This window comes from Mycobacterium sp. 663a-19, from assembly GCF_035616495.1.
Lineage (GTDB): Bacteria > Actinomycetota > Actinomycetes > Mycobacteriales > Mycobacteriaceae > Mycobacterium.
In genome coordinates this window covers 1-57,671 of record NZ_JAPJAV010000018.1, presented here as the reverse complement: position 1 = coordinate 57,671, position 57,671 = coordinate 1, and the positions used below count along the sequence as shown (strand labels likewise).

The following is a 57,671-nucleotide window of genomic DNA, read 5'->3' as shown; positions in this document are numbered from 1 at the left end:
GGACCGCTTCGGCATGGCCGGTTCACTGTCGGGCTTCCTATACCCGTCGAGCACCAACTACAACGGCGCGATCCTGGCCGGGCTGCAGCAGTTCGGCGGCGTGGACGGCAACGGCATGTGGGGCGCGCCGCAGCTGGGCCGGTGGAAGTGGCACGACCCGTACGTGCACTCCACGCTGCTGGCGCAGAACAACACCCGGGTGTGGGTCTACAGCCCGATGAACATGGGCGGCGACGACGCCGCGATGATCGGCCAGGCGGGCGCGGCGATGGGCAGCTCGCGGGAGTTCTACCAGCAGTACCGCAACACCGGCGGGCACAACGGTCACTTCGACTTCCCGGGCGGCGGCGACAACGGCTGGGGCTCGTGGTCCGCGCAGCTGGGCGCGATGTCGGGCGACATCGTCGGAGCCATCCGCTAGTCATTCGCTAGTCATTCGCCAGCCCCGAGCGCCGACGGTGCCGGCGCCGTGAGCCGGTACCGTGGGGGGAGCAGCAGGGGGCGGCCGCTTGCCTCGAATCGAGCTGCGACCACCAGACTCTGCCAGCAGGAGAACATGGCCACCAACGCCCGGCGCAAACGCCACCGAATCCTCGCCTGGGCCGCCGCCCTGTCGATGGCCGGCGTCGTATTGCTGGTGATCCTGGGCGCGGTGATGCTGTTGCGCCACCCGTCGTCGCCGCCCAGCGCGGTGCCGCCCGGCGTGCTGCCCCCGTCGTCGACGACGACGCACCCGCACAAGCCGCGGCCCGCCTTCCAGGACGCGTCGTGTCCCGACGTGCAGCTGGTGACGGTCCCCGGCACCTGGGAGTCGTCCCCGCAGGACGACCCGCTGAACCCGATGCAGTTCCCGAATGCCTTGCTGCACAAGGTGACCGCGGAGCTCGGCCAGCAGTTCGGATCCGCGCGGGTGCAGACGTACACCACGCCGTACACGGCGCAGTTTCACAATCCGCTCAGCTCCGACAAGCAGATGTCCTACAACGACAGCCGGGCCGAAGGCACCCGCGCCACCGTCCAGGCGATGACCGACATGAACAACAAGTGCCCGTTGACCAGCTACGTGCTGATGGGCTTCTCGCAGGGGGCGGTGATCGCCGGCGACATCGCCAGCGACATCGGCAACGGCCGCGGTCCCGTCGACGACGACCTGGTGCTCGGTGTGACGCTGATCGCCGACGGCCGTCGCCAGCAGGGCGTGGGCAAGGACATCGGGCCCAACCCGCCGGGCGAGGGCGCCGAGGTCACGCTGGCGGAGGTGCCGATGCTGTCGGGTTTCGGCCTGACCATGACCGGCGCGCGCCCGGGCGGTTTCGGTGCGCTCAACGACAAGACCAACGAGATCTGCGCGCCGGGCGACCTCATCTGCGCGGCCCCGGAGGAGGCGTTCAGCGTCGCCAACCTGCCGAGCACGCTGAACACGCTGGCCGGGGGCGCCGGCCAGCCGATACACGCGTTGTACGCCACCACCCAGTTCTGGAACCTGGACGGGGTCCCGGCGACGGATTGGACGGCGAACTGGGCCCACGGGCTCATCGAGAATGCGCCCCACCCCAAACATGGGTGACATGACCGCGACGTAGGCCGATGTGTGACGGAATCGGCGGTACCTTGTGATTTGGTCTGCCGCGTGCCGCCCCTTAACATTAAGAGAAAAGTAAGAGCATTGTGATCGTGACCCGTTGGGGTCGAAGCTGGCACCTAATCGACGCTCGCCTTAGCATGCGCCGTGACGGGGCCGGCGTGCGCGCGGTTATAGCGTCGGGGGCAGCCGACCAAATTGTGTTGTGACAGGAGAAACCGGCATGGCGTACCACAACCCGTTCATCGTCAACGGACGAATCAAGTTCCCCGAGAACACGAATCTGGTTCGTCACGTTGAGAAGTGGGCGAAGGTTCGTGGCGGCAATCTGGCCTATCGATTCGTCGACTTCTCCACCGAGCGCGACGGCGAATACAAGGACATCTCGTGGTCGGAGTTCAGCGCCCGCAACCGCGCGGTGGGGGCCCGGCTGCAGCAGGTCACCCAGCCGGGTGACCGCATCGCGATCCTGTGCCCGCAGAACCTCAACTACCTGATCGCCTTCTTCGGCGCGCTGTACGCCGGCCGGATCGCGGTGCCGCTGTTCGACCCGGCCGAGCCGGGCCACGTGGGCCGGCTGCACGCCGTGCTCGACGACTGCACCCCCTCGACGATCCTGACCACCACCGAGGCCGCCGAGGGCGTCCGCAAGTTCATCCGCGCCCGGGCGGCCAAGGAACGGCCCCGCGTCATCGCCGTCGACGCGGTGCCCGGCGAGGTCGCCAGCACCTGGCAGGAGCCGGTGGCCGACGAGAACACCATCGCCTACCTGCAGTACACCTCCGGCTCCACCCGCACCCCGACGGGCGTGCAGATCACCCACCTGAACCTGCCCACCAACGTGCTGCAGGTGCTCAACGGCCTCGAGGGCAAGGAGGGCGACCGCGGCCTGAGCTGGCTGCCGTTCTTCCACGACATGGGCCTGATCACGGCGCTGCTGTCGCCGGTGCTCGGCCACAACTTCACCTTCATGACCCCGGCCGCGTTCGTCCGGCGCCCCGGCCGGTGGATCCGCGAGATGGCGCGCAAGCCCGAGGACGGCCCGGACTGCGAGGTCTTCACCGTCGCGCCGAACTTCGCCTTCGAGCACGCCGCGGTGCGCGGGGTGCCCAAGGAGGGCGAGCCGCCGCTGGACCTGAGCAACGTCAAGGGCATCCTCAACGGCAGCGAGCCGGTGTCCCCGTCGTCGATGCGCAAGTTCTACGAGGCGTTCGCGCCGTACGGCCTGCGCGAGACCGCGATCAAGCCGTCCTACGGCCTGGCCGAGGCGACGTTGTTCGTCTCCACCACGCCGATGGACGAGGCGCCCACGGTCATCCACGTCGACCGCGACGAGCTGAACAACCAGCGCTTCGTCGAGGTCCCCGCCGACGCGCCCAACGCCGTCGCGCAGGTGTCCGCCGGCGTCGTCGGGGTGGACGAGTGGGCGGTCATCGTCGACCCCGACACGGCCAGCGAGCTGCCCGACGGGCAGATCGGCGAGATCTGGCTGCACGGCAACAACCTCGGCATCGGCTACTGGGGCAAGGAGGAGGAGACCTCCCAGACGTTCAAGAACATCCTCAAGTCGCGGATCAGCCAGTCGCACGCCGAGGGCGCTCCCGACGACGGGATGTGGGTGCGCACCGGCGACTACGGCACTTACCACAAGGGACACCTCTATATAGCGGGCCGCATCAAGGACCTGGTCATCATCGACGGCCGCAACCACTACCCGCAGGACCTCGAGTACTCGGCGCAGGAGGCCAGCCGCGCGCTGCGCACCGGCTACGTCGCCGCGTTCTCGGTCCCGGCCAACCAGCTGCCCCAGGTGGTGTTCGACAACCCGCACGCCGGGATCAAGTTCGACCCCGAGGACACGTCCGAACAGCTGGTGATCGTCGCCGAGCGCGCCGCCGGCACGCACAAGCTGGACTACCAACCCATCGCCGACGACATCCGGGCGGCCATCGCCGTTCGCCACGGGGTGACCGTCCGCGACCTGCTGCTGGTGCAGGCCGGCACCATTCCGCGGACGTCCAGCGGCAAGATCGGGCGCCGCGCGTGCCGTGCCGCCTACCTGGACGGCAGTCTGCGCAGCGGCGTCGGTTCACCGACCGCCTTCGCCGGCGCCAACGACTGAATCAGGAACCATGGCTGACACAGAACCTGACCTTCCGGAGAATCCGCCCGCCGAGAATCCGCCCGCCAACAAGACCGACATGACGGTCCCCGAGATGCGGCAGTGGCTGCGCAACTGGGTGGGCCGGGCCGTCGGGCAGTCGCCCGACGCTATCGACGAGTCGGTCCCCATGGTGGAGCTGGGCCTGTCGTCGCGGGACGCCGTGGCCATGGCCGCCGACATCGAGGACATGACCGGCGTGACGCTGTCGGTCGCGGTGGCGTTCCAGCATCCGACCATCGAGTCGCTGGCCACCCGGATCATCGAGGGCGAGCCCGAAGCGCCCGACGCCGGCCTCGACGACGCCGACTGGTCGCGCCCCGGCCCCGCCGAGCGCGTCGACATCGCGATCGTGGGCCTGTCCACCCGGCTGCCCGGCGACATGAACACCCCCGACGAGACCTGGCAGGCCCTGATGGAGGGCCGCGACGCCATCACCGACCTGCCCGAGGGCCGCTGGTCGGAATTCCTCGAAGAGCCGCGCATCGCGGCGCGCGTCGGCACCGCCCGCACCCGGGGCGGCTACCTGAAGGACATCAAGGGCTTCGACTCCGAGTTCTTCGCCGTCGCCAAGACCGAGGCCGACAACATCGACCCGCAACAGCGGATGGCGCTGGAGCTCACCTGGGAGGCGCTCGAGCACGCCCGGATCCCGGCGTCGAGCCTGCGCGGCGAGGCCGTCGGCGTGTACGTCGGCTTCTCCAACAACGACTACCAATTCCTGGCGGTCTCCGACCCGACCGTCGCGCACCCGTATGCGATCACCGGCACCGCCAGCTCGATCATCGCCAACCGGGTGTCCTACTTCTACGACTTCCGCGGCCCCTCGGTCGCGCTGGACACCGCCTGCTCGAGCTCGCTGGTGGCCACGCACCAGGCCGTGCAGGCGCTGCGCAACGGCGAGTGCGACGTGGCGATCGCCGGCGGCGTCAACGCGCTGCTCACCCCGCTGGTGACGCTCGGTTTCGACGAGATCGGTCAGGTGCTGGCGCCCGACGGCCGGATCAAGTCGTTCTCGTCGGACGCCGACGGCTACACCCGCTCCGAGGGCGGGGGCATGTTCGTGCTCAAGCGGGTCGACGACGCCCGCCGCGACGGCGACCAGATCCTGGCCGTCATCGCGGGCAGCGCGGTCAACCACGACGGCCGGTCCAACGGCCTGATCGCGCCGAACCAGGACGCGCAGGCCGACGTGCTGCGCCGGGCCTACAAGGACGCCGGCATCGACCCGCGCACCGTCGACTACATCGAGGCGCACGGCACCGGCACCGTCCTGGGCGACCCGATCGAGGCCGAGGCGCTGGGGCGCGTCGTGGGACGGGGCCGTCCGGCCGACCGCCCGGCGCTGCTGGGCGCGGTGAAAACCAATGTGGGACACCTGGAGTCGGCCGCCGGCGCGGCCAGCCTGGCCAAGGTGGTGCTGGCGCTGCAGCACGACAAGCTGCCGCCGTCCATCAACTTCGCCGGCCCCAGCCCCTACATCGACTTCGACGGCATGCGGCTGAAGGTCATCGACACCGCGGCCGACTGGCCGCGCTACGGCGGCTACGCGCTGGCCGGGGTGTCCAGCTTCGGCTTCGGCGGGGCCAACGCGCACCTCGTGGTCCGCGAGGTGCTGCCCCGCGACGTGATCGAGCGCGAGCCCGAGCCGGCGCCCGAGGTCGAATCGGCCCCGGAAACCGAAGCGGCGCAAGCCCCCACGCTGGAGAGCCACTCGCTGCGGTTCGATGACTTCGGCAACATCATCCCCGACGCGTCCGAGGCGCCGGAGGAATCCTACGAGCTGCCCGGCGTCACCGAGGAGGCGCTGCGCCTCAAGGCGATCGCGCTGGAAGAGCTTGCGGCACAAGAGGAATCGGAACCGACCAGGCCGTTGATCCCGCTCGCGGTGTCGGCGTTTCTGACGTCTCGCAAGCGGGCCGCGGCGGCCGAGCTGGCCGACTGGATGGAAAGCCCCGAGGGCCAGGCGTCGTCGCTGGAGTCCATCGGCCGGGCACTGTCGTGCCGTAACCACGGCCGGTCGCGCGCGGTGGTGCTGGCACACGACCACGAGGAGGCCGTCAAGGGTCTGCGGGCCGTCGCCGAGGGCAAGCAGCGACCCAACGTGTTCAGCACCGACGGGCCGGTCACCAGCGGCCCGGTGTGGGCGATGGCCGGTTTCGGCGCGCAGCACCGCAAGATGGGCAAAAACCTGTACCTGCGCAACGAGGTCTTCGCCGAGTGGATCGAGAAGGTCGACGCGCTGATCCAGGACGAGCGGGGTTACTCGATCCTGGAGCTGATCCTCGACGACTCGCACGAGTACGGCATCGAGACCTCCAACGTCGTCATCTTCGCGATCCAGATCGCCCTCGGCGAGCTGCTCAAGCACCACGGCGCCAAACCCGCGGCGGTGATTGGTCAGTCGCTGGGCGAGCCCGCGGCGGCGTACTTCTCCGGCGGGCTGTCGCTGGCCGACGCGACCCGGGTGATCTGCTCGCGCTCGCACCTGATGGGTGAGGGCGAGGCGATGCTGTTCGGCGAGTACATCCGGCTGATGGCGCTCGTCGAGTACTCCGCCGACGAGCTGAAGACCGTGTTCGGTGATTTCCCCGGCCTGGAGGTGTGCGTCTACGCCGCACCCGGCCAGACCGTGATCGGCGGCCCGCCCGAGCAGATCGACGCGATCGTCGCGCGCTGCGAGGCCGAGGGCCGCTTCGCCCGCAAGCTGCAGACCAAGGGCGCCGGCCACACCTCGCAGATGGACCCGCTGCTCGGCGAGTTCTCCGCGGAGCTGCAGGGCATCGAGCCGGTGAGCCCGACGTGCGGGATCTTCTCGACGGTGCACGAGGGCAGCTACATCAAGCCCGGCGGCGAGCCGATCCACGATGTCGCCTACTGGGTCAAGGGAATGCGGCATTCCGTCTACTTCACCCACGGCGTCCGCAACGCCGTCGACAGCGGCCACACCACGTTCCTGGAGCTCGCGCCCAACCCGGTGGCGCTGATGCAGATCGGCCTGACCACCGCGGCCGCGGGATTGCCTGACGCCCAACTGATTCCGACGCTGGCCAAAAAGCAGGACGACGTCGAGTCGATGATCTCGGCCATGGCCCAGCTCTACGTCCACGGCCACGACCTGGACATCCGGACGCTGTTCAGCCGCGCGCGAGGGGCCCAAGGACCTGAAGACTTTGCGAACATCCCGCCGACCCGGTTCAGGCGCAAGGAGCACTGGCTGGACGTGCACTTCTCCGGCGACGGCTCGGTGATCATGCCGGGGACCCACGTCGCGCTGCCCGACGGTCGCCACGTCTGGGAATACGCGCCGCGCAACGGCGAGACGGACCTGGCCGCGTTGGTGAGATCCGCCGCGACACAGGTGCTTCCGGATGCGCAGCTGACGGCTTCCGAGCAGCGCGCGCAGCCGGCTGCCGGTGCCCGGCTGGTGACCACGATGACCCGGCATCCGGGCGGCGCCTCGGTTCAGGTGCACGCCCGCATCGACGAGTCCTTCACGCTGGTGTACGACGCGGTGGTGAGGCGGGCCGGCCAGGCCGGCGCGCTGCCGACCGCGGTCGGCGCGGGCACGGCGATCGCCGCCGCCCCCACCACGGCCGCCCAGCCCGAGGCGCCCGCCGAGGACACCGAGGCCGAAACGCTGTCGGACAGCCTGACCAACCGCTACCTGCCGAACGACGTGGGCAGGTGGTCACCGGATTCCGGCGAGACCATCGCCGAGCGGCTGGGCCTGATCGTCTCGGCGGCAATGGGTTACGAGCCCGAGGACCTGCCGTGGGAGGTGCCGCTGATCGAGCTGGGCCTGGACTCGCTGATGGCGGTGCGGATCAAGAACCGCGTCGAATACGACTTCGACCTGCCGCCAATCCAATTGACGGCCGTGCGCGACGCCAACCTGTACGCCGTCGAGAAGTTGATCGAGTACGCGATCGAGCACCGCGACGAGGTCGAGCAGCTGCACGAGCACCAGAAGACGCTGACGGCCGAGGAGATCGCCAAAGAGCAGGCCGCATTGCTCAGCGGCGCAACGCCGTCGTCCGTCGTCGCGCCCACGCCCGCGCCGGACAAGCCGGAGGCGCCGGTTCCGCCGCCGCCGACGGATCCGTCGGGACCCAAGGGTGCCGAGGGCAACGGCGCGCAGCCGAACCTGGCCGGGGTGACGGACGCGCTCAACCAGGAGGCGGTCGCCAAGGCGCTCAACTCCGACATACCGCCGCGCGACGCCGCCGAGCGGGTCACCTTCGCCACCTGGGCGATAGTCACCGGGAGGTCCCCGGGCGGAATCTTCAACCCGCTGCCCAAGCTGGACGCGGACACGGCGACCAAGATGGCCCAACGGCTTTCGGAACGCGCGGAGGGCCCGATCACCGCCGAGGACGTGCTGTCGTCGGCGAACATCGAGGAGCTGGCCGACAAGATCCGCGGCTACTTCGAGGCCGGGGAGATCGACGGCTTCGTGCGCACCCTGCGGGCCCGGCCGGAGGGCAGCACCAAGACGCCGGTGTTCGTGTTCCACCCGGCGGGCGGATCGACGGTGGTGTACGAGCCGCTGCTCAACCGGCTGCCCGCCGACACCCCGATGTACGGCTTCGAGCGGGTCGAGGGCTCGATCGAGGAGCGCGCCGCGCAGTACGTTCCGAAGCTCATCGAGATGCAGGGCGACGGGCCCTACATCCTGGCCGGCTGGTCGCTGGGCGGGGTGCTGGCCTACGCGTGCGCGATCGGGCTGAAGCGGCTGGGCAAGGACGTCGCGTGGGTCGGCCTGATCGACGCCGTGCGCGCCGGTGAAGAGGTCCCGCAGACCAAGGAGGAGATCCGCGCGCGCTGGGACCGCTACGCCCGGTTCGCCGAGCGCACCTTCAACGTCACCATCCCGGCGATCCCGTACGAGCAGCTCGAGGAGCTCGACGACGAGGGTCAGATCCGGTTCGTGCTCGACGCCGTTAAGGAGAGCGGCGTGCAGATCCCGGCCGGCATCATCGAGCACCAGCGCACGTCGTATCTGGACAACAGGGCCATCGACACCGCCCAGATCCAGCCCTACGACGGGCATGTCACCCTCTACATGGCCGATCGCTACCATGACGACGCGATCATGTTCGAGCCGCGGTACGGCACCCGCAAACCCGACGGCGGCTGGGGCGAGTACGTGTCCGATCTCGAGATCGTGCCGATCGGCGGCGAGCACATCCAGGCCATCGACGAGCCCTACATCGCGAAGGTGGGCGCGCACATGACCCAGGCGCTGAACATGATCGAGGCACAACAGCAGCAGGACGCGTCGGGACGAGTGAGGTAGGCAAGTAGTGACGGAGATGGCGCCGGCCCCCATCCAGCACACCACCGCGGAGAAGCTGGCCGAGCTGCACGCTCGCCTCGAACTCGCCAAGGAGCCCGGCGGCGAGAAGGCCGTCGCCAAGCGCGACAAGAAGGGCATCCCGAGCGCCCGCGCCCGCGTGCACGCGCTGCTGGATCCCGGCACGTTCCTGGAGGTCGGGGCGCTGGCCAAGACCCCGAACGACCCGAACGCGCTCTACGGCGACGGGTGCGTCACCGGGCACGGCATGATCGACGGCCGCCCGGTCGGGGTGTTCTCCCACGACCAGACCGTGTTCCAGGGCACCGTCGGTGAGATGTTCGGCCGCAAGGTGGCCCGGTTGATGGAGTGGTGCGCGATGGTGGGGTGCCCGATCATCGGCATCAACGACTCCGGCGGCGCCCGCATCCAGGACGCGGTCACCTCGCTGGCCTGGTACGCCGAGCTCGGCCGCCGCCACGAGGCGCTGTCCGGGCTGGTGCCGCAGATCTCCCTGATCTTCGGCAAATGCGCTGGGGGAGCGGTGTATTCGCCGATCCAGGACGACCTGCTGGTCTCGGTGCGCGACCAGGGCTACTTCTTCGTCACCGGGCCCGACGTGATCCAGGAGGTGACCGGCGAAGAGGTCACCCTCGACGAGCTGGGCGGCTCCGACGCGCAGGCCCGCTACGGCAACATCCACCAGGTGGTGGACTCCGAGGCCGAGGCGTTCCAGTACGTGCGCGACTTCCTGTCCTTCCTGCCGTCCAACTGCTTCGACAAGCCCCCGATCGTCAACCCCGGGCTGGAGCCGGAGATCACGCCGACCGATCTGGAGCTCGACTCGATCGTGCCGGACTCCGACAACATGGCCTACGACATGCACGAGATCTTGCTGCGCATCTTCGACGACGGCGACTTCCTCGACGTCGCCGCGCAGCACGGCCCGGCCATCATCACCGGATACGCGCGCGTCGACGGGCGTCCCGTCGGGGTGATCGCCAACCAGCCCATGCACCTGTCCGGGTCGATCGACAACGAGGCCTCCGACAAGGCGGCGCGGTTCATCCGGTTCTGCGACGCGTTCAACATCCCGCTGGTCTTCGTGGTGGACACGCCCGGGTTCCTGCCGGGTGCCGAGGAGGAGAAGCGGGGCATCATCAAGCGCGGCGGGCGGTTCCTCTACTCCGTCGTGGAGGCCGACGTGCCGAAGGTGACCATCACCGTGCGCAAGTCCTACGGCGGCGCGTACGCGGTGATGGGCTCGAGGCAGCTGACCGCCGACTTCAACTTCGCGTGGCCGACCGCGCGCATCGCGGTGATCGGCGCCGAGGGCGCCGCGCAGCTCCTGATGAAGCGGTTCCCCGACCCGACCACGCCCGAGGCGCAGAAGATCAAGAAGGACTTCATCGACGGCTACAACCTGAACATGGCGATCCCGTGGACCGCCGCCGAGCGGGGCTTCATCGACGCGGTCATCGACCCGCACCAGACCCGGCTGCTGCTCCGCAGGTCGCTGCACCTGCTGCGGGACAAGCAGCTGTGGTTCCGCACGGCACGCAAGCACGGCCTGATCCCGGTCTAGAGCTCCAGCGCCCCCGCCACGAGCTCGTCGAAGCGCTCCAGCGCCTCGTCGGAGTCGGCGTCGATGCCGCGCAGCGGCCCGCGGTCGGCCAGGTATCGCTGCGCATACAGCCGGGCGACCAGTGCCTTGCGCTCACCGCCGCGCGCCTCGCGCTCCCAGGCGGCCTGCTCGGTGAGCAACGCCGCGGCGTACACGTCGCCCATGAACTGCGCCAGCGGGAAGAGCCGGGCCTCGGCCAGGGCTTGTTGGGAGCCGTCGAGCTTGGCCCACGCCGTGATCGCGGCGTCGAGGCCGTCGATGCGGCGCGCCACCAGGGCGGTGGTGTCGTCGTCGGTGTCGGACACCGACACCGCGTCGCGCAGGCGCGCCAGCAGCGCCTCGTGCGCCCGCGCCTGCACGATGCCGCGCCGCACGTCGAGGCACAGGATGTTGTCGGGCCCCTCCCAGATGGTGTTCACCTGCGCGTCGCGCAAAAGCCTTGCCACCGGCCAGTTTTCGATGTAGCCGTTGCCGCCGTGGATCTCGATGGCGTCCGATGCCGCGGTGATGCCCAGCCGGCACGCCTTGAGCTTGGTGACGGGCACGGCGATGCGCTGGCGCACGCCGCGGGGCTGGCGATGGTTGGTGGCGCCGGTGCCGTCGAAAACCATCGCCTGCGCGGCCTCGACGTCGACGATCAGCTCGGCGAGCTTGCGCCGCATCAGCGGCTTGTCGATCAGCGCGTCGCCGAACGCGCGCCGCTGCCGGGCGTAGCACAGCGACTCGACCAGCGCGCGCCGCGCGTTGCCGAGCCCGAACAGCGCGATGCCCAGGCGCGCGGCGTTGGTGAGCTCCATCATGCGGCCCAGCCCCCTGCCGTCCGACGGTCCCGCCTCGCCGGTGGGCTCGCCGGACAACAGGAACGCCTCGGCGTCGGCGAACTCGACCTCGCCCGAGGCCACCGAGCGGGTGCCGAGCTTGTCCTTGAGCCGCCGGATCCGCACCCCGTTGCGCGAACCGTCCCGCCGGGTGCGCAGCACCAGGAAGTTGGCGACGCCGCGGGTCGAGTCGGGGGCGCCCTCGGGCTTGGCCAGCACGACGAACGCCTCGCCGGCGCAGTTGGACGCAAACCACTTGAACCCGTTGAGCAGCCACGCGTCCCCGTGGCGCGTCGCGGTGGTCTCCAGCGCTCCCAGGTCGGAGCCGCCGGTGCGTTCGGTGAGCAGCTGCGCCGTCTCGCCGGCCCACTCGCCGGAGGCGAACTTGGCCAGCACGTGCTCGCGCACGTCGGGCGGCGCGTACGCGGCGACCAGCGACTGGACCATGCCGCCCCCGGTTCCCAGCGCGCAGCCCATCCCGATGTCGGCCTGGTTCAGTAGATAGTTGGACGCGAACATCGCCAGCGACGAGTTCACCTGGGCCGCACGCGCTTCCGCGCGCAGCGCCTGCTGGGCGTCCAGCACCGCCCGCTTGGACTGCGTGAAGGATTCCGGCATGACGACCCGGCTGACGTCGTGGCCCCACCGGTCGTAGCGCTCGAGCCGGGGCGGGTTGCGGTCGGTCTCGTCGGCCCAGCGCGCCACCGGGCCGCCCATCAGCTCACCCATGCGCGTCAGGTGGCGTTCGGCCAGCGCCAGCTCTTCGGGCTGCAGGTAGTAGGCCATGATGAACCGCAGGCTGGGGTCGGTGAGGTACCAATTGAGGCCCACCGCCCCGCGGTAGTTCTCCGTCCGGTAGCGCCGCGCCTTCTCCTCGGTGGAGAACGGCAGCCGGTCGACCGGCTCCGCGTCGTAGTCGCTCATCCCGGCCTCCTTCAGCGCCGCGCGCCGGCCGGGCCGATGAACCCGGCGAGCGCGTCGCCCACCGCGGTGGCGCCAAAAGCGGTGGGGTGCAAGGCAACCGCCGGGCTTTGCGCCCCGTATCCGGCGACGTACCGGTCGGCCGGCGCGGCGCAGATGTCGTGGCCCTGCCACATCGGCCGGGTGTCGAAGTAGTCGATCCCCTTGTCGGCGGCCAGTAACCGTTGCCGGTCGTCGAGCTCGTTGATCTTGGACTGCAGATAGTCGGAGTCGTGCGGCAGCACCGGCTGCCCGGGGAAGCAGCCGCCGGGCCGGATCAACGTCCCGTACCCCACGAAAACGATCCGGGCATTCGGCGCCTCGGCGCGGACCTGGTCGATCAGCATGCTCCACCCGCGCACGTGCCCGTCGATCGCCGCCGAGATCCGGTCGACGGAGCCGACGACGAAGTCCTCGGTGCACGGCGCCGGGTTGGGCGACTTGACCTCGCAGCCCTCCGCGTCGGCGGCCAGCCCCACGTCGTTGGCCCCGACGGTGATCGTGACCAGGTCGGTGCTCGCCCGGACCGCGTCGATCTGGCGCCCGACCGTCCCGTTCTTCGTCTGCTGTTCGCGATCGGTGATGTCCTCGGTGGTCGCGCCGCTACAGGTGACGTCGGTGAACGTGCTCGCCATCAGCCGCCGGGCGAGCACCGCGGGGTAGTCGTTGGTCGACTTGCGGCATCCGGCGGGCGGCGCGGGGTCCGGCACGCCGGGCGCGGCGGCCATGGAGTCGCCCAGCGCGACGTAGTTCAGCCGGCCGGGCGGCGGGCTCGCGGTGGGCGGTCCGGCGCAGGCGACCGCTGCGGCACCGACCAGCGATGCGAGACACAGGCGCGTCGAAACCATGTCCCCCAGTGTTTCATCCCGCGGCGGCCCGCCGTGTCACCGCCGCGGCGCGCGGCCTATACGGGTACGACGTACTCGGAGGTGTAGAACTCGGCCGGGTTCTGCGAGTGCGGGTCGCCGCGCTCGATGATCACCCAGACGCCGGTCGTGCCCGGGCGAATGGTGTCCTGAACGGTCACCGTCCCGTTGCCGGCCCCGTCGGTGTCCATTCCGGTAAAGGCGGTCCCGGGATCCCCGGGCCCACACGTGGCCGACGACGGAAGCGGTTCCTGGATCAGGCCGACGTCGAAATGCATGCCCGGCTGATTGGGGTCATACAGATGCACTTCCGCGATCGCCTTCGACCCGGCCTTGTGGATCACGACGGTGCCGCTGCCGAGCCTGGGGCGCTGCACCGGGGGCCCGGTGGTCACCAGGCTGAAATCGCAGCGCCGGAGATCGCTGGCCAGGCCGACCGTGCCGCCCTCCGCGGCGGCCTTGACCATTTCGAATGTCGCCGCCGGGGAGATCACCACAGTCAGCGTTGCTGCGCAGGCACCCAAACGGGTCAGTGTGTGCATCGGGCCACCTTTTCGGCGTTGTGTTAGTTCCCTCGCAAGGGAAATAAGTATTGACCCGGGGTGGCCGAAATCAAACCCGAAGCGGTGAATTACCGAGACGTAAATTAATGGTCGCTATTCGACCGGCGCCAAATTGTGCAATGCGCGACTCACGGTTTGATTCGGATCTCGCCGGGCGACCACCAGCCACTGCGGGTCGCGGTGCCCAGGTCCAGTTGCGCGGGCTGGGCGTCTGAAATGGTGTCGAACTTGCGCAGCGAACCCCAGTCGCGGCCCCAGTCGCGCGACAGGTAGGTCGACATCACGTGGGCGCGCAGCAGCAGGTCGGTGATGCCCAGCAGCCCGCCGTTGGTGCCGTCCTCCCAGGTGTCGGTGTCCATCTTCTTGGCCGTGTAGTCCGGGGTGATCCGGAACTTCGGGATCTCGGTGACGCCGTTGGCGTGCAGCATCGGCCGCTGGCAGGGGAAGGCCAGCCCCACCGCCCAGTCCAGCAGCACCGGCTGCGACGAGCCGACGTACTCCTGCAGGGAGCGCAGCTCGGGCACCCGCGGCGGGGTCACCGCGATCCAGTCCTCGGGCGTCAGCGACAGGTCCTCGGCCACCACCCGGACCGCGACGGCGCCGGCGGGCATCTGGGACCGCGCGAAGCGCAGGTTGCGCCACGCCTTCGGCTGCTCGCCGTAGAGGTCGTAGGGCACCAGCCGCCCCGCGGGCACCACCTCGCCACCGGGGCCGGGCATGCCGTACTCCAGCACCAGCGTCTGCCCGGTGGTGTGCCCGTGCAGCACGCTGTTGCCGGCGATCTTGCCCGCGGCGGTCACCACGACCAGCGGATGCCCGTCGTCGGGCTTAGGCAGCTGGTACCACGCCGACGTCAGCCTGCTCTGCTGTTGCGGACCGGCGGTGTAGCTGCCGGCCAGCGGAACCCGGCCGGGGTCGAGCCCGTACGGCAGCGGCACCGTCGAGCCGTTGACGCCCGGCGCGGTCAGCTTGGTCGGCGCGTCCCAGTCGTAGTCCGTGCCGGGCTGGTTGGGCGTCATCCGAATCGCCTCGGCGACAGTGTGTTCCGGCACCCCGTTGGAGCCGAACCCGACCGGGTTGAGCCCGCCCAGCGGCCCCAGCGGGCCGTAATCGCCGGGGAGGGCCGGCATGAAGCCGGCGTTGCTGTCCGGCTCGACGAGCACGTCGTCGGCCAGCCCGCAGCCCCCGGCGAACTCGCGCAGGTTGGCCCAGCCGTTGGAGTAGGTGGGGTACTGGCGCACGATCCCGGCCACCATCGACGCGACGAACACCACCGCCATGAATCCGGCCGCGATCGGGATCGGCGCGGTCGTCACCGCCCGCGCCAGCCGGCCCTCGCCGTGGCTCCTGGCGGCGAAGTGCAGCCAGGCCGCGTACAGTGCGGCGACGGCGAACAGGGCGAAAAAGACTGCGCTTACGCTGATTCCGGCGATCTTCGGCATGGTGCTGTTGAACGGCACGCCGTAGCTGGAGACGTACCACCACCCGTTGGTTGTGGCGAAGCACAGCGCCATCAGGAACAGCAGCGCCGCCAGGAACGCCATCCGGTTGCGCGACCAGCGCAGCACCGACGGCGACACCAGCACGGTGGTCAGCGCGGCCATCGCCGCGCCCACCGCGGCGAACAACCCGAAGTGGTGCACCCACTTGGTCGGGGTGAACATCAGGAAGAACATCGTGGCGAAGATGACACCCATCAGCCGCCACGCCGGCCCGCGGGCCACACCCGGAATTCGCTTGCGCCGCAACATGATGAACACCGCGGTGAACAGGCTCAGCGCGGTGATCAAGAACCCGAACCGCCGCGACAGCGAACCGTCGACCGTCGGCAGGATGAGGTAGTAGTAGCGCAGGTTCTCGGTGTACCAGGCCTGGCTCGGCCCGATCGCGGTGCGAATCCTGGTGGCCTCCAACACCGTTGACAGGGTCTGGTCGGCGAACACCACGGTGAGGATGACGAACCCGGCGGCCAGCATCGGGGCCACCAGCGGCCAGGTGCCCACCACGCGGTGGCGGTGCACCAGGATGCGCAGGATCGGACGGCCCCCGGCCACCAGCGCGGCCACCGCGATCAGCCCGGTGGGCTGCACCCCCAGGGTGAACGCGGCCGTCACCACCGCCAGCGCCGCGGGCGTCAGCCGGGACGCGCACATCGACCGCTCGATCAGCACCCAGGTGAGCAGCGACCCGAGCGCGATGATCGGCTCCGGGCGCAGGCCGTTGTTGAACGGCATCCACGCGGTCAGCAGCACCAGGCCCGCCGCCCAGTTCGCGGCCTTGCTGGACGTCACCGCCGGCCCCAGCCGGGGCAGCACCTCACGCGACAGCAGCAGCCAGCACACCAGGCCGGCGATCAGGTCCGGCAACCGCATCCACAGGCTGGCGTCGCTGACGTGGGTCATCAGTGCCAGCAGGTTGTAGTACCAGCCGAACGGGTCCTCCGGGCTGCCGAACCAGCGGAAGTAGTTGGACATGTAGCCGGCGTGGTCGGCGACCCGGGCCATGCCCAGGATGTAGCCGTCGTCCGACGAGTTCGCCCCGATCAGATGCCACAGCAGGAACCCGAATATCACCGTGGCGTCGACCAGGGTGAACTTGCGCCAGCGGGTCGGGATCCAGCGCTGCATCCGCCGGCCGTCCAGCTGGTCCAGCCGCCACAGGGCGACGAGCGCGACGATCGTCGACACGATCGCGGCCACCATCGCAACCAGCTTCAGGGTCGTCGGCGTGGTTGAGAAGCGCGTGTCGATGGTCGCCGACAGCCGCCCCCCGGGCGGGGCGGGGCCGGTCAGATCCGTGAACACCCCGACGATCTGGGGGCGCAGGTTGGGATCGGGGAACCCGCCGCCCACCGGCTTGCCCGCGGGATCGGTCAACCCGACGAACGTCGCGAAGGTGCCGGCGCGGGTGGAGGTGACCTCGATGCGCTGACACTGGGGCGACGTGGCCTGGTCCCGGGACACGCTGGCGATCACCACGTTTCGGTCGGTGACGTCGACGCGCTTGCCGTTGACGACGACGAACAACGCGTTGAGCGCGGCGTCCTTGCCCTTTTTCGGCGCGGTGCTCAGCACCACCCCGCCCTCGGGCGGCAGGCCGCGCACCATCGAGCACGGCGCGGTGACCGTCACGTCGACCGGGTTCAGCGAAATCAGCGGCGCCGTAACGCTGTTCAGCTGCCCGTTCTGCGGCCAGTTCAGCGTCGCGGTGGTCTGCACGACGGGCAGCAGCGGCGTCGCGACCGACAGCACGAAGCCGAGCAACCCGGCGATCGTCGCCACCCAGCGCGTCACCCGCACGTCGCGGTTCACGGCAGCGCCCTAATCGGTCCCTGCCGACTCCACCCGGGCACCGTGATCACGCCCTGGTCGATGACGGCGTCCGGCGCCTGCTCGGTCGGCACCAGCGGGTAGTACTGCTCGACCGATCCCCAATCCCGGTACCAGTCACCGCGCAGGTAGGTCGAGATCGTCGACGTGCGCAGCATCGCCTGCAGGAACAGGAACGGGCCGCCGGCCTCGCTGGACTGCCACAGGTTCGACGAGACCGCCGTCTGCTTGCGCTCGGGCAGGATGCGGTAGCGCGGAAGTTCCGCAACGCCAAGGTGTTCGGCGAAGGGCCGCTGGCACGGGAAGTTGGCGGCGGTGGCGATGTCCAGCATCACGGGCGTGTTCGACCCGATCAGCTGCTGCAGGGTTTCCAGCACCGGGACCCGCGGCGGCGTGAACGCGAACCACTGCTCGGAGCTCAGGTTCGGGTCGTAGGCGACGATGCGCGCCACGTTGGCCTCCGGCGGCGCCCACGCCAGCGGGAACCGCAGGTTGCGCCACGCCGGCTGCGGCCCGAAGTCGATCGGATACACCTCGCCGAGCGCCTGGGTGGTGCCGTCGGGACGGGCCACGCCCCACTGCAGTTTCAGCGACTGCCCGTAGGTGAAGGTGCCGTCCTCCTTGTACGACCAGATCGCGCCGGCGGCGGAGACCACCACCAGCGGCCGGTCGCCGGTGCGCGGCGGCAACTGGTACCACGCCGACGTCGCGGTGGCGGCCAGCGTGTTCTCGCCGTAGCTGCCCATCACCGGGGTGCGGGCCGGGTCCAGGCCGAACGGCAGCGCCGCGTGCGACCCGTTCACCCCGACCGGCCCCTTGCCGCCCGCTGTGCCCGCGGAGTCGCTGTAGGCGACGTTGGGCTTGTTGGGCGAGGCGTCGGAGTTGACCACCCCGGGCTTGCTCACCACCGGGTCGGACTGCAGGTCGTTGCCGACGCCCTCGGGCTTGAAGCCGACGGGGTTGGCGCCGCCGAGTGGGCCGTCGGGCCCGAACGACTGCCCCGGAACCGGTTGCAGCAGGCCGACATTGGGGTCGGGCTCGGCCAGCACGTCGTCGGCCATCGCGCAGCTGGTCGGCGAAAGGCCCGACGTGATCGCGGCCAGGTTGGCCTTGCCGGTGGTGTACAGCGGGTAGCGGACGGCGACGCCCTTGGCCAGCGAGGCGACCTCGCCGACGACCATGATCGTCGCGACCACCAGCAGCGGGGTGGAGGCCAGCACGCGGTTGCGCCGGCTGTCCTTGACCTCGGTGTGCCCGGCGTAGTCCATGCGGAAGTGGTACCAGGCGGCCAGCAGCCCGGTCAGGATCGACAGCGTCAGGAACATCGACGTCACCGGGTGGCTGGCGATCACCGGCTGGATGTCGAACCACGGCACCCCGTAGTTGCCGACGTAGAACCAGCCGTTGATGCCCGACGTCGCCCACGCCAGCACGAACAGCAGCGCGGTGACGTACAGCGTCAGGTTGCGCCGGCTGTGCAGGCCGATGCGGGTGAAGGTGAACGCGGCGAGCGCGCCCAGGGCGCCGGCCAGGCCCGCGAACGCGCCGAACTGCACGGCCCACTTGGTCGGCGTGAAGTGCAGCAGCAGCAGGCCCACCGCGGTGGTGCCGATCAGGCGCCACGCCGGGCCGCTGGCCAGCCCCGGCACCCCGCCGCGCCGCAGCAGCACCACCAGCCCGCCGAACATGCACAGCAGCATCACCAGCACGGCGAACCGACGTGACATCGACCCGTCGGGGTTGGACTCCACGGTGAGGAAGTAGTAGCGCAGGAAGTCCTGGTACCACGCGATCGTCGGGCCGACCTTGTACTTGATGCGGGCCGACTCGGCGACGGTGGCCAGCGTCTGGCTGCGGAACACCACCACGGTGATCAGCGACAGCGAGGCGGCCAGCACCAGCAGCGGCGCCAGCAGGCCGTCGGTCGCCCGGCGCCGGCGGATCGTTCGGGCGATGGCCCGGGCGCCGGTCAGCAGCGCGGCGACGGCGATCAATCCCTGCGGCGCCAGCGTCGCGGTCAGCATCGCGACGACGATCGCGACCGCGGCGGGGGCCAGCCGCCCCAGCGCGATGGCGCGCTCGACGAGCATCCAGGTGAGCAGCACGCCCAGTGCGATCAGCGGCTCGGGCCGCAGGCCGTTGTTGAACGGCAGCCACGCGGCCAGGAACACCACGCCCGCGGTGAACACCGCGACCCGGTTGGCCGCCAGGCCGCCCCGCGCGGGGCCCAGCCGTCGCAGCACCCAGTGCCCGATGATCAGCCAGCACGCGATCCCGGCGAGCGTGGCCGGGATGCGCATCCACACGCCGGCGGTGCTCACCGACGCGAATTTCGACAGCGCCGACAGATACCAGTCGAAGGGCGCGTCCGTCGTCCCGAAGTACCGGTAGTAGTTGGCGACGTAGCCGGCCTTCGGCGCGACGCGGGCGATGGTCAGGTTGTAGCCGTCGTCCGACGAGGTGGCCCCGATGACGTGCCACAGCGCCAGCGTCGCGATCACCCCGGCGTCGGTCAGCCAGGTGGCCCACCCGACGCGCCACCAGGTGGCCCAGTGCTCGTGCGGCCGGTACCGCGACAGCCAGGCGATCGGCGCCCGCCAGTTGACCAGCTTTCCGCCGCGGCTGCGGCGGTCCAGCACGGCCAGCGCCACGATGGCGGCCAGCACCGCGAGCGCGCCGACGACCATCACCGCCTCCTTCAGGGCGGTCGGCGCGGTGATGAAGCGGGTGTCGATGTCGACGCGGGCCGACAGCCCGGGCTGCGGCGGCACCTTCAGGTCCGTGAAGATCCCGCCGACCTGCGGCTTCTTCTCGGACGGCAGCAGGCCCGTCGCGCCGGGAATGCCGACGAAGTCCGCGCCGGTGACGCCGGCGTCCGCCCAGATGTGCAGCACGCTGCAGCCGCCGGCGGCGACCGCCGAGCGCTGCGCCACCGCGGCCACCGTGTCCCGGAACGCCACGACGATCGCGTTCTTGTCGGCGCGCACGAACAGCCCGTTCTTGCCGGCGTCCACGCCGCCGGCCGGCAGCGTGGAGAGCACCAAACCGCCGTCGGGCGGCAGCGTGGCGATCGCCGGGCAGGGGATGGAGATGTCGAGCGCGCGCGGCGCCCCGGACACCAGCGGCGCGGTGACCTGGCTGACGTGCCCGGCGGGGCCTTCAGTGTTGCCCTGCGGCCACAGCACGGTCGCCGTCGTCTGCTTGACCGGCAGCAACGGCACGATCCCGCACAGCAGCAGGCCCACCAAACCCGCGACGACGGCGACCAACCGCGGGGTCCGCTGCGATCGCTGGCTACCGTCGTGGGGCACGAGGCTCGATCGTAGGGGACGGCGCTGTGGACCCCCGCGACGGACGCGGCCAAGGGCGTGGGGTTATTCGCGGGGTTGTTCGGGCGGTTATTCGGGCAGCCGCCGCGCCAGCTTTGCGAGGCCGGGACCGTCGAGGTCGGCCAGCGCCGCGCGGCGGCCCGACATCGCCATGAGCAGGGCCTCGCCAGCGCCGGTCACCTCCGGTCCGCTGCCGTGCGCCCAGTCGACGTCGGTGGCGCGCAGGCGCAGCCCCCGGATCCGCCGCCCGGCGCCGAGCCGGGGGTTGCCGGGCACCAGGCCCAGAACCCGCACCAGCCGATCGGCCGGGACGGTGCGCGGCCGGCCCAGCGCGCGGCGGATGTCCTGGTGATGGATCGTGCCGTCGACGAGCGCGATCATCCCGCCGAAGCCGGCCGTCAGCCCGCGCGGCTGGAGGTGATCGCGGAGAAACTCCAGCAGCTGATCCGGGCTGCGCGCCGCGAACTCGTCGACGCCCACCTGATTGGCCCGCACGATCCAGCCCTTCGCGAAGCGCCTGAGCAGTCCCAGCGTCCCGAGCTCCTCATAGCTGATCACGTGCGCGACAACGTCTTTGACGCTCCATTCGGAGCAGAGGCTGGGCGCCGCCCAGTCCTGCGGGCTCAGGGTGGCCAGGAAGTCCGCGAGGTCGGACCGTTCCGCGCGGGCCATGCTCATCAGGGATTCGGCGGGGGCCTCGTTGGCGGTCATCGCCGCACCCCCGCGGCGAACAGGCCGGCGTAGCGACCCAGGTACAGCGGCCAGCCGGCGTCGCCGTCGACCCCGTCGGCGACCGACCGCCAGCCCGGGCCGTGCCGGTCGAGGTGGCGGTGTTCCAGGTCGACGCGGGTGCGCTCGCCGGCTTCCGCGGTGAAGCGCACCTCGACCTCGCTGGTCCTGGACTGGTCGGTTTCGAGCTGCCAGGTTGGGCCGATGTCCCAGCTGAACACCAGGCGGCGGGGCGGCTCGTAGACCAGCACCCGCGCCCATCGGCACACGCTGCCGTCGACGCCGCGGTCGTAGATGTGTCCGCCCACGTGGGGCTCGAAGGTCGTCTCGGCGATCGGGACGGAAAGCAGGTTGTGCTCGCGCGGCTTGAAGTCGCCGAACCGCTCGGTGAAGACGGCGAACGCGCGCTCGATCCCGGCGTCGACGATGACGTGATGGCGGATGCTCGGGGTTCGTGGCTGGGTCATGAGCGTCTCCCTTCTGGTCCCTCCCGGTTGAGCGTGGTCGCGTAGTTGGCCAGGGCCTGCGTCCAGAACCGGTCCAGGTCGGCGCGCATCGCCTCGAGGCCGGCCGGGTCGAGCTGGTAGACGCGCCGCGTTCCGGCCGCGCGGTCGCGCACCAGCCCGGCGCACTTGAGCACCTTGAGGTGCTGCGAGACGGCCGGCCGGCTGACCGGCAGCTCGCGGGCCAGTTCGCCGACCGCCGCGGGGCCGTGCGCGAGGCGCTCGACGATCGCCCGTCGCGTGCGATCCGCCAGGGCCAGCCATGCGTCGTCCCCGGATTGGTAAGTAACCACGAACCGTAAGTGTAGGCTTACCGATCAGCTGCGGCAAGACTTCGAGCCAACTCAGCAGACGAGAGCGAGGTCCTGGAGGGCGGCACGGGCTTGTAAGCCTTAGTATGTTTTATCTAAAACTAAAAAGATGCTATAAAGCTTGCAAATGGATCCTCACGTCAACCCATACACCCCCAATGCAGGCGCGACACCACCGCTGATCGTCGGGCGCGACGACCAACTGGATTCGTTCGACGTACTGCTGTCGAGGCTTGAGCGTGGCCGCACTGAGCAATCGATGATCATTACCGGGCTGCGCGGCGTGGGCAAAACAGTGCTACTGGGTCAGTTCCGAAAGAAGGCCGCTGCCCGCAAGTGGGCCACCCTCGATCTAGAGGTCAGCAAGCACGATAACGACGACTTCCGCCGACAGCTCGCGCGAGGGTTTCGATCCGCCCTGTTTGAAATGTCATCGAAGGCGCGTTGGGGCGATCGGGCGCGGCGGCTGGCGGCGGTGATCAAATCGTTCACCATCGCCATTGATCCGGACGGCAAGATAACCGCGGGTCTCGATACGGACGCCGCAGAAGGAGTCGCGGACTCCGGCGAGCTCGCAACCGACTTAACCGAACTCCTTGTAGCTGTGGGTGAGGCGGCTGCAGAGCACCATACAGGCGTGGTGCTGCTTCTCGACGAGATTCAGTTCCTGCGTCGCGATCAGCTGGAAGCGGTGGTCGCCGCCATACATAAGACCGTTCAACGAGAACTTCCGATCACCATGGTCGGTGCTGGTCTACCCCAAATTGCTGAACTTGCTGGCGAGGCAAAATCTTACGCCGAGCGCCTTTTCAAGTTTCCTGACATCGGTGTTCTTTCCGAGGCTGATGCACATGCGGCACTCTATGAGCCGGCTATGGCGGAAGGCGTCACCTTCGAACCTGATGCACTGCAACTTGCGAATGAGGTGACGGGGCGATACCCGTATTTCATACAGGAACTTGGCTATGCCGTATGGCCTTTGGCATCCGACAATCGAATCACCCGGGCGGACGTGCAACACGCCCAGCCTGTCTACGAAGAGAAGCTAGACAGCAGCTTTTTTCGGGTGCGACTGGATCGCGCCACCGAACTAGAACAGGCCTATCTCAGGGCAATGGCTGAACTTGGTCCGGACCCGCAACCCGCCATCGCTGTCGCCCGCCTCTTGAAGCGGACTTCAGAGCAGTGCGGCCCGACTCGCGCCGGGCTGATTGAGAAGGGCCTTCTGTATACGCCGAGTCATGGCTATGCCGCATTTACTGTCCCTCACTTCGACCAGTTCATGCGGCGGTCTGTACCAACATTGTCGGTGCCTCCTGTGAGACAACGGCGCAGGAGACGCAAAGGCTGACCGATTAGCTTGCTCGATCTGCCTGCTGTCGCGTGCACGATATCCGGCCACCAAGCTGACATCCAACATCCCGCTCCCTAGCTGTGACGTGCGCTGGGTTAACCCCGGCGCAGCGGCGCCGGGCTCCACAGGCCGCTGCGCGTGGCCGTCCCCAGTTGCAGGCGGGCGGGCTGGGCATTGGGGTAGTAGGGCGTCAGCCGCTGTAGACTGCCCCAGTCTCGCGGCCAGTCGTCTTTGAGGTAACTGGCCACCGTGGTCGCCTTCACCAGCAACTCGGTGACGCCCAGCGGGCCGCCGCCGTTGTTGTCCATGACGGGCGAGTTGGCTTCGGCGCCGAACCGGTCCGGCAGGATCCGCCACTTCGGGGTTTCGTCGACGCCGTTTTGATGGCCGAACGGCCGCTGGCACGGGAACGCCAGGCCCACCAGCCAGTCCAGGAAGACCGGGTCGGCCGAGCCCACCACCTGCTGCAGCGTGCGGAGCCGCGGAATCCGCGGCGGCGTGACGGCGATCCAGTGCTGCGGCGCCAGGTCCTCGTCATCGACGGCCAGCCGAATCTGGGTGGCGCCCTGCGGAATCCACGACATCGGCAGCCGCAGGTTGCGCCAGGCCGGTGACGCCCCGACGTCGAAGAATTGGAACGACCCGCCCGGGTGTCCGCTCGCCGCCCCGGCGTCGGTGGCCCACTGCAGCTGCACCTCGCGCGGGTCGAAGCGGCCCGCCGCCGACACCACCAGCAGCGGCCCCGGCAGGTCCCGCGGGTCGGGCAGCCGGTACCACGCCGAGCGCAGCCGGGCGGGCACCTGGATGCCGGACTGCCAGCTGCCCAGCACCGGGGTGCGGGCCGGATCCAGGTTGTACGGCAGCTGGGCGCGGGAGCCGTTGATGCCCGGAGCGGCGCTGGTGCCGCCCTCGGTGCCGGCCTGGTTGCTGGTGCCCTTCTCTTCGTCGGTGACGAAGCTGCGGTCGCCGGGACGTTCCATCACCGGGTCGGCGCGGACGTCGGCGGGAATTCCGTTGGGCGTGAACGCTTCCGACAGGCCGGCCCCCAGGGCGTCGGCCACCGGGGCCGTCACCGGCGGCAGCATCCCGGCGTTGGGATCCGGCTCCACCAGGACGTCCTCGGCCAGCCCGCAGGACGTGCCGGTCAGCGCCTCGAGGTTGGACCGGCCCACCGACCACGCCGGATACTGCTCGGTCATCGCCAGGGTCAGCGACGCCACCTCGAAGATCACCAGCGCCCACGCCGCAATCGCCAACGGGGACTGGACGATTGCGGCCACCCGGGTTTCGGGAGGCCGTTGGGAGCCCGCCGAGTCCGGGGCGATGAAGTGGAACCAGGCCGCCAGCAGCAGCACCAGCACCGTCAGCCCGAGCAGCGCGGTGGCAAACGCGTAATGCCATTGTGGGAACGAATTCGACCATGGCACACCGAAATTGGACACGTACCACCAGCCGTTGACGCTGGCGAACGACAACGCCGCCAGGAACAGCACCACGGCGGCGAACACGGTGCGGTTGCGCCGCGAACGCATCGCGGCGGACGTCACCGCGACCGCGGCCAGCGCACCCAGCGACCCGGCCAGCCCGGCGAACACCCCGAAGTGGTGTGTCCACTTGGTGGGGGTGAACATGATCGCCACGAACGAGATGATGGTGATGCCGACGATGCGGCGGCTCGGTCCGGCCGCGGTGCCCGGAATCCGCCCCTTGCGCAACGACATTGCCACTGTGATGCCGAGCGCGAGGACCAGCGCCAGCACCGCGAAGCGGCGGGCGACCGACCCGTCGGGGCTGGCCATGAACAGCCGCTCGTAGCGGATGTGCTCGTCGAACCAGCTCAGGCTGGGCCCCAGCGCCCGCTTGAGCGCGGTGGCCTGCATCTCGCCGGCCAGGGTCTGATCGCGGAAGATCAGGATCGCGGTGACGGTGACCGCGGCCGCGATGGGCGCCAGCAGCGGCAGCGCCCCGAACCGCTTGGAGCGGCGGTGCACGATCGTGCGTAACGGCCCGATCGCCACCAGCAGGGCGCCGATGGACGCGATGCCGGTCGGCCCGGAGAACAGCGTCAGCGCGCCGATGATGCACGCGATCGCCACCGGCAGCAGCCGGTTGGTGGCCACCGCCCGTTCCACCGAGCACCAGGTGAGCAGGATTCCCAGGGCGATGATCGGCTCGGGCCGCAGGCCGTTGTCGAGCGGCAGCCACGTCGCCAGGAACATGCCCGCCGCGGTCCACGCCGCGGCCCGGCTGCGCTTGACGGCGTGGCCCAGGCGGGGGATGACCTCGCGGCTGATCACCCACCAGCACGTCAGCGCCATGGCCAGGGTCGGCAGCCGCATCCAGACGCTGGTGGTGCTGATGTGGGCCCACAGCGCCAGCAGGTCGTAGTACCAGCCGAACGGCGCCTCCGGGGTGCCCAGCCACCGGTAGTAGTTGGCCATGTACCCGGCGTGCTCGGACACCCGGGCCATGGTCAGGATGTAGCCGTCGTCGGAGGTGTTGGCGCCGACGAAATGCCACCACGTCAGCACGGCGATGACCAGGGCGTCCAGGCCGCCGATCGACCACCAGCGCGGCGGCAGGAAGCGCCGGTGTCGGGTGCCGTCCGCGCTGTCCAGGACGTACAGCGCGATCAGGGCGGCGACCGTCAGCGCCACCCCGAGGACCATCGCGGCCAGCTTCAGCGGCGTGGGGCTGCTGCTGTAGCGGGTGTCGACGGTCGCCGAGAAGCTCAGGCCCGGGGGCGTGGGCCCGGCCAGGTCGGTGAAGACGCCGACGATCTGCGGCCGGAAGTCGTACCCGCTCTTCTCACCGCGCAGCGGCGAGCCGGGATGCTCGGCGTTGGGCCCCTGCTTGAGCCCGACGAACTCCGCGGTCACCCGCTCGGCGTGCGCGGTGAAGGTCAGCCGCTGGCAGGCCGGGCTCAGCACCTGACTGAGCGGGGCGGTGACGACCGGGACGTTGCGCACCACGAGCACCAGCTCGTCGTTGGCGCGCTGGATGAGCAGCCCGCGGTCGACGGCCTTCGGGGCCTGCTTGGGAACCGTCGACAGCAGCACCGTCTTGCCGGTGTTCTGCGGTCCGGCCAGCCCGGCGGCGGCGGCGCAGGGCACGCTGACGTTCAGCTCGGTGGCCACATAGCCGATCAGCGGCGCGTCGACGCTCTCGAACGTGCCGTTCTGCGGCCAGTTCAGCTGGGCGGTGGTCTGGTTGACCGGCAGCACCGGGGTGGCGATGGCCAGCAGCGCCCCGAGCAGGCCGGCGACGACGGCAACGGCGCGAGCGATCCGGTGGTTCGCTCCCGTGTCGCTCACGGGGGTTGATCGTAGTTCTTCGGCCGAGGCGGGTGAGGTCTCGGTGGCCATCAGCCGCCCGTCGCCGGTCCGCGGATGGCCAGCACAAACGGGCCGATGGTCTGCACCACGAACCGCGGGTCGTCGAACAGGGCGGCCCGCAGGTCGACGGTGTAGCGGCGAACGTTGGGCTGGTTGGGGTAGACGTCCTGGGCCAGCCGCAGCGTGTAGTTGCCGTTCGCCCCGCGGCGCATGAGGAACACCGTCGGCGGCGGCCACGGCGAGGTGTCCAGGGCGTGGACGAAGTCGTCGGCGGTCTTGAGCGTGGACCACTTGTTGATCTGCGCGGCCCGCAGGTCGAACTGCGCCAGCGGGTTGGCGTAGTGCGACGTCAGCCCCTGAAAGCCCCAGTAGGGGTAGTAGGACAGGAAGCTGTAGTCGGCGGTCATCACCACGGTCTGGTCGCGCGGCCTGCCCGTGACGCGCAGGATCGCGGCGTCGATCTCGGCGTAGAACTTCTCCGAGCTGGGCGGCCGGCGGTCGCCGCGCTGGCCGTGGCCGTCGGTGTCGGTGTAGGCGATGGTCAGGTCGGGCCGCAGCACGTCGGGGATGTCCTGGCTGAAGGCGATCGCCGCGGCCAGCCCGATCGCGCCGGCCACCGGGACCACACCGCGGCTGCGCCCGGCCAGCCACCGCGCGCCCTCGACGAAGCCGAACGCCCCGGCCGCGACGAGCAGCACGGTCAGCGTCGGTTGCAGCCGGAACGACAGCAGCGTGGTGCGCACCAGCGTGGTCAGCATCGACAACAGCGACCACAGGTAGACGGCCAGCACGCCGATGGCCAGGGCCCCGGCCCGCACCGACGAGCGGGCGCGCACCACCAGCCACACGGTGCCCAGCATGCAGACGGTGCCCAGCAGCGAGAACTGCAGCATCGGGAAGGTCAGCTCCGCGCCGTCGGCGGGCAGGTAGTGCTGGGCGCTGCCGGAGTTGCTGACCGGGCTGCTCGCCGCCCGCAACGCGAACGGCAGCCAGGTCGTGGCCCCGATGGCCGCCGCGATGACGGCGATCAGCCCCAACCGGCGCAGCGGGTCGAGGGCGACCCCGAATCCCGCGCGCCGCCACCGCGACCCGGCCAGCAGCAGGGCCATCAGCGTCATCGTGAACGCGGTGAAGGCCAGCAGCAGCAGGTACCAGGTCGCCGTCCAGCCGAGGAACAGCCCGGCGCCGACCACCGCCGCCCAGCCCCCGCGCCGCTCGCCGGCGCGCAAGCCCGACCACGTCAGCACCAGCACCGGCGGCAGCAGCACCGTGATCATCGCGGCGTACGGCTCCGGCGAGCTGTAGGCCAGCGTCACCGCCGCGGTCGCGGCGGTGACGATCAGCGCGTACTCGAACCGGATCATCCGCCACCACAGCACCAGCGCGACCGCGACCGCGATGGTGATCGACGTGATGGCCCACGGCTTGTAGATCTCCCAGGCCGGCGTCCCCGTCAGGGCCGCCGCGCGCCCGCCGATCCAGAACCACCCCGGCGGGTAGAACGGCGGCAGCCCGACGTAGGTCATGTCGCGCAGCGCGGGGCTGTCGGCGAGCCGGGTCAGGTATTCGGTGCGGAACTGCTGGTCGACGGAGATGCCGAACAGGTAGAGCTTGGTCGCGCCCAGCGGCATGCCCAGCGTCACCACCGAGAACGCGGACACGAAGACCAGCCCGCCCAGCCGGGCCAGCAGCCGCGGGTAGCGGCCGCCGCGCCGCCACAGCCAGCCGACGGCGAGCAGCCCGGCCAGGCAGCCGACCTGCCCGACGGTCGTCAGCGCGTGCAGCTGGTTGGACGACGGGAAGGCGGGCCACTGGACGCCGGCGATCGCGATCAGAGACACCACCGCGACGGCGACGGCGACCACCGCCGCCACGACCACCTGGCCGAGGCCGGCCAGTGCATTGCGCATGGTCAGATTGGCAGCTTGCGGAAGACGCTCCGCGGGATGTGTCGCAACACCATCATCACGTACCGGAACGCTGCTGGCGCCCAAACCAATTCCTTACCTTTTGCGGCCGCGGTCACCGCGAGGTTGGCGACGTACTCCTTGTCGACGGTCAACGGGGCTTCCTTGATGTGCGCACTCATCCGGGTCCGCACCTGGCCGGGCCGGATCACCAGCACGCGAACCCCGTACTCGCGCAACGCCTCCGACAGCCCGAGGTAGAAGCCGTCCAGGCCCGCCTTGGTGGAGCCGTAGACGAAGTTGGACCGCCGCACCCGCTCGCCGGCCACGGTGCTCATCGCGATGATCTGGCCGAAGCCCTGGGCACGCATCTTCTCGCCCAGCAGCACACCCACCGAAACCGCTGCGGTGTAGTTGATTTCGGCGATCTGCACCGCCTTGCGCTGGTTTTGCCACAGCTCTTCGGCGTCCCCGAGCAAACCGAACGCGACGATGGCCACGTCGACGTCGCCGCCGGCGAACGCCTGCTCGATCATCTTCGGGTGGCTGTCGGTGTCGGTGGCCTCGAAGTCGATCAGCTCCACCGATCGCGCGCCAGCCGCCTTCATCTGCGCCACCGCGTCGTCGCGGCGCGGGTCGTCGGGCATCGCGGCCAGCACGATGCGCGCGTGCGCGTTCTGCAGGTAGCGCTCGCAGATGGCCAGCCCGATCTCGGACGTGCCGCCGAGCAGCAGGATGGTCTGCGGATTTCCCACCGCGTCTAAAACCATTGGCGCACCATCTACAGCAGCTCCAAACGTCGGGCCATGTCGGAGGCGAACACCCGCAACGGGTCGGCCTTGCGGCGCACCGCGATCCACTCGTCGATGCGCGGATACATGGCGTGGAAGGTGTCGGCGGTGGTGCGGGAGTCCTTGGCGGTGTACACCCGCCCGCCGAACTCGAGCACCCGGCGGTCGAGTTCGTTGAGGAACTCGTTGACCCCGGGCTTGTTGGGGAAGTCCATCGCGACGTTCCAGCCGGCCATTGGGAAACTCAACGGCGCGCGGTTGCCCGGGCCGAAGAGCTTGAACACGTTGAGCGCCGAGTAGTGGCCGCGGGTCTGGATCCAGCGGATGATTTCCTTGAACTCGTCCATCGCGTCCGGCGGGACCAGGAACTGGTGCTGCGCGAAACCCCTTGGGCCGTAAGCATTGTTCCAGCCACTGACCAGGTCGAGCATGTGGTAGAACTGCGACAGGTTCATGACCTTGCCGGTGTAGGTGCCGCCCAGCCGGTAGTAGACCTCGCCGATCGCCATGAACGACAGCTTGTTCATGGCGCTGACCGGAAACACGTCCGGCACCGACAACAGTTGCGGCGCATCGAATTTCAGCGGGTTCCTCGCGAGCTTTGCCGGCAGCTGATCCAGCGTTGCCAGGCTGCCCCGGCTGACCGCGGCCCGGCCGAGCTTCGGCGGCGGGCTGATCAGGTCGAACCAGGCGCTCGAGTAGGTGTATCTGCTTTCGCTGCCGTCGAGGTGGACGGCGACGGTCTCGTCGAGGTCCTTGGTGGCGACGCCGTCGGCGATGAAGTACGCCGTCTCCGTCGGCGTCATGGCGATGGTGGCGCGCAGCACGATGCCGGTCAGGCCGTTGCCCCCGATGGTGGCCCAGAACAGCTCGGTGTCCGAAGCGTCCGGGCCGTCGGGGGTGATCGTGCGGACGGTGCCGTCGGCCATGAGCAGGTCCATCGACCGCACGTGGTTGCCGAAGCTGCCCGCGCTGTGATGGTTCTTGCCGTGGATGTCGCAGGCGATGGCGCCGCCGACGGTCACCTGGCGGGTTCCCGGCAGCACCGGGACCCACAGCCCGAACGGCAGCGCCGCCTTCATCAGCTGGTCCAGGCTGACGCCGGCGTCGACGTCGACCAGCCGGGTGTCGGCGCTGATGGAGTGGATGGTGTTCAGCGCGGTCATGTCGATGACCAGGCCGCCGCCGTTCTGCGCGTTGTCGCCGTAGGAGCGGCCCAGCCCGCGCGCGATCACCCCCCGGCCGCCCGCGTCCGCGGCCCGCGCCACCGCCTTGGCGATCACCTCGGGATCGCGGGTCTGCAGCACCCGCGCCACCGACGGGGCGGTGCGGCCGAAGCCCGTCAGCCGGCGGGTGGTGGTGGGAAAGTCCGCGCTCAACATCGTCACAGAGGGTACCGCTTGGCCGGCGCGGCTCAGCGGATGCGGAAGATTACCGCCCGCTGGACGACGAAGTTGATCACCGTCGCGGTGCCCTGCGCGATCACGAACGCGACCGGTATCGCCCAGTCCCGGTAGTGCAGCAGGGCAAGGCACAGGTGGTTGAGCCCCACCTGCACGGCGAAGGTGATCCCGTAGAGAACCATGACCGCGGCGAACCGCGCCGTGCTCGGCGCCGCCTGGAACGTCCATCGGCGGTTGATCAGGTACGCGGTGATGGTGCCGACCACGAAGCTGGTGGCCTTGGACAGGTCGACCTGGAGGTGCGCGACCTTGTAGAGCACCAGGTAGAGGCTGAAGTCGACGATTCCCGCCAGCCCGCCGGTGACGACGAAACGCATCACCTGCGTCGTCAGACTCAGGTGTCGCGGCGCGGCTGCAGGCATGGGTGAGCTAGCGGGGCAGCTTCACCGCGATCAGCTCGACCTGGTTTTCCCCCTGCGGGGTCGAGTAGGTCACCGTGTCGCCCGGCTTGTGTCCCGCCAGGGCCTGGCCCAGCGGGCTGCGGGCGGTCAGCGTCTCGCCCTCACGGCCGGCGGGAGTCTCCTCGACGATGGAGATCACCTGCATCGTGACGACTTCGCCGTCGGGGAAGCGCAGGGTCACCTCGGTGCCGCCGGGCAGGGTCTCGGTCTCGCCGGGGTGCTGGGGCTGTGCGGGCCCGGTGCGCAGCCGCCGGTCCAGTTCGTTGATCCGGTCGGCCAGGACGACCAGCTCGTCGGCGCGCTGTATCGCCTCGGCCGCGTCCCCGTGATCGCCGACCATGCCGCGGTCGTTCTTGACCTCGACCTCCAGGCGATCGCGGCGCTGCCGCAGCCGGGCCAGCTCCGCGGCGAGGTTCTCCCGCGCGGCGTCGGCCACTGATTGGGCTTCCTTGCTCACGTCCGCCCGCCTTTCGCCCAGTCGTCCCGGGTGCCGTTTGCCGATCACACACGCGCCGTGAATCCGATTCGTGGCGTATCAGTGTTACACCACCAAGCGGCCGCCCGTCACCGGTATCAGGCAAGCGCTTTATCTAGTTGTACACGCGCATACCGTTTCGCGCCGTCACCGCGGGCCGTCACAGCGGTCCCGCGGTCAGCGTGACCACGTGGTTGCGGCTCTCACGCGCCTTGATCCGCGACACCCAGACCCGACCCGCGGTCGCCAGCCCGACGATCTGCTCGGCGGTGTCGAACACCCAGGCCGCCGAACCCTCCATCCCGGTGTTGTCCATGATGCGCAGGTCGATGACGCCCCGCTCGGCCAGCAGCTCGAACAGGTCGCGCTGCGGGTCGTCCGCGGCGATCAACGTGGTGTGGTCGAACTGGTGCCGCAGCGCCGCGTCGATCTCCCCGACGGTGCCCGAGCCCACCACCACGCCGGTGCCGGGTTCGGTTTCCGCGCAAGCGAATTCGACCTCGAACGTCCGCTCGTACCCGTGCAGGAAGAAGCGCTTCCCCTGGTTCGCCCACGACCGGCGACAGCAGGGGAGGTTGCCGAATGCCTTGCGCATGTGGACCCGTGCCGTGCGGCCGACCGGTGCGTCGGCACGAAGCATGATGGCGACGTGCTCGTTGTCGGTCAAGATGGTGCTGCTCATCGGGTTAGGGTCCGGTGCCGGCCTACTCGGATCCTCAAAGGATCCTTGACGGATTCTCAAGGGTGTACGCGTCAAAAGGGCGGCGGGTCGGGGTCCGATGGCGGGTGTTGTACGCCTTGGGCGGCAACGACGGCGGCCCGGCGGGCTTGACGGGTTCGGCGGTTGTGGTTGCGTTCGGTGGCGATGCGGTAGGCGCGGTCTTGGGCGCGGGTGCGGCGTCGTTTGGGCATCATCGCGGTGCGCTCGGCGCAGTAATCGACGGCCGGGTCGGCCTCGGCGGCGGCGAACCCGCCGACCGCGCGGCACAAACTCGGGAACAGCAGCGCGCTGCCCGGGGTGGTGACATAGGTGTGCCCGGTCGGTGCGGTCAGGATCAGCGTGCCGTCGGGCAGTTGCCGTTCGGCCCAGCCCAGGAACGTCTTCACCAAATGATGTGTGCGGCAATAACATTTGAGGTTGCTCGCGTGGGTGGGCCCGCCCTGGCTGTAGGGGATGGTGTGGTCGAGATCGCACCCGGCGGCCGGGGCATCACAACCGGGCCAGCGACACGTCAAATCCCGACACCGCACAAAATCAGCCAACGCGGTCGACGGCACATACCCCGGTTCCGGGGGCGCGTCGCCGGGATGGACCAGCGGCACCAGCTTCGCCGACTTGGCCAGTTCGGCGACCAGTTCCGGGGGGATCAGCCCATCGGCGTTGAGTTCGGAGCCCGGCGCGCCGCCGGTGCCGTCGAGGGTGGCCCGCTCGGCGATCACATGAATCGCCACCGCGCTGGCCGCCGGCCGCGCCCCGGCCGCACAATCCAGCGCGCCCGCACCGACAGCCCAGCCGGTCGGCGCCGGCGGCCAGCGCGCCCAGCGCATCGGCGCGGCGCTGGGCGCGGGTACGCCGATCGTGCTCACACACCGTGGCCGCCAACGCATCCAACCGCTGATCCAACGCGTGCGCGTCCGGGGCGAACAGGGTGCCGCTGATCTGCGAGAGCCCGTTTTGGACCCGATCACCAACCCAGACCTCGCGATCACGCTGGACCTCTCGGCGCCGGCGCACCGCATCGGCATCGGCGCGGGCCACGACCCGATCCACCTGGGCGGCCAGCCGACCCTGCGTCATCGACGGCCAACGCGCCACATTGGCCGCCAGGGTGGCATCGACCGCCGCGAGCACCGCCTCATCGGTGATCAAATCGGTGCGATACACCAGCGTCTGAAACATCCGATAGTCAATCTCGCCCGCCCGGAACACCTCGGCCACCATCGGGAGGCGCGCGCGCATGGCCAGCGCGTAACGCAGGTAGCTGCCCGCCAGGGCCAGGCTGACCCGAAACGCCGCGGCCACCTCGGCGCCCACCGCCGCCCAGGTATCCACCGCCCAATCGGCCGCCTCGCCGCGCTGGGCGCGGCGCAGCTCGAACAACTCGCCAATGGCATCCAACCGGTCCGCGGCCGACCGCGCCTCGCAACGCCACGACGCGCACATCCGGTCCACCAGCGCACGCGACCGCTCGGTCCGCGGGGGATCCCAGTGTTCGTGAAGCCGAGTATCGAACATGCGTTCGAAGCTACACCAACCCTCCGACAAGGGCTAAAGCCCAGGTCAGCTACACCCAGTAGGGCACCCGGGCGCGGTATTGCCGCATCGCGAAGGCCGCCAGCAGCCAGCCGACGGCGGTCAGCACCAGCACCACCACCCAGTGCCGCAGCTCCTGATGGGAGCCCAGCAACGGCGAACGAACGATGTCCAGATAGTGCAGCAGCGGGTTGAGTTCGACGATGCTCGCCCAGCGGCCGGCGCCCTGCTGCCGCAACGTGTCGTCGTTCCAGATGATCGGCGTCATGAAGAACAGCAACTGCACGATGGAGAACAGCAGCGGACCGATGTCGCGGTAGCGGGTCGCCAGGATGCCGAAGCACAGGGCCACCCAGATGGCGTTGACCACGATCAGCCCCAGCGCCGGGAGCACCGACAGGTCGGCCCACGACCACGGCTTGGGGTAGATGATCGCGACGACGACATAGATGACGATGTTGTGCGCGAACAGGATGATCTGCCGCCACACCAGCCGGTAGACGTGCACGCTCAACGGCGTCGGCAGCTGTTTGATCAGGCCCTCGTTGGCGACGAAGACGTCGGCGCCCTCCAGGATTGCGGCGTTGATCAGGTTCCAGATGATCAACCCGAGCGTGACGTAGGGCAGGTGCACGGCGAGGTCGAGGTGAAACAGCTTGGAATACAGCCCACCCATCGCGACGGCGGTGGTGCCGGTCGCGATCGTGATCCAGAACGGTCCCAGCACCGAGCGGCGGTAGCGCTGCTTGATGTCCTGCCAACCCAGGTGCAGCCACAGCTCGTGACGGCGAAACCCGTCGACCAGGTCGGCCCGGGCGCGGCTGAACGTCCGGGACTGAGCCGCGGCGTCGAGGAAACTCATCGGGACCCTCCCGGCTTGCCGAATCGCTCGCGACGCCCCAAGCGGCGCAACCGAACCCATTCCAGCAGACCTTTGGGGTCGCGGCGGCTCACCAGGAAGAACCAGCCGAACCGGAGCCACTCCTGGGCCAGCAGCCTGCGCAGGCCGGGCTGCGACAGCAGGTAGCCGCGGTTGCGGTAGGTGAAGAACCGCTTGGCGGGGTCGTCGGGATACTGCGTGTGCATCCGGCCGCCCAGGATCGGCCGGAACTCCTCGGACCCACACGGGTGCAGGTATACGGCCTCCAGGCAGGTTCCGAACGGCAAGCCGGACCGCACCAGCCGGCGGTGCAGCTCCACCTCGTCGCCGCGGATGAACAGCCGCAGGTCCGGGACGCCGATCGCTTCCAGGGTGGACGCCCTAAACAGTGCCCCGTTGAACAGCGACGCGATGCCGGGCAGCAGGTCCTGCCCCGCCTCGGTGCGCAATTCGCTTGTGTACCTGCGCCATACCAGGCCGCGCCGCAACGGGAAGGCCAGCCGCCGCGGGTCGTCGGCGTTGCACACCATCGGCGACACCTCAGCCAGGCCGTGCTTCGCAGCGCACAAAAGCAGGGTGGCCAGCACGCGGGAGTCCTGCGGGCGCCCGTCGTCGTCGGCCAGCCACACCCAGTCGGCGCCCTGCGCCAGCGCATTCAACATGCCGAGCGCGAAACCGCCTGCGCCGCCAAGGTTTCGGCGCGAACCCAGATACGTCGACGAAATCGGTTGGGCGGCAACCAAATCACGGACCCGGCCGTTCGGGCAGGAACCGTCGTTGTCGACCACGATGAGGTGATCGGGCAACCGGGTCTGCGTGCTCAGCGCGTCGAGCGACTTGGCCAGTTCGTCGGGCCGCCGGTGGGTCACCACCACCGCGAAGACGTTCTCGCTCATTGCTGCCCGGTGGTCTCGGCCAGCACCTCGCGAACGTGGCGCGCCGCGTCCTCGCCCTCGTAGGCGCGCACCACCTCCTCGATGCCGCCCGTCTGCCGGATGACCCCGTGATCGATCCACATCGCGGTCTTGCACAGTCGCGCCAGGAATTCACTGGAATGGCTGGCGAACACCAGGATTCCGGAACGCTCCACCAGGCCCTGCAGCCGCGACTGGGCCTTCTTCAGGAAGTCGGCGTCGATGGCGCCGATGCCCTCGTCGAGCAGCAGGATCTCCGGGTCGATGCTGGTGACCACGCCCATCGCCAGCCGCACCCGCATCCCGGTGGAATACGTGCGCAGCGGCATCGACAGGTAATCGCCGAGTTCGGTGAACTCGGCGATCTCGTCCACCTTGCTCAGCATGTACTTTCGGGTCTGCCCGAGGAACAGGCCGCGGATGATGATGTTCTCGTAGCCGGAGATCTCGGGGTCCATGCCGACGCCGAGGTCGAACACCGGCGCCACCCGTCCGGTGACCCGCGCCCACCCGCGGGTCGGTTCGTAGATGCCCGAAAGTAGGCGCAGCAGAGTCGATTTCCCCGCCCCGTTGTGACCTACCAGGCCGACCCGGTCGCCCAGCTCGAGCGACATGGTGATGTCCCGCAACGCCTCGACGACGACGACGTTGGAGTTGTTGCGCCCGATGGTGCCGCCCGCCTTGCCCAGGAACGCCTTCTTCAGGGACCGCGACTTGGCGTCGAAGATGGGGAATTCCACCCACGCGCTCTGCGTCTCGATGCGAGGACCCGAACCCGCCACCGTCGGCTACTTACGTCTGCCTACAGGTACTGCCCGTGTCCGGACCCGCCCTGGCCGGAGCGGTGGATGCCCGGCGGCAGCGCTCCCTGGCGCATCTGCTCCAGCTGCGCGCGGGCGGCCATCTGCTGGGCGAACAGCGCGGTCTGGATGCCGTGGAACAGCCCCTCCAGCCAGCCGACCAGTTGTGCTTGGGCGATGCGCAATTCGGCGTCCGACGGCGTGGCGCTCTCGTTGAACGGAAGCGTGAGCCGGTCGAGTTCCTCGCGCAGTTCGGGCGCCAGGCCGTCTTCGAGCTCGCGGATGCTGGTGGCGTGGATCTCGCGCAGCCGGTTGCGGCTGGCCTCGTCGAGCGGTGCCGCGCGCACCTCCTCGAGCAGTTGCTTGATCATGGTGCCGATCCGCATCACCTTGGCCGGCTGCTCGACCAGGTCGGTCAGGGAGCGCCCGTCGGAGTCTTCGTCGTCGTCCGCCCCCTCGTGCATCGCCATGATCCGCGGGTCGACGCCGCCGATGATCTCGACGCCGTCGTCGTCCCGGCCGTCGTTGCCGTTAGTCAATCCGTCACCATCCTCTTGTCACGTCTAAGGGTGGGGCGTCGCTGCGGTGTTTCCGCGCCATTCGTAGATTTTGGCCCCACCGTTGTCGTAGATCAGCGCCCACGACTTCGATTTCTCCAGTGACACTAGTCCGTCCGGTGTGGCGAACCCTCTCACGTTGGGCGTGCTAGTCAGTATGTACCTGATATTGAGCGCCTTGATCGCCTCGACCACCTTGGGATCGGACTCGCCCTTGGCCGCCGAAGTCCAGAAGATGTAGCGGTAATAGCCCGGGCCGGTCTGCTGCGGAAAGTCGTAGTGGGTCCACAGCGGATGCAGGTCGGCGACGGCATACATCCACGCGGTGCCGTCGACGTTGGAGTCGCCGATCACCGTGTCGCGCGCATCGGGCTGCTTGGCCAGATACGCCATCGCCATGAGGTCGCGCTGGTCGATTATCACCGAGTCGTACTTGTCGCCGAACAGGACCAGGTGCCGGTAGAAGTAGTGCCGCGCGATCAGCACGGTGGCCACCGCCAGCAGCACCGCCGTCGTCGACACCCAGAAGGCCGCGGGCAGCCGCCTGAACCGCTCGGTCACCCGCCGCGCGCTGGCGACCGCCAGCATGACCGCCGCGAACAGGGTGATCGCCGCCATCGGCGTCACCAGCATCGTCACCACCGCCGTGAGCCGGCGCGGGTCGTTGTAGAAGAACTGGCTGAACGCCTCGATGGCCGCGCCGGCCGCGTTGTGAAACGGCGCCCCGGAGTAGATGGTCGCCACGGTCAGCACCAGCCAGACGACCGCCGGCCACCAGATTCGCTTGTACAGCAAGATCGCCAGGCCGAGATAGCTGAGCACGACCAGGCCGTATTGGGTGGGGAAGTCGTTGAGGTGACGGGTGTGCAGGAGCAACGCGTCGACGACACCCTGCTTGGCGCTCTTGAAGCTGGGGAAGGCGTGCCCGGCGATGATGTCGGCCTGCCGGAGCACCCCGATGAACTGCGGCGCCAGGATCGCCGCGGTCGGGACGGCCACCGCGGCCAGGGTCAGCACGTCGGCGAGCCGGCCGCGCACCGGATGCCACCACGCGTCCAGCGCCCACCAGGCCAGCAGGAACAGGATGACGATGAACCCGCCGGTCAGATGCACCGACAGCACACCCACCAGGGCCAGCACCGCCGTCGGGATGCGGTCGCGATGCCGCAGCGTCGAGGTGATCAGGACGAACGTCGGGATCGCGACGCCGTAGGCCGCCAGGTTGGGCATGGCGGCGACGCCGAACTCGACGTAGGGCACCGAGGTGAACGACGCCGACAGCGCGGCCGCGGTGGCCGAGGCGCCCGCCGTGCGCCACTGCGTGGTGCGCGGCCGCAGCAGATGCCAGGTGAGCATGGCCGCGCTGGTCGGGAACAGCCAGACCGAGGCCGCCACCGAGCTCAGCGTGTAGCCGGTGGTCGGGGCCGCTCCGGTCAGCTGGCAGAACACCGCGGTCAGGGCGTGGAACACCGACGGGTAATACAGCGCCTGGTGCGTCTCGACGTTGCGTAGCTCGCCCATGTGGGTGGACGACGCCTGGCCGGTGTCGAGCATGTAGCGCACCTCGTTGGCGTGCCAGACCGCGTCCCAAGTGCTGGGGATGGTCTGCCAATGCGCGGCCAGGCCGCGATGCGCCGCCCACATGATCAGCAGCGCCCCCAGCAGCACGCCGGCCGCCACCGTCAACGCCGGCCACCCTCCGATGCCGCGCGCCTCCGACGCGGTGTCGCGGTAGCGGGCGAGCACCAGCTGCAAACCCGTCATCACCAGGCACACGGCAACCAGCGCGGCGAGCGCAGTCCAACCGTTCCAAGGGATTCCGAGCGCGCCGAAGGGAATTATCGCCAGCGCCACCACGCCGTATGTCAGCGCCGGGCCAACGGCCATGGCCACCGGCCAAGTTAGCTGAGTGATGCGTGCGACGATCGTCCCGGGCGTGATCAGCAGGAACAGCGCGAGCAGCGTTCCGATCCAGAGCCCCACTCGACTAGTATGGCTGCCCGGGTGACCTGGCTCGCCAAGCCTCTGTTCGGCTGGAACGCCTACGGGGCACCCGCTACCGTCACAATTTCGCGGAAATGCGGAAGCTCTAAGGTGGCTGGCATGGCTTACGACGTCGCCCGGGTGCGCGGACTACATCCGTCGCTGGGTGACGGATGGGTGCACTTCGACGCGCCGGCGGGAATGCTGATTCCCGATTCCGTCGCGACGACGGTTTCGACGGCCTTTCGCCGGTCCGCCGCCAGCACCGTGGGCGCGCACCCGTCGGCGCGGCGCAGCGCGGCGGTGCTGGACGCGGCGCGCGCCGCGGTGGCCGACCTGCTCAACGCCGACCCGGCGGGCGTGGTGCTGGGCGCCGATCGCGCGGTCCTGTTGTCGTCGCTGGCCGAGGCGTCGTCGTCGCGGGCCGGCCTGGGGTACGAGGTGATCGTCAGCCGCCTCGACGACGAGGCGAACATCGCGCCGTGGCTGCGGGCGGCGCACCGGTACGGCGCCAAGGTGAAGTGGGCCGAGGTCGACATCGAGACCGGGGAGCTGCCGACGTGGCAGTGGGAGAGCCTGATCGGCAAGTCGACCCGGCTGGTCGCCGTCACCTCCGCGTCGGGGACGCTCGGCACGGTCACCGATCTGCGGGCGATGACCAAGCTGGTGCACGACGTCGGCGGGGTGGTGGTGGTCGACCATTCCGCCGCCGCGCCCTACCGGCTGCTCGACATCAGGGAAACCGAGGCCGACGTGGTGGCGGTGAACGCCGTCGGGTGGGGCGGCCCTCCGGTCGGGGCGATCGTGTTCCGCGACCCGGCGCTGATCAACGCGTTCGGCTCGGTCTCGACGGACCCGCACGCGACGGGCCCCGCGCGGCTCGAGGTCGGCGCCCACCAGTTCGGCCTGCTGGGCGGTGTGGTCGCCAGCATCGAGTACCTCGCGGCGCTCGACGAGTCCGCCCGCGGCACCCGGCGCGAACGCCTGTCGCTGTCGATGCAGTCCGCGACCGCCTACCTGAACCGCGTCTTCGACTACCTGATGGTCTCGCTGCGGTCGCTGCCGCTGATGATGCTGATCGGCCGCCCGGAGGCGCGGATACCGGTGGTCAGCTTCGCGCTGAACGGCGTGCCCGCGGAGCGGGTGGTGCAGCGCCTGGCGGACAACGGAGTTCTCGCGGTGTGCAACGAGAATTCGCGCGTGCTCGAGGCGTTGGGCGCCAACGAGGTCGGCGGCGCCGTGACCGTCGGGCTCGCGCATTACTCGACGATGGCCGAGGTCGACCAGTTGGTGCGGGCCCTGGCGTCGCTGGGCTGAGTCCGGCCTTAACCCGTCAGACCGTCAGCACGATCTTGCCGTGCACGTCGCCCGACACCAGCCTCTTGTGCGCCTCGCCCGCCTCCTGGATGGGCATGCGCGCGCCGATGATCGGGCGTACCCGCCCGTCGGCGATCATCGGCCACACCGATTCCGTCACCGCCGCGACGATCTCGCTCTTGCTGTTCGGTCCGCTCACCGGCCGGCCGCGCAGCGTGGTGCCGATGACCCGCGCCCGCTTGGCCAGCAGCTTGCCGAGGTTGAGCTCGCCCTTCACCCCGCCCTGCATGCCGATGATCACCAGCTGGCCGTCGGTGGCCAGGGCGTCGAGATTGCGGTCCAGGTAGGAGGCGCCCATGATGTCGAAGATCACGTCGGCGCCGTCGGTCTCCTCGCGCAGCCGCGCCACGAAGTCCTCGTCGCGGTAGTTGATGGTGATCTCGGCGCCCAGGTCCCGGCAGATGTCCAGCTTCGCGGCCGAACCGGCCGTCACCGCGACGCGGGCGCCCAGCGCCCGCGCGATCTGGATCGCGTGCGTGCCGATGCCGCTGGCCCCGCCGTGCATCAGCAGCAGCTGGCCCTCGCGCAGGTGCGCGGTCAGCACCAGGTTGGACCACACCGTGCACGCCACCTCGGGCAGCCCGGCGGCGTCGACGAGGTCGACGCCGGAAGGTATCGGCAGCAGCTGGCCCACCGGAACGGCGACGTATTCGGCATACCCACCGCCGGCCAGCAGGGCGCAAACCTGTTGTCCGACAGACCATTTCGCGTCGGAGCCGCCGTCATCCCCGATTTCGGAGATCACGCCGGACACCTCCATGCCGATGATCTCGCTGGCGCCCGGCGGCGGCGGATACTTACCGGCGGCCTGCAGCACGTCGGCGCGGTTGACGCCGGCCGCGGCGACCTTGACCAACACCTCTCCGGGGCCGGCGGAGGCGTCGGGCACCTCCTGCCAGAGGAGTTTGTCGGCGGCTTCGGCGACGATTGCGCGCATGCGGCCACGCTACTAGGGCCCCGTTACCCTTATCAGCGGTGGCGTGGCAGAGCGGCCTAATGCACTCGCCTTGAAAGCGAGAGACGGCTAACACCGTCCGGGGGTTCAAATCCCTCCGCCACCGCCCCGTCGCCGCAGTTCAGCGCGCGGTTTGGCGGCTAACCGGTCGGGATCTCGGCGGCGATGGTGTTCATCAGCGCGGTGTAACGGCCGACTTCGGGATCCCGGCCCGGCTTGCCGCTGCTGATCACGCCGGCGGCCAGGGCGCGCTGCGGGTCGGCCCAGATCGCGATGTTGGCCAGTCCGAGGTTTCCGAACGCGGCCGGTGCGTTGCGGCCGAAGGGCCCAAACCTGTTGGTGCCCAGCATGAATCCGGTTCCCCACCGCGCCGGGTGCAGCCCGACCGCGAAATCGGGCCGCAGCCGCCGGCACTCCTGCACCGCGGCGTACATCCGTTCCGGGCTGATGATCCGCACGCCGTCGAGCTCACCGCCGCGACGCCAGATCTCGGCGAACCGCGACAGCTCGTTCGCGGTCGAGACGGTGTTGGACGACGGGACCACGGTGGACAGGAACGCCGGGGTGTTGGTGTAGGGGATGATCTCGTGCACGGTGCCGCCGATCGCCCTGCGAAAGATCGCCGCGACCACCGGCGGCAGTGGCTTGCCGGTGGCGTGGCTGGGCGCGACCAGCGGGATGTCCTGCTTGGTGACGCCGAAGTTGGTCCACCGGAAGCCCAGCGGGTCGAGGATCTCGGAGGCCAGGACGTCGCGGATGTCCTTTCCGGTGGCGGCGTAGACGATCTCGCGCATCAGCGGGCCCCAGGTCAGCGCGTGATAGATGTGCACCAGCCCCGGCCGGTACAGCGGCCGCAGCTTGCCGAGCTGCTCCTGCGCATACTCGTGGTCGTCGGCGCGCTTGAGGTCCGGCTTGGGGCCGGTGGGGAACGGGACGCCCGCGCTGTGGGTCAACACGTGGCGGATCGTGGTGCGGTGCTTGCCGTGGCTGGTGTAGCTGGGGATGTACTCGCACACCCGGTCGTCGAGCGAGAAGTACCCCTGCTCGACGAGCATGTGCACCACCGTCGCGGTGATGCCCTTGGCCGCCGAGTACACGCAGAACGGCGTGTCCGTGGTGACGGCGATCTTCTCGGCGTCGGGCGGGTCGGTGGGGGCGTTGCCCCAGCCGTGGCCGATCGCCCGGTTGAGCACGACGCGGCCGCGGTGCCGGATGCACAACTGGATCGCGGGGTGCAAGCCGGCCGAGTACCAGTGCCGGGCGGCCTGCCAGATCCGTTCCACGGCGGCGGCGCCGACGTCGGAGTGGTCCTCGTCGCCGATCGTTGTCACGGCGCCCAGGTCGGCCGGCACGCGGATTCTGCCGTCGGGCGTCACCGCGGCTACTCCCCGGTGAACTGCGGCGCGCGCTTGGCGAACGTCGCCGAGATGCCTTCGGTCAGGTCCTTCGACGGCAGGAAGGCCGCGTTCCAGGCGGCGACGTAGCGCAGGCTCTCCGAAACCGCCGCGACGCGCTGCTGGTCGAGGACGTCCTTAATGCCGTGCACGGTCAGCGGCGGGTTGGCGGCGATCTCGGCGGCGGTGGCGTGCGCGGCCGCCAGCGTGGCCTCGGCGTCGGAGTACACGTCGTTGACCAGGCCGATCTTCTCGGCGCGGGCCGCGTCGATGTCCTTGCCGGTCAGCGCGAGTTCGCGCAGATGCCCGTCGTTCAGGATCAGCGGCAGCCGGGCGAGGCTGCCGACGTCGGCGACGATGGCCAGTTTGACCTCCCGGACCGAGAACTTGGCGTCGGCGCTGGCGTAGCGGATGTCCACCGCGGAGATCAGGTCGACGCCGCCGCCGATGCACCAGCCGTGCACCGACGCGATGGTGGGGGTGCGGCAGTCGGCGATCGCGGTGATCGCGTTCTGCATGCGCCTGATCTCGGCGTGGAAGTCCGCGCGCGGGCGGGCGAGCGCGCCGTCGGCCAGCAGCGGGGTGAACGATCCGCCCATCGCCGGCACGTCCAGGCCGTAGCTGAAGTTCTTGCCGGAGCCGGTGATGACGATCGCGCGCACGTCGCGGTCGGCGTCCAGCGCCGCGAACACCTCCGGCATCTCGGACCAGAACGCGGGCCCCATGGCGTTGCCCTTGCCCGGCCCGATCAGCGTCACCTGCGCCACCCGGTCCTTGGTCTCGACGGTGACGGATTCGTATGTTTCGCCCATATCGAGACCGTAGCCTGGCGAACATGCCCAGCGATTTGCGACCCGGCCCGTATTCGGTGCCCACCGACGAGCTGCACGCCGCCGAGGACACGCTCGGGGTCCTGCAGCGGGTCCTGCACACCATCGCCGCCGACGACCTGTCGCGGCCGATCGGCCCGCTAGCCCAAGACTTTCGCCGAAAGTGAACCCATTGCGAAATCCGGCACCCGTTTTCGCAACGGCTTCACTCTCGGCGAGGTGGCTACACCCGCTCTAGGTAGAAGTAGTAGTAGCGGCCGTTATCCAGCACGTCCTTGCCGTTCATGATGCCCATCACGGCGTCGTCGTCGATCTTCTTGAAGTGGTCGTGCACCGGCCGGCCGTCGTAGACCATCGTCGCGGTGACCTCGCCGCGGAATTCCTCCATCCACAGGCTGGCCTCGCCGTTCATCCGCTCCATGTTCGAGTACTTGTTGCCGTCGGCGTCCAGGCAGACCAGCGGTTGCGCATCGGTGGCGGATTTGAAGGTCTTGCCGAACCAATTGATATTCGCGAGCGCGCCGTTGGCCCGGTGACCGGTGAGGAACTCGCCGCCCTTCCAATCGCCGATCATGCCGTCGATGGTCGTGGGCGCAAGGGTCGCCCAGAAATCGTCGAGCTCGGCATCGGCGATCCGGTCGCGTTCCTTGAACTCGTCGAACATCTTGCGGGCCAAGGTCATTGCTCACTCCTCCGGTTCGGGTTGGGCGATCCATTCGCGGGCAAACCGCAGCAGGGCATCGTTCTCGTCGGGGGCCCCGATGGTGACCCGGACGCCGTCCGTACCGTACGGGCGGACCACGATGCGCGCGTCGGCGGCCTGCTTGACGAAGTCCAGGGTGCGGGGCCCCAGCGGCAGCCAGACGAAGTTGGCCTGCGTCGGTGGCAGCGCGAAGCCGGCGTCGCGCAACGCCGCGGCGACCCGCGCGCGCTCGGCGACCAGCGCATCGGTGCGGGCCAGCAGCTCGTCGGCGGCGTCCAGCGCAGCGACGGCGGCGGCCTGCGCGAGGCTGGACACGGTGAACGGCACGTAGACCTTGTCGAGCGCGGTGATCAGGTCGGGATGCCCGACCGCGTAGCCGATGCGCAAACCCGCCAGCCCGTATGCCTTCGAAAAGGTCCGCAGCACAACGACATTGCCGTGGGCCCGCACCAAATCCAGGCTGTTCGGCGCCATGCCGTCGCGGATGTATTCGACGTACGCCTCGTCGATGGCGATCAGGATGTGCGACGGGACCGCCTGGATGAAGCGGGTCAGCGCGCCCGGGTCGACGACGGTGGACGTCGGGTTGTTCGGGTTGCACACGAAGATCAACCGGGTGCGTTCGGTGACCGCGGCGAGCATGGCGTAGAGGTCGAAGGTGTGGTCGCTCAACGGCACCTGGATGGCGGTCGCGCCGGAGACCTGGACCAGCGGTGGGTACAGCTCGAAGCTGCGCCAGCCGTAGACGACCTCGTCGCCCGCCGAGGCGGTGATCTGAACGAGTTGCTGGCACAGGCTGACCGAGCCGCAGCCGACGGCGACGTGTTCGGGTGCGAAATCCGAACCCAGGTGCGCGGCCAGCGCCGCCTTGAGCTGCACGCAGCCGTTGTCCGGGTAGCGGTTGACGATGTCGGTGGCCCGCTCGATGGCGGCGCGCACGCTGGGCAGCGGGCCGAAGACGGTTTCGTTGCTGGCCAGTTTGATGGCGCCCGGCACCGTCTTGCCGGGAACATAAACTGGCAGCCCCGCCAGCTCAGGCCGTAGGCGGGCAGTCACTTCGACAGCATATGTCGGCGCTGTGTACGCTATGCCTCCGGCGGTTCCGGGACGCCGGGAAGTGTTCGGGTACCCTCAAGAGTCCAATGGAGGCGTGCCAGAGCGGCCGAATGGGGCTCACTGCTAATGAGTTGTCCCCCTTCAAGGGGACCGGAGGTTCAAATCCTCTCGCCTCCGCTGAGTGGTTTTGGCGAGACAACTGAAGACAGGCGCCCGTAGCTCAACGGATAGAGCATCTGACTACGGATCAGAAGGTTGGGGGTTCGAATCCCTTCGGGCGCGCTCGCGGTGCTACACGGCCGACGTGCGCCACATCCCTTGCGCCGCGCCGTCATACGTGCTCGGTGATCCAGTCCGTGGTGAAGCGCTGTATTACGGACATTTGTTGGACCAGTAGGCGGCCCATCAGAGCCTCGATCTTGCCGCCGACCAACGGAACGTTGAACTCCAGCGTCGCGGTGCACGTCATGCGCGAGCCGTTGCGCGCAGGTGCCAGCAACGCCGTCCCGAACCCGGATCCCGGCGCTCCGTGCGTCACGACGCTGACCTCACCGCGAACCAACCCGCCGCCGATCGGGCTCCACGTTTCCTCTTGCACGACTCGCCAACGCCGCGGGAAGAACTTGGCGACCAGGTTCGGCAGACCTTCGGGGCGCAGCTCCTGGACGATGACCACGGCTACGGAGCCGTCGGTGCCAACCGTCAACGAGTCCAGCCTGCCGAAGCCGCCGAAGGCCGCCAGCCGCGCATGCCAGTAATCCTCCTCGGAGTGCGCCCAAAGGATTTGTTCGACGGTGCTCGAAGCCTCGAGACAGAAGTCGACCGACCGCGGCATGGCAGCCACGCTATCGCCCCCGGCGCAGGCAAGCATCGCTTCTCGGAGCAGCGAGGCGACCAGATCCCTTACGCTATGTCAGGCCGCTTCCTGCGCCATCGCCATGCGGTGAGGAGGACGTCGTGACGGATTCTGGACCACCACATGGGCGGGCCGAGCCGATCGGTGGTGACGGCAAGGTGGACTTCACCGGTGTCCGCTGGGGCTCGGTGGAGTGGACGATGCTGTGCATGCTTTACCTCCGGGCGTGCGAGAGCCGATTGGCCCAACCCATTCTGGGCGATCATCTCGCCGCAGAGGATGTCGCGCGCATCGATTACGACTTTGACCGCATCCATCGCGCTGTGCGGCCGGCGATCAATCAGTTCGGGGTGGCGTTGCGCGGGGCGCAGTTCGATGCCTTGATCACCGATTTTCTGAACGGCCATCCCGACGCCGTCGTGCTGCATCTGGGATGCGGGTTGCACAGTCGCGCAGTGCGCCTCGCGTTGCGGGACGGCGTGCGGTGGTTCGACGTCGACCTGCCTCAAGTCATCGCGTTGCGCCGCCAGCTGTATTCCGAGTCCGAAACCTATCGGATGGTCGGGTCTTCGGTGACCGATCCCGGGTGGATCGATGAGCTGCCCGCGGGCGGTCCCGTTCTGATCGTCGCCGAGGGCTTGCTGATGTACCTGACGCCTGCGGACATCACCGAATTGCTCCACCGGTTGCTCGACCGATTCGATAGCGGTGAGTTGCTGGCCGACCTGCTGTCGAGATGGGCTCCGCGGCTGTCACGGATCTTTACGTCCGGCATCTCCAAGTGGGGCACCCGCGACGGCGGCGAAATCACGCGCTGGGATCCGCGCCTGCGCCTGCTCCAAAGCAGCTCCGTCATCGCCGGGTTCGACAGGATCCCGTCGGCCGCACCGCGTTTGCTGTACCGCATGCAATACGCCATGCCGGCGACTCGCAACTACGACCGCCTCTTCCGGTACGCCTTTTGAGCCGTAGCGGCCCCGCCGCTGGTTCAAGACCCGGGCTGATCGGCGCTTTCGGCTGAGGCTCGGACGTCCCGGCGGCGGCCCGGTCATCTGCTCATCCGATGCCGGCCGGCATCACGTCACCCGCTGTTCATCGTTGCGGAGCTTTTTTGCCCAAGGGTGGCGCTCACCCTTGCGCCTGCAGTAGCGTTTCGAATTATTGTAGTCGTGTCTACTAGGTGGACCGGAGAGCCGGTGAGCATCCATCCGTTCGACGATGGCGTCACCAGCATCCTTGTCTTGGTCGAGGACAAGGAGCAGTACAACTTGTGGCCGGACTTTGCCAGCGGCGTGACCCTGGACCACATCGAACACATCTGGACCGGTATACGGCCGAAGAGCCCGGGGGAGGGCTGGCCGCCGGGGGGTTTTGTGGAAAAACCGCCTGGATTGGGGTCCGAGTATGGGGTTGGGTGACGGGTCACTTCCGCTGACGCGGCGACAGCTGGACATTTGGCTTGACCAGCAAACGAGTCGCTCCGGCGCAGAGTGGCAGCTTGGCCTCTTCGTGAGGATCGGGGGCCCCGTCGAGCCGGAATTGCTCGAACAGGCGATCAGGATGGCGCTGCACGAGGCCGAACCATGCAGGGCCGCATTCTTCGAGGCGAATGGCCGGCTTTCCCAGCGGGCGATCGACGCCTCGGCCATCGAACTGGCCCGCTACGACCTGACCGCCTTTGACGATGCCGTGCAGGAAGCCCGAAAGATCGCGTCATCGATGCAGCGGACCCCGATGTCGTTCACCGACCTGCTGTGGAAATTCGCCCTATTCCGAACGCGGCCGGACGAATACTACTGGTTCACCTGCTGCCACCACATAGTCATAGACGGCCTGAGCATTGGCTTGCTGGGCCGTCGCATTGCAGCCATCTACTCCGCAATGGTTTCCGGCACACCGATTTCCCCCGCCTTTTTCGGTTCGCTGCAGGACCTGCTCAGCGCCGAGTTGGAATACGAAGCGTCGGCCCAGTATCTGGAAGATCGGGCCTATTGGAGCAAGAACCTACCGACGAAAGACGAAACGAATTCGTGGCTGCCCCGCACCGCAGGAGAGGATGATTCGCACTGGCCTTCCCCGCCGGTCCAATTCGACCCGGCGGTCGTCAGCCGCATCAAAGGGTTGGCCAAAGCGTTAGGCATCCGCCGATCATCGGTGATCACCGCGGCGTGCGCACTCTTGGTGCGCGGCTTCAGTTTTGACGGTTCCGAGGTGGTGCTCAACTTCCCGGTCAGCAGGCGCGTCGCTCCGGAGCTGAAGACACTTCCCGGGATGATTGCCGGATTCGTGCCGCTGGTGCTGCGGGCGTCACCGGAATCCGAAATTGGCGATTTTTGCCGGCAAGTTGACATACGAATACGAGAAGCGTTGCAACACCAGCGTTTTCCGGTGCACATCCTTGAGGGGGGCAGTAGCCTGCTAGCCGCGACGCAGGCGGCAAATCGGGTAGTCGTCAATTTCGTCCCGTCCAGCATTACCCTGAGCCTGGCCGGCGTTCCGGCTACTGCCACATTTACCTCTTTTGGCCCGGTGGGCCACTATGGGCTGTTCTTCGTGGGGGCGGGTGATCAACAATCCCTATGCACGGCGGGTACCGGGCAGCCATTCTCGAGCTTTGCGCCCGCGGACTTAGCGGGGCGGTTGCAGCGGGTGTTGGTGGCCATGGCTGCCGACCCGGCGCGGCGGTTGTCGTCGGTGGATGTGCTCGACGACGGCGAGCACCTGCGCCTGGATGAGTGGAGCAATCGGAGAGCGCTTACGCGGGCGACGACGACGGCGTCGATTCCGGAGTTGTTCGCCGCGCAGGTGGCCCGCGCGCCGCGGGCGGTTGCGGTGAGTTTCCAGGGCGCCTCGATGACATATTGCGAGTTGGATGAGGCCGCCAACCGGTTGGCGCACTTGCTGGCCGAACAAGGCGCGGGCCCGGGAGAGTTTGTGGCACTGCTGTTTTCGCGTTCGGCCGAGGCGATCGTCGCGATCTTGGCGGTGCTCAAATCCGGAGCGGCTTACCTGCCGATCGACCCCGCGGTGCCGACGGCGCGGTTGCAGTTCATCATCGCCGACGCGACGCCGATCGCCGTCCTCACCACAGCCGGGCTGGTCGAGCGGTTGGGCGGGTGCGACCTCGCCGTCATCGATGTCCACGACCCCGCCATCGAGGCCCATCCCGGCACCGCTCCGCCGGGCCCGGCGCCCGAGGACATCGCATACATCATCTACACCTCGGGCACAACCGGCGTTCCCAAAGGTGTGGCGGTCACCCACCACAACGTCACCCAACTGTTGGGCCCACCGGATACCCACCTGCCGGGACAGGCTTGGGCACAGTGTCATTCCTTGGCCTTCGACGCCTCGGTCGAAGAGATCTTCGGCGCGCTGCTGCACGGTGGCCGACTGGTGGTGGTGCCCGAGACGGACGACATGCAAGCCTCGCTGGCCGCCGCCCGGGTCAGCGTGTTGAGCCAAACCCCGTCCGCGGTGGGGATGCTCTCGCCGGAGGGGTTGGATTCGATGGCGCTGTTGGTGGCCGGTGAGGCCTGTCCAGCCGATCTGGTGGACCGGTGGGCGCACGGGCGGGTGATGGTCAACGGCTACGGCCCGACGGAAACGACGGTGTGCGCGTGTAGGAGTGCTCCACTGGCACCGGGGTCGGGGGCGCCGCCGATCGGCTTGCCGGTCCCGGGGGCGGCCCTGTTCGTATTGGACGCTTGCTTACGTCCGGTGCCGGCGGGCGTGGTCGGGGAGCTGTATGTGGCCGGCCAGGGAGTCGCGGTCGGGTATGTGCGTCGGCCCGGCTTGACCGGGTCGCGGTTTGTGGCGTGCCCCTTCGGGGAGCACGGCGCGCGCATGTATCGCACCGGCGATCTCGTGTGCTGGCGCGCCGACGGGCAACTGGAGTACGTGGGCCGCGCCGATGAGCAGGTCAACATCCACGGGTATCGCATCGAACTCGGCGACGTTCGGGCGGCACTGGCCGGGCTGGACGGAATCGAGCAGGCGGTGGTGGTCGCCCGCGAGGACCGTCCCGGCGATAGGCGTCTGGTGGGCTATTTCACGGGGACCGCCGATCCGGCCGAGGCGCGGGCCCAGTTGGTTGATCGATTGCCGCGCTACATGGTTCCGGCCGCGGTGGTGGCGCTGGCGGCGCTGCCGTTGACGGTCAACGGCAAGCTCGACACTCGGTCTCTGCCGGCGCCGGACTACAGCGCTGTCGATCGCTATCGCGCCCCGGCCGGCGCGGTTGAGGAGATCCTGGCCGGCATCTATGCCCACGTGCTGGGCCTGGATCGGGTGGGGGCCGACAGCTCTTTCTTTGATCTGGGCGGGGATTCGGTGTCGGCCATGCGCGTGGTGGCCGCCATCAAGTCGGGCCTCGGTGCCGATGTATCGGTGCGCGCCGTGTTCGATGCGCCCACGGTCGCCCAGCTGGCGACCTGTCTCACCAGCGGCCATGGGGGTGAAAGGGACCCGTTGGTGGCCGGGCAGCGGCCGACGGTGGTGCCGTTGTCGTTCGCTCAGGGCCGGTTGTGGTTCCTTGACCAGCTGCAGGGTCCCGCACCGGTTTACAACATGGCGGCGGCGTTTCAAGTCAGCGGCTGGCTGGATGTCGAGGCGCTGGGCGCTGCGTTCGACGATGTCATCGCCCGCCACGAATCGCTGCGGACCCTATACCCCGACGTCGACGGTGTGCCGTTTCAGCGGGTGCTGCCGGCGCGGCCGGGAATGTGGCGGCGCGGGGACGCGGCGGTGGTGTCGTTGCCCGAGCGGGAGGTAGTCGGCGAGCTGGAGGCGCTGGCGGGACACCGGTTTGAGCTATCCACCGAAGTCCCGATGCGGGTCCAGATCTATTCGGTGCGACGCGAGCAGCATGTGGTCGGAATCGTGGTGCACCACATCGCTTTTGATGGGTGGTCACTGGCTCCGATGGTCCGGGATCTCGGCGAGGCGTATCGGGCGCGGCAGCAGGGCCGAGCCCCGGGTTGGGCCGAATTGCCGGTGCAGTATGCCGATTACACGTTGTGGCAGCGCAGGCAGTTCGGCGATCTCGACAACATCGCCGGTCCCATCGCCGCGCAGCTGGCCTATTGGCAGGATGCCCTGGCGGGGCTGCCCGAGCGCCTGCAGCTGCCGACGGATCGGCCGTATCCGCCGGTGGCCGATCAACGTGGGGCCACGGTGGTGGTGGAGTGGCCGGCCGAGTTGCAGCGGTGGGTGCGCGAGGTGGCTCGTGCGCATCAGGCGACGAGTTTCATGGTGGTTCAGTCCGCGCTGGCGGTGCTGTTGTCGCGGCTGAGCGCGAGTTCCGATGTGGCGGTGGGTTTTCCGATTGCCGGGCGCAATGATCCCGCGCTCGATGAGGTGGTGGGGTTTTTCGTCAACACCTCGGTGTTGCGGATCGACCTGACGGGTGACCCCACCATCGCCGAGCTGCTGGGCCGGGTGCGGACGCGTAGCCTGGCCGCCTTTGACAATCAGGACGTGCCCTTCGAGGTGTTGGTGGAGCGGCTCAACCCCGCCCGCTCCCTGACGCATCATCCGTTGGTTCAGGTGATGTTGGCGTGGCAGAACCTGCCCGGGAATGCCGATGGTCCCGCTACCGAGCTGGCGCTGGGGGACGCGCAGGTGACCCAGGTGCCGGTGGATACCCGTTCCGCCCGCATGGATTTGGCGTTTTCGCTGCGGGAGCGTTTCACCGAAACTGGTGAGCCGGCCGGCATCGGCGGGTGGGTGGAGTTTCGCACCGACGTGTTCGACACCGCCAGCATCGAGGCGTTGACCCAGCGGTTGCAGCGGGTGGTCGAGGCCATGACCACCGACCCGACACGGCGGTTGTCGTCGATCGATGTGCTGGACGCCTCCGAGCGCGCACGGTTGGGCGCGATGGGCAACGCGGCGGTGTTGGCCCGCCCGGCGGTCTCGGCGGTGTCGGTTCCGGAGGTTGTCGCCGGCCATGCGGCGCGTACGCCCCAGGCGGTGGCGATCCGCTGCCAGGGCCGGTCGGTGACGTACCGGGAGCTTGACGAGGCGTCGAACCGGTTGGCGCACCTGCTGATTGACAAGGAGGTGGGACCGGGGCAGTCCGTTGCGCTGCTGTTCAACCGGTGCGCGGAGGCGATTGTGACGATGCTGGCCGTGCTCAAGACGGGGGCGGCCTACCTGCCGATCGATCCGGGGCTGCCGCACGAGCGGATTGGGTTCATGCTGGCCGACGCCGCACCGGTCGCGATGGTAACCACTTCGGGTCTGCGCCGACGGCTGGCGGGGTTCGACTTGCCGGTCATTGCCGTCGACGACCCCAGCGTCGACACGCAGCCCCGCACCGCGTTACCGGCACCGGATCCCGACGAGATCGCGTACCTCATCTACACCTCGGGCACTACCGGTGTCCCGAAGGGAGTGGCCGTCACTCACCGCAATCTGATCCACCTGGCGCAGTCCACGCCGGCAGATCTGCCGGTGCCGCGGGTGTGGACGCAGTGCCATTCGTACGGTTTCGACTTTTCCGTGTGGGAGATCTGGGCCGCACTCCTCGGTGGCGGGCGGCTGGTCGTCGTGCCCGAATCGGTGGCCGCCTCGCCGCCGGACTTTCACGCGATGCTGGTCGGCGAACACGTCACCGTGTTGACCCAGACCCCTTCGGCGGTGACTGCGCTGTCACCCGAAGGGTTGGAGTCGGTCTCCCTACTGCTCGGTGGTGAAACGTGCCCCGCGGAGGTGGTGGATCGGTGGGCGCCCGGGCGGGTGGTGATCAACGCCTACGGCCCGACCGAGGCCACCGTGTATGCGTCGATGAGCGCCCCGCTCACCCCGGGGGCAAGTGCGGTGCCGATCGGCGCCCCGGTGCCGACCGCGACGGTGTTCGTGCTGGACGAGTGGTTGCATTTGGTGCCGGCCGGGGTGGTCGGGGAGTTGTATGTGGCCGGTCGTGGCGTGGGCGTTGGCTACGTGCACCGTTGCGGGTTGACGGCGTCGCGGTTCGTGGCGTGCCCGTTCGGCGGGGCGGGGACGCGCATGTATCGCACCGGGGACCTGGTGTGCTGGGGTGCCGACGGGCAACTGCAATACCACGGCCGCGCCGACGAGCAGGTCAAGATCCGCGGGTATCGCATCGAGCTCGGCGAAATCCAAAGCGCCCTAGCCGAACTCGACGGGGTGCGGCAGGCGGTGGTGCTCGCCCGCGAGGACCGTCCCGGCGACAGGCGGCTGGTGGGTTACATCACCGGAGCCGCCGACCCGGCTATAACCCGCGTCGAGTTGGGCGAGCGGCTCCCGGGCTACATGGTCCCGGCCGCGATCGTGGTGCTCGACGCGTTGCCGCTGACGGTCAACGGCAAGCTGGATACTCGCGCGCTGCCGGCGCCCGAATACCTGGACACCGATCACTACCGCGCCCCGACCGGCGCGGTCGAGGAGGTCCTGGCCGGCATCTACGCCGAAGTCCTCGGCGTCGAGCGCGTGGGGGTCGATGACTCGTTCTTCGACCTGGGCGGCGACAGCATCTTGTCGATGCAAGTCGTGGCCCGGGCGCGGGCGGCGGGCCTGACGTTGCGGCCACGCGACATTTTCGTCGAGCAGAGCGTCGCCCGGTTGGCTCAGGTCGCGGCGGTCACCGGCGCTCCGACCGGCGACATCGACGAGGGCGTGGGCCCGGTGATCCCCACCCCGATCATGCACTGGCTGCACACGGTCGACGGCCCGGTCGACCAGTTCAACCAGGCCGCGGTGATCCAGGCGCCGCCTGGAGTCACCCGGGCCGACGTTCTCGTCGTGCTGCAGGCCCTGCTCGATCAACACGCGATGCTGCGGCTGCGCGCCAGGGACGGCGGGCCCGAAGGATGGTCGCTCCACGTGCCCGAACCGGGGTCGGTCGATGCCGCGGCGTGTCTGCACACCGTCGATGTGTTGTCCGACGAGGCGCTAGTCCGGGCGCGGTCGCGGCTGGACCCGGCGGCTGAGGTGATGGTCAGCGCGTTGTGGGTCAGCTCCACCAGCGAGTTGGTGGTGATCGTTCACCACCTGGTGATCGATGCGGTGTCGTGGCGAATCCTGTTGGAGGACTTCAACATCGCCTGGGCCCAGCATCACGCTGGCCAGCCGGTGGCGTTGCCGACGGGTGGCACGTCGTTCTCCCGGTGGGCCTCCCTGCTGGCCGATCATGCACACGCCCCTGAAGTTGTTGCCCAGGCGGACATTTGGCGGCAGGTGGCGGCGGTCCCGGCCGCACTGGCAGTGCCCGACCCCGAGCTCGACACCTATGCCAGCGCCGGCCACCTATCGGTATCGCTGGATGCCGCCACCACCCGGCTGCTGCTCGGTCAGGTGCCGGCGGCATTCCACGCCGGGATCCATGACATCTTGCTGATCGCGCTCGGCCTGGCGTGCGCGGAATTCCTCGGCATGCACGGAGCGCCGATCGGCATCGATGTGGAGGGCCACGGCCGCGCCGAGGACGTGGCCCCCGACGTGGACCTGTCGCGCACCGTGGGCTGGTTCACCACCAAATACCCCGTCGCGCTGAGCGTAGGCGATGCCGCACTCGGGGCGGTTGTCAAAGACATCAAGGAACAACTGCGCGCCCTGCCCGACGGTCTGACCTACGGTCTGCTGCGCTACCTCAACCCCGAGATCGGTTTGGCCGCATCCGATCCGGCGATCGGTTTCAACTACCTCGGGCGCCTCGGCGCGGCCTCGGCCGAAATGGCGACAGATCTGTGGCGGATCGACCCCGGCGGCATGTCGGTTACCGCGACGGCCGCGGCGGTGCCCATGCCGCTGGCGCACACCGTGGAGCTGACCGCCGCCGCCGTCGACACCGACACCGGCCCGCGGCTTGACGCCACCTGGACGTGGGCGTGCTCGGCACTCGACGACGCGGGGATCAGCCGGCTCAGCCGGCTGTGGTGTGACGCGCTGGCCGGCATCTGCGCCCACGTCCAACGTGGTGGCGGCGGGTTGACGCCGTCGGATATTGCTCCCGCCGGGCTGAGCCAACAGCAGATCGACGAGCTGGAGCGTCACCACCGCATCGCCGATATCCTGCCGCTGACTCCGCTGCAGCAGGGGCTGCTCTTCCATGCCCGCAGCACCGTCGATGGCGACCTGTACGCGATGCAGCTCGACCTCACCTTGACGGGTCCGCTAGACCCCGACCGCCTCCACCAAGCCGTGGACACCGTTGTCGCCCGCCACCCCAACCTCGCCGCGCAGTTCTGCGACGACTACGACGCGCCCGTGCAAATCATCCCCGCCGACCCCGACACTCCGTGGCAGTGGCTCGACCTCACCGACCACCAAGAGGCCGATGAACAAATCCAACACCTGTGCGCCGCCGAGCGCGCGGCGGTCTGCGACCTCACCGACCCGCCGGCCTTCCGAGCGGCTTTGATCCGCATCGCACCGGATCTGCATCGCTTTGTGCTGACCAATCACCACATCGTCCTCGACGGTTGGTCGCTGCCGATCCTCGCGCAAGAGATATTCGCCAGCTACTACGGGCGGCGGCTACCCGCCGCCGCCCCGTATCGCAGCTTGTTTACCTGGTTGGACAAACGAGACGTCGATGCCGCCCGCGCGGCCTGGGCCGAGGTGCTGGCCGGTTTTGATACCCCGACGCTGGTGGGCCCGCCCGGCCCGGCAGAGCCAAGTCCCAAGGGCTCTAGTTCATTTCGGGTGTCCACGGAGACCACGCGCCGCGTTGGCGAGCTGGCGCGCGCGCAGCACACCACCGTCAACGTCGTGCTGCAGGCGGCCTGGGCACAGGTGCTGATGTGGCTGACCGGCCACCACGATGTCGCGTTCGGCACCGCGGTCTCGGGTAGGCCGGCCGAGATGTCGGGCGCGGACACGATGGTGGGCTTGCTGATCAACACGGTGCCGGTGCGGGCCAGCGTCACCGCGGCGACCACCGTCGCCGACCTACTCGACCAGCTGCACGGCGCCAACAACCACACACTGGATCACCAGCACCTGGCGCTCACCGAAATCCACCGCGTCACCGGACACGAGCGATTGTTCGACACGCTGTTCGTCTACGAGAACTACCCGATCGACAGCGGCGCGCTGTTCGGCAACGAGGGGCTGGCCATCACCGAGATCAGCGGTCGAGAATCGACCCACTATCCCCTGGCGATGGTGGCCCGGCCGGACCGCGAATTGAGCCTTCGCGTCGAGTTCGACACCGGCATCTTCGATCCGGAGAGCATCGAGGTGCTCGTCGAGCGGTTGCAGCGGTTGTTGGCCGCGATGGCCGCCGACCCCGGACGGCGGCTTTCGTCTCTGGATGTGCTCGAGCTTGGTGAGCGCGCCCGCCTGGACGAGTGGGGCAACCGGGCGGTGTTGGCCCGGCCCGCGGTGCGGGTGTCGATTCCGGAGTTGTTCGCCGCGCAGGTGGCGCGCGCGCCGCGGGCGGTCGCGGTGAGTTTCCTGGGCGCCTCGATGACGTATCGCGAGTTGGATGAGGCCGCCAACCGGTTGGCGCACCTGCTGGCCGAACACGGTGCGGGCCCCGGACAATGTGTGGCACTGCTGTTTTCGCGGTCCGCCGAGGCGATCGTGGCGATTCTGGCGGTGCTCAAAACCGGGTCGGCCTATCTGCCGATCGACCCCGCGGTGCCGGCGGCGCGGATGAACTTCTTGCTTGCCGACGCCGCGCCGATCGCCGCGATCACCACCACGCGGCTGGCCCGGCGGCTGGATGGTTGCAACCTCCAGGTCATCAACGTCGACGATGCCGGGATCGACGATCAACCCAGCACCGCGTTGCCGACACCGGACCCAGACGATATCGCCCACATCATCTACACCTCTGGCACCACCGGCGTCCCCAAAGGCGTTGCGGTGACCCACCACAACGTCACCAGGCTGTTCGACTCACTGCGGGTCGGCATCGAGTTGGCGGAAGGGCAGGTGTGGGCGCAGTTCCATTCGTATGCCTTCGACTTTTCGGTGTGGGAGATCTGGGGCGCGCTGCTGCACGGCGGCCGACTGGTGGTGGTGCCCGAAGAGGTGGCCGCCTCGCCGGAGGACTTCCACGCCTTGCTGGTCGACGAACGCGTCAGCGTCCTAAGCCAAACCCCTGGCGCGCTTGCGGCGCTCTCCCCGCAGTGTTTGGAGTCTGTCGCTTTGATGGTGGCCGGTGAGGCCTGCCCGGCCGAGGTGGTGGATCGGTGGGCGCCGGGGCGGGTGATGATCAACGGCTACGGCCCCACCGAGACGACCGTCTACGCCACGATCAGTGCGCCGCTGACGGCGGGCTCAGGAATACCGCCGATCGGTTTGCCGGTTCCGGGTGCTGCGTTGTTCGTGTTGGACGGGTG

The 57,671-nt window shown here is 69.0% G+C and carries 36 protein-coding genes, 3 tRNA genes and 2 pseudogenes (1 of these 41 running past the window's edge); 14 read left to right on the top strand and 27 right to left on the bottom strand.

Translation table 11 applies throughout. The features are described from left to right. From OQ968_RS23655 to OQ968_RS23635, 5 genes are all read left to right on the top strand, one after another. Positions 1-421, top strand: partial view of an alpha/beta hydrolase family protein gene (locus tag OQ968_RS23655; RefSeq protein ID WP_324681964.1) — the final stretch only. The gene continues 488 nt to the left of window position 1, outside the view; 421 of the gene's 909 nt are visible here — the last part of the coding sequence; the start codon falls outside the window, past its left edge; its stop codon occupies positions 419-421. Positions 422-556: 135 nt separating this feature from the next. Beyond that, complete coding sequence (locus OQ968_RS23650; protein ID WP_324681963.1) at positions 557-1,567, top strand: cutinase family protein; 1,011 nt, start codon at positions 557-559, stop codon at positions 1,565-1,567. A 238-nt stretch (positions 1,568-1,805) separates the two neighbouring features. Continuing rightward, the gene (gene fadD32, locus OQ968_RS23645) at positions 1,806-3,704 is read left to right on the top strand and encodes a long-chain-fatty-acid--AMP ligase FadD32 (RefSeq protein WP_324681985.1); all 1,899 of its coding nucleotides are present in this window, start codon (positions 1,806-1,808) and stop codon (positions 3,702-3,704) included. Between the two features lie 79 nt (positions 3,705-3,783). Further along, positions 3,784-9,042, top strand: coding sequence for a polyketide synthase Pks13 (gene pks13, locus OQ968_RS23640; RefSeq protein WP_324681983.1), 5,259 nt, complete (start codon positions 3,784-3,786; stop codon positions 9,040-9,042). Positions 9,043-9,058: 16 nt separating this feature from the next. Then, a complete protein-coding gene (locus OQ968_RS23635; RefSeq protein WP_324681981.1) occupies positions 9,059-10,624 on the top strand; it encodes an acyl-CoA carboxylase subunit beta in 1,566 nt (521 codons plus the stop codon). Here OQ968_RS23635 and OQ968_RS23630 read toward each other — a convergent pair. The 8 genes from OQ968_RS23630 to OQ968_RS23595 all read right to left on the bottom strand — a co-directional run bounded on the left by OQ968_RS23630 (position 10,621) and on the right by OQ968_RS23595 (position 22,053). Continuing rightward, entirely contained in the window at positions 10,621-12,405 is a 1,785-nt protein-coding gene (locus OQ968_RS23630; protein ID WP_324681962.1) for an acyl-CoA dehydrogenase family protein, read from the bottom strand. The genes OQ968_RS23635 and OQ968_RS23630 overlap by 4 nt on opposite strands. An 11-nt stretch (positions 12,406-12,416) precedes the next feature. After that, positions 12,417-13,289, bottom strand: coding sequence for an SGNH/GDSL hydrolase family protein (locus OQ968_RS23625; protein WP_324681960.1), 873 nt, complete (start codon positions 13,287-13,289; stop codon positions 12,417-12,419). 56 nt (positions 13,290-13,345) lie between these two features. Beyond that, the gene (locus OQ968_RS23620; RefSeq protein WP_324681958.1) at positions 13,346-13,849 is read right to left on the bottom strand and encodes a hypothetical protein; all 504 of its coding nucleotides are present in this window, start codon (positions 13,847-13,849) and stop codon (positions 13,346-13,348) included. Between the two features lie 149 nt (positions 13,850-13,998). Further along, complete coding sequence (gene embB / locus OQ968_RS23615) at positions 13,999-17,181, bottom strand: arabinosyltransferase EmbB (protein WP_324681957.1); 3,183 nt, start codon at positions 17,179-17,181, stop codon at positions 13,999-14,001. Then, complete coding sequence (locus OQ968_RS23610; protein WP_324681956.1) at positions 17,178-20,510, bottom strand: arabinosyltransferase domain-containing protein; 3,333 nt, start codon at positions 20,508-20,510, stop codon at positions 17,178-17,180. Before OQ968_RS23610 ends, embB begins: the two co-directional genes overlap by 4 nt. Positions 20,511-20,597: 87 nt before the next feature. Then, a complete protein-coding gene (locus OQ968_RS23605) occupies positions 20,598-21,239 on the bottom strand; it encodes a maleylpyruvate isomerase family mycothiol-dependent enzyme (protein ID WP_324681955.1) in 642 nt (213 codons plus the stop codon). Beyond that, a complete protein-coding gene (locus OQ968_RS23600) occupies positions 21,236-21,724 on the bottom strand; it encodes an SRPBCC family protein (protein WP_324681954.1) in 489 nt (162 codons plus the stop codon). Before OQ968_RS23600 ends, OQ968_RS23605 begins: the two co-directional genes overlap by 4 nt. Then, complete coding sequence (locus OQ968_RS23595; RefSeq protein WP_324681951.1) at positions 21,721-22,053, bottom strand: metalloregulator ArsR/SmtB family transcription factor; 333 nt, start codon at positions 22,051-22,053, stop codon at positions 21,721-21,723. The genes OQ968_RS23600 and OQ968_RS23595 overlap by 4 nt, the downstream gene beginning before the upstream one ends. Before the next feature lie 145 nt (positions 22,054-22,198). Here OQ968_RS23595 and OQ968_RS23590 point away from each other — a divergent pair, with 145 nt between their 5' ends. Then, positions 22,199-23,422: an ATP-binding protein gene (locus tag OQ968_RS23590; protein WP_324681949.1), complete on the top strand. Its 1,224-nt coding sequence runs from the start codon at positions 22,199-22,201 to the stop codon at positions 23,420-23,422. 98 nt (positions 23,423-23,520) lie between these two features. On the opposite strand, the gene OQ968_RS23585 is transcribed toward OQ968_RS23590, so the two are convergent. The 13 genes and pseudogenes from OQ968_RS23585 to OQ968_RS23525 form a co-directional block, all read right to left on the bottom strand. Beyond that, positions 23,521-26,790, bottom strand: coding sequence for an arabinosyltransferase domain-containing protein (locus OQ968_RS23585; RefSeq protein WP_324681948.1), 3,270 nt, complete (start codon positions 26,788-26,790; stop codon positions 23,521-23,523). Then, a complete protein-coding gene (locus tag OQ968_RS23580; protein WP_324681946.1) occupies positions 26,790-28,670 on the bottom strand; it encodes a galactan 5-O-arabinofuranosyltransferase in 1,881 nt (626 codons plus the stop codon). The genes OQ968_RS23585 and OQ968_RS23580 overlap by 1 nt, the downstream gene beginning before the upstream one ends. Positions 28,671-28,672: 2 nt before the next feature. After that, the gene (locus OQ968_RS23575; RefSeq protein ID WP_324681944.1) at positions 28,673-29,437 is read right to left on the bottom strand and encodes a decaprenylphospho-beta-D-erythro-pentofuranosid-2-ulose 2-reductase; all 765 of its coding nucleotides are present in this window, start codon (positions 29,435-29,437) and stop codon (positions 28,673-28,675) included. An 11-nt stretch (positions 29,438-29,448) separates the two neighbouring features. Next, complete coding sequence (locus OQ968_RS23570; RefSeq protein ID WP_324681942.1) at positions 29,449-30,840, bottom strand: FAD-binding oxidoreductase; 1,392 nt, start codon at positions 30,838-30,840, stop codon at positions 29,449-29,451. 32 nt (positions 30,841-30,872) lie between these two features. After that, positions 30,873-31,238 carry a GtrA family protein gene (locus OQ968_RS23565; protein ID WP_324681979.1) on the bottom strand — a complete coding sequence of 122 codons (366 nt, stop codon included), beginning with the start codon at positions 31,236-31,238 and terminating at the stop codon, positions 30,873-30,875. Positions 31,239-31,290: 52 nt separating this feature from the next. After that, a complete protein-coding gene (locus tag OQ968_RS23560) occupies positions 31,291-31,779 on the bottom strand; it encodes a GreA/GreB family elongation factor (protein ID WP_324681941.1) in 489 nt (162 codons plus the stop codon). A 178-nt stretch (positions 31,780-31,957) separates the two neighbouring features. Continuing rightward, positions 31,958-32,479: a 6-carboxytetrahydropterin synthase gene (locus OQ968_RS23555; RefSeq protein ID WP_324681940.1), complete on the bottom strand. Its 522-nt coding sequence runs from the start codon at positions 32,477-32,479 to the stop codon at positions 31,958-31,960. 71 nt (positions 32,480-32,550) lie between these two features. After that, positions 32,551-34,033 (bottom strand): annotated as a pseudogene (locus OQ968_RS23550) (HNH endonuclease signature motif containing protein). A 49-nt stretch (positions 34,034-34,082) separates the two neighbouring features. Continuing rightward, complete coding sequence (locus OQ968_RS23545; protein WP_324681938.1) at positions 34,083-34,913, bottom strand: ABC transporter permease; 831 nt, start codon at positions 34,911-34,913, stop codon at positions 34,083-34,085. Then, the gene (locus OQ968_RS23540; RefSeq protein ID WP_324681936.1) at positions 34,910-35,827 is read right to left on the bottom strand and encodes a glycosyltransferase family 2 protein; all 918 of its coding nucleotides are present in this window, start codon (positions 35,825-35,827) and stop codon (positions 34,910-34,912) included. Before OQ968_RS23540 ends, OQ968_RS23545 begins: the two co-directional genes overlap by 4 nt. After that, entirely contained in the window at positions 35,824-36,627 is an 804-nt protein-coding gene (locus OQ968_RS23535) for an ABC transporter ATP-binding protein (protein WP_324681934.1), read from the bottom strand. The genes OQ968_RS23540 and OQ968_RS23535 overlap by 4 nt, the downstream gene beginning before the upstream one ends. Positions 36,628-36,647: 20 nt before the next feature. Continuing rightward, entirely contained in the window at positions 36,648-37,115 is a 468-nt protein-coding gene (locus OQ968_RS23530) for a bacterial proteasome activator family protein (RefSeq protein ID WP_420715995.1), read from the bottom strand. A gap of 93 nt (positions 37,116-37,208) precedes the next feature. Then, the gene (locus OQ968_RS23525; protein WP_324681931.1) at positions 37,209-39,185 is read right to left on the bottom strand and encodes a DUF6541 family protein; all 1,977 of its coding nucleotides are present in this window, start codon (positions 39,183-39,185) and stop codon (positions 37,209-37,211) included. A gap of 120 nt (positions 39,186-39,305) precedes the next feature. Here OQ968_RS23525 and OQ968_RS23520 point away from each other — a divergent pair, with 120 nt between their 5' ends. Further along, the gene (locus tag OQ968_RS23520) at positions 39,306-40,502 is read left to right on the top strand and encodes a cysteine desulfurase-like protein (protein WP_324681929.1); all 1,197 of its coding nucleotides are present in this window, start codon (positions 39,306-39,308) and stop codon (positions 40,500-40,502) included. 16 nt (positions 40,503-40,518) lie between these two features. On the opposite strand, the gene OQ968_RS23515 is transcribed toward OQ968_RS23520, so the two are convergent. Continuing rightward, entirely contained in the window at positions 40,519-41,499 is a 981-nt protein-coding gene (locus OQ968_RS23515; protein ID WP_324681927.1) for an NAD(P)H-quinone oxidoreductase, read from the bottom strand. A 37-nt stretch (positions 41,500-41,536) separates the two neighbouring features. On the opposite strand from OQ968_RS23515, the gene OQ968_RS23510 reads away from it, so the two are divergent. Continuing rightward, positions 41,537-41,623 (top strand) — tRNA-Ser (locus OQ968_RS23510). A gap of 34 nt (positions 41,624-41,657) precedes the next feature. Here OQ968_RS23510 and lipE read toward each other — a convergent pair. After that, positions 41,658-42,893 carry a lipase LipE gene (gene lipE, locus OQ968_RS23505; protein WP_324681926.1) on the bottom strand — a complete coding sequence of 412 codons (1,236 nt, stop codon included), beginning with the start codon at positions 42,891-42,893 and terminating at the stop codon, positions 41,658-41,660. Positions 42,894-42,898: 5 nt separating this feature from the next. After that, entirely contained in the window at positions 42,899-43,723 is an 825-nt protein-coding gene (locus OQ968_RS23500) for a crotonase/enoyl-CoA hydratase family protein (RefSeq protein ID WP_324681925.1), read from the bottom strand. Between the two features lie 23 nt (positions 43,724-43,746). Here OQ968_RS23500 and OQ968_RS23495 point away from each other — a divergent pair. Further along, positions 43,747-43,872, top strand: a pseudogene (locus OQ968_RS23495) (TIGR03086 family protein); the annotation flags it as partial. A 92-nt stretch (positions 43,873-43,964) separates the two neighbouring features. Here the strand turns inward: OQ968_RS23495 and OQ968_RS23490 are convergent. Together OQ968_RS23490 and OQ968_RS23485 are read right to left on the bottom strand one after the other, a co-directional pair. Further along, entirely contained in the window at positions 43,965-44,423 is a 459-nt protein-coding gene (locus tag OQ968_RS23490) for a DUF4334 domain-containing protein (RefSeq protein ID WP_324681924.1), read from the bottom strand. A 3-nt stretch (positions 44,424-44,426) separates the two neighbouring features. Then, the gene (locus tag OQ968_RS23485; RefSeq protein ID WP_324681923.1) at positions 44,427-45,500 is read right to left on the bottom strand and encodes a pyridoxal phosphate-dependent aminotransferase; all 1,074 of its coding nucleotides are present in this window, start codon (positions 45,498-45,500) and stop codon (positions 44,427-44,429) included. A gap of 88 nt (positions 45,501-45,588) precedes the next feature. Here OQ968_RS23485 and OQ968_RS23480 point away from each other — a divergent pair. Together OQ968_RS23480 and OQ968_RS23475 are read left to right on the top strand one after the other, a co-directional pair. Beyond that, positions 45,589-45,677 (top strand) — tRNA-Ser (locus OQ968_RS23480). Between the two features lie 32 nt (positions 45,678-45,709). Beyond that, positions 45,710-45,782, top strand: a tRNA-Arg gene (locus OQ968_RS23475). 49 nt (positions 45,783-45,831) lie between these two features. Here the strand turns inward: OQ968_RS23475 and OQ968_RS23470 are convergent. Beyond that, positions 45,832-46,335, bottom strand: a complete 504-nt coding sequence (locus OQ968_RS23470; protein WP_324681922.1) for a DUF2505 domain-containing protein — start codon at positions 46,333-46,335, stop codon at positions 45,832-45,834. A 221-nt stretch (positions 46,336-46,556) separates the two neighbouring features. Between OQ968_RS23470 and OQ968_RS23465 the strand changes: the two genes are divergently transcribed. The 3 genes from OQ968_RS23465 to OQ968_RS23455 all read left to right on the top strand — a co-directional run. Next, on the top strand, positions 46,557-47,321 hold the full coding sequence (locus OQ968_RS23465; RefSeq protein ID WP_324681977.1) for a class I SAM-dependent methyltransferase: 765 nt from the start codon (positions 46,557-46,559) through the stop codon (positions 47,319-47,321). 231 nt (positions 47,322-47,552) lie between these two features. After that, the gene (locus tag OQ968_RS23460) at positions 47,553-47,774 is read left to right on the top strand and encodes an MbtH family protein (RefSeq protein WP_324681920.1); all 222 of its coding nucleotides are present in this window, start codon (positions 47,553-47,555) and stop codon (positions 47,772-47,774) included. Beyond that, positions 47,761-57,671: non-ribosomal peptide synthetase (locus OQ968_RS23455; RefSeq protein WP_324681918.1), on the top strand; the 9,911-nt coding region annotated here is incomplete at its 3' end. The genes OQ968_RS23460 and OQ968_RS23455, both read left to right, overlap by 14 nt.

Bases quoted from the DNA above. Each gene is read 5' to 3' on its own strand.
- OQ968_RS23580 (WP_324681946.1), bottom strand. From the start codon at position 28,670: ATGCGCAATGCACTGGCCGGCCTCGGCCAGGTGGTCGTGGCGGCGGTG.
- fadD32 (WP_324681985.1), top strand. From the start codon at position 1,806: ATGGCGTACCACAACCCGTTCATCGTCAACGGACGAATCAAGTTCCCC.
- OQ968_RS23575 (WP_324681944.1), bottom strand. From the start codon at position 29,437: ATGGTTTTAGACGCGGTGGGAAATCCGCAGACCATCCTGCTGCTCGGC.
- OQ968_RS23570 (WP_324681942.1), bottom strand. From the start codon at position 30,840: ATGTTGAGCGCGGACTTTCCCACCACCACCCGCCGGCTGACGGGCTTC.
- OQ968_RS23555 (WP_324681940.1), bottom strand. From the start codon at position 32,479: ATGAGCAGCACCATCTTGACCGACAACGAGCACGTCGCCATCATGCTT.
- OQ968_RS23620 (WP_324681958.1), bottom strand. From the start codon at position 13,849: ATGCACACACTGACCCGTTTGGGTGCCTGCGCAGCAACGCTGACTGTG.
- OQ968_RS23565 (WP_324681979.1), bottom strand. From the start codon at position 31,238: ATGCGTTTCGTCGTCACCGGCGGGCTGGCGGGAATCGTCGACTTCAGC.
- OQ968_RS23470 (WP_324681922.1), bottom strand. From the start codon at position 46,335: ATGCCGCGGTCGGTCGACTTCTGTCTCGAGGCTTCGAGCACCGTCGAA.
- OQ968_RS23530 (WP_420715995.1), bottom strand. From the start codon at position 37,115: ATGGCGATGCACGAGGGGGCGGACGACGACGAAGACTCCGACGGGCGC.
- OQ968_RS23600 (WP_324681954.1), bottom strand. From the start codon at position 21,724: ATGACCCAGCCACGAACCCCGAGCATCCGCCATCACGTCATCGTCGAC.
- OQ968_RS23500 (WP_324681925.1), bottom strand. From the start codon at position 43,723: ATGGGCGAAACATACGAATCCGTCACCGTCGAGACCAAGGACCGGGTG.
- OQ968_RS23590 (WP_324681949.1), top strand. From the start codon at position 22,199: ATGGATCCTCACGTCAACCCATACACCCCCAATGCAGGCGCGACACCA.
- OQ968_RS23520 (WP_324681929.1), top strand. From the start codon at position 39,306: ATGGCTTACGACGTCGCCCGGGTGCGCGGACTACATCCGTCGCTGGGT.
- OQ968_RS23605 (WP_324681955.1), bottom strand. From the start codon at position 21,239: ATGACCGCCAACGAGGCCCCCGCCGAATCCCTGATGAGCATGGCCCGC.
- OQ968_RS23630 (WP_324681962.1), bottom strand. From the start codon at position 12,405: ATGAGCGACTACGACGCGGAGCCGGTCGACCGGCTGCCGTTCTCCACC.
- OQ968_RS23465 (WP_324681977.1), top strand. From the start codon at position 46,557: ATGCTGTGCATGCTTTACCTCCGGGCGTGCGAGAGCCGATTGGCCCAA.
- OQ968_RS23585 (WP_324681948.1), bottom strand. From the start codon at position 26,790: ATGGCCACCGAGACCTCACCCGCCTCGGCCGAAGAACTACGATCAACC.
- OQ968_RS23515 (WP_324681927.1), bottom strand. From the start codon at position 41,499: ATGCGCGCAATCGTCGCCGAAGCCGCCGACAAACTCCTCTGGCAGGAG.
- OQ968_RS23545 (WP_324681938.1), bottom strand. From the start codon at position 34,913: ATGAGTTTCCTCGACGCCGCGGCTCAGTCCCGGACGTTCAGCCGCGCC.
- OQ968_RS23490 (WP_324681924.1), bottom strand. From the start codon at position 44,423: ATGACCTTGGCCCGCAAGATGTTCGACGAGTTCAAGGAACGCGACCGG.
- OQ968_RS23540 (WP_324681936.1), bottom strand. From the start codon at position 35,827: ATGAGCGAGAACGTCTTCGCGGTGGTGGTGACCCACCGGCGGCCCGAC.
- OQ968_RS23635 (WP_324681981.1), top strand. From the start codon at position 9,059: ATGGCGCCGGCCCCCATCCAGCACACCACCGCGGAGAAGCTGGCCGAG.
- pks13 (WP_324681983.1), top strand. From the start codon at position 3,784: ATGACGGTCCCCGAGATGCGGCAGTGGCTGCGCAACTGGGTGGGCCGG.
- OQ968_RS23625 (WP_324681960.1), bottom strand. From the start codon at position 13,289: ATGGTTTCGACGCGCCTGTGTCTCGCATCGCTGGTCGGTGCCGCAGCG.
- OQ968_RS23650 (WP_324681963.1), top strand. From the start codon at position 557: ATGGCCACCAACGCCCGGCGCAAACGCCACCGAATCCTCGCCTGGGCC.